Origin of the sequence: Propionibacterium australiense, assembly GCF_003666605.1 — a bacterium.
Taxonomy (GTDB): domain Bacteria; phylum Actinomycetota; class Actinomycetes; order Propionibacteriales; family Propionibacteriaceae; genus Propionibacterium; species Propionibacterium australiense.
This window is the reverse complement of sequence record NZ_RCIV01000001.1, coordinates 397,877-449,914: the sequence shown is the minus strand read 5'-3', so window position 1 is coordinate 449,914 and position 52,038 is coordinate 397,877. Positions and strand designations below refer to the sequence as shown.

Sequence of the window (52,038 nt, the reverse complement as noted above, 5' to 3'; positions counted from 1 at the left end):
TTGCCCACATCGTCCCACACCGTCCGCGCACAGGTGCCCAACGCGTCAACACGCTCAACCCGCTCACCATGAGACCCGTACCCATAACAGGTCCGATACCCATCCGGATCCACCTCAGCGGTCAACCGGCCACCAGCGGTGTGCTCGAACCGCCAGGTCGCCCCGTCCGGATCCCGGCGCGAGACCAGCCGCCCCGCCCCGTCGTAGCGGAACTCAGTCCGATACCCCAACGGCGTCACAGCCGCTGTGACCCGCCCGGCCCCATCACGCACAAGCCGGGCCGTATCCCCTGCCGCGTTCGTCGACGACACCAGATCACCATGCTCGTCATAACCCAACCGCACCCGCACACCCGCAGGATCCGTCACCCCGACCAACAAATTCCTGTCCCACACCAGACGAGACACCCCGCCCCCAGGATCGGTCACCACCGAAGGATTCCGGTCCGAACCGGAGTACTCGTACGTCGTAACCGCAGGCCCCGCCTGGTCGTCGTCGCCGGTGTCGCCGGCCGGCCCGCCTTGGTTGTCGCTGGTGGTGACACTGACCCGCACCACCCGGTCCGCGTCGTCGTACTCGTAGTCCGACCGGGCGCCGGTCTCCTCCACCCGGGTGGCCAGCCGGCCACGCCCGTCATACCGGCAGATCGTGGCCCGCCCATCCCGGCCGGTCACCTGCACCCGGTTGCCCCACCGGTCCCAGCCAATACTCTGCCGGTTCCCGTCCGCATCGATCATCCCGACCAGACGGCCCTTCCGGTCATGAACCCACGTGTTCGCCCTCGACCCGTCCGCGTCAGCGACCTGCGTCACACCACCCGGCAGATAGCTGTAGTGCGAGACCCGTCCGAACGCCGACCGCTGCGACACCACCTGGCCGAGCCGGTTGTACGTGTTCTCGGCCTCCACCACACCATCAGCATCCGTAACCCGACAGATCAGGCCCTGCTCATTCCACGCGTACGAGCGTGTCGCACCACCATCACCGGTAGCGCCGACCAGACGGCCCGACTCGTCGTATGTGTAGTCCACCCGGCGGCCATCACTGGCCACCAAGGCCACCACGCGGCTGCCCTCGGGGTTCCATTCGAGCCGGATGCTGCGGCCCCACTCATGCCACAACCCGACCAGCCGGCCACCAGCCCACTCATACTCCACCCGCGTCCCCGCACCACGAGACACCCAGGCCGGACGGCCCGCAGCATCGAAACACCACCGGCCACCCTGATTGTCCGACACCACAAACCCACCACCACCAACAGCAGTAGTGTCACCGCCAGTAGTGGCGGCCTCAGCGGCGGCGATGCCGGTGTCGGTGACCGCGGTGAGCCAGAAGCTGTCCCCGTCAGCCCGGTCCCAGCCATCGGCAAGCCTCGGGAACACGACGTGCCGGCCAGAGGCCTGCACCCACACCGCGCCCTCACCGTCCACGAGCAGGTGTTCGTCCGCTGTCGACGCCCAGCCCGGACCGAACACCCCCACACTCGCCGACAAGGAGTTGTACATCCGCGAGAACACCAGACTCGCCGCCCCACCACTGAAGGACAGATCGGTCTCCGGCTCCACGAAATTCCCCGTCGTGGTGTTCACCGGATCATCGGCGTACCCCGACGTCTGCGGATCCCCCTGAATCGACGGCGCTTGAACGTCCAACGGCCTACGAGTCTCCGCCACACCAGCAGCAGCAAGGGAAGCGGCCAAGGCGGCGTCGGACACCTCACTGATCTCACCCGAACCGCCGGCCGCTTCGAACGCCGCAGCGACGGTGTTGACCCAGTTGACCTCGTTGGTGTTGTTCGTCTCGAACGAGGCCAGCGCGGTCGTGATCCCAGAGGTGTTGATCTTGCACCAGGAGCACTTGTCGGCGAAATCGGTGATCGCCCCCTCCAGGGTGCCCTTCTGCGTCACCACAGTGTCATTCGCACCCGACACGTTCGACGAATACGCCCGCAGATCATCAGGACACGCCGACGACACCCCACCAGCGGCACCCGGAGCCGGCTCAGACCACGGAGTCGTCACCGGATCATGAGGCTCCGGCATGGGGACATGCTCCGCGCCCACAGGCGGCTTGTCCGTCCCTACCCGATCATCCCACCAGCTCTTGATAGCCCATTCTTTTTCCTGCCGGTCGGCCCACTCCTTCGCCTTCCGGCGACGCTCCCGCTCGGCCGCCGCGGCCTCCTTCAGTGCCTCCACCTCGGCAGCCAGATCATCCAGCGCCGAAGCAATACTCGTGCAGTCCGTCGACGCGGCCTTCGCATTCGACTCGAACACATCCGCGTAATGACCCCGAAACTCCGCCAACGCGGTCGAAGCCCACCCCGACCGCGATGTCGTCTGATCCTTCAGCGTGCCCGACAGAGCCGTCGCAGCAGACTTCAACGTGTCAGCCGCACCATCATCAAACGGCACCGGCTCGTCATACGCACCAAGATCGCCCGAACTCATCAGAACACCTCACAGCAGCCGCATAGGGGATGCACGGCCACCGGACATGAACGCTAGACCCGGCCACCCACACTGTCACCCCCACCACCTGATCCGACCGGCCCAACTCAGTGTGTGATCAGGGACAACCCCCAAGGGTAAAGCGGGATATGGGGATACGACGTCACCCATGGTGCCTGCGCGGTCCCTAGCCGCGTGCCGCTAGATTGGTGCCGTGGTTGACACCGTTGAGAACGCACGCACGACGCCCGACGTGGACCAGCCGTGGGCCGAGCTCGGCCTCAAGGCCGACGAGTACGCCCGCATCAGGGAACTGCTCGGCCGACGCCCCACCGGCGCCGAACTGGCCATGTACTCGGTGATGTGGTCCGAGCACTGCTCCTACAAGTCGAGCAAGCTGCACCTGTCCCGCTTCTCCGCCCTGCCGCAGACCACCCCGCGCGGCCCGCTACTGGCCGGCATCGGCGACAACGCCGGCGCCGTCGACATCGGCCAGGGCTACGCGGTCACCTTCAAGGCCGAGTCCCACAACCACCCGAGCTACGTCGAGCCCTACCAGGGTGCGGCGACCGGCGTCGGCGGCATCGTCCGCGACATCATGGCCATGGGGGCCCGCCCCATCGCCGTCATGGACGCCCTGCGCTTCGGCGCGCTCGACGCCCCCGACACCGCCCGCGTGCTGCCCGGCGTCGTCGCGGGCGTGGGCGGCTACGGCAACTGCCTGGGCCTGCCCAACATCGGCGGGGAACTCGTCTTCGACGCCTCCTACTACGGGAACCCGCTCGTCAACGCCCTGTGCGTGGGCGTCATGCGGCACGAGGACCTGGCCTTCGCGAAGGCCACCGGCGCGGGCAACAAGGTGATCCTCTACGGCGCCTCCACCGGAGCCGACGGCATCGGCGGCGCCTCGGTGCTGGCCTCGGAGACCTTCGAGGCCGACGGCCCGCAGAAGCGGCCCAGCGTCCAGGTGGGCGACCCCTTCATGGAGAAGCTCCTCATCGAGTGCACCCTGGAGCTCTTCCACGCCGGCGTCGTCACGGCCCTGCAGGACTTCGGTGCCGCCGGCATCAGCTGCGCCACCAGCGAGCTGGCCAGCGCCGGCGACGGCGGCATGCACTGCGAGCTCGACCTCGTCCCGCTGCGCGACTCCACGATGACGCCCGAGGAGATCCTCATGAGCGAGTCGCAGGAGCGCATGATGGCCGTCGTCGAGCCCGGCGACGTCGACCGATTCATGCAGATCTGCGCGAAATGGGACGTCCAGGCGACGATCATCGGTGAGGTCACCGACGGCGACCGCCTCACCATCGACTGGCACGGGCAGACCATCGTCGACGTCGACCCGCACACGGTCGCCCACGACAGCCCCACCTACGACCGCCCGCAGGCCCGCCCCGGCTGGATCGACGCCGTCAACGCCGACCACGCCAACGACCTGCCGCGCCCCGGCTCCGGCGAGGAACTCGCCGAGACGCTGCTCGCGGTCGTCTCCAGCCCCAACCTGGCCGACAAGAGCTGGGTCACCGACCAGTACGACCGTTTCGTGCGCGGCAACTCCGTCCTGGCCCAGCCCGAGGACGCCGGCATGATCCGCATCGACGAGGACACCAACCTCGGCATCGCGCTGTCCACCGACGCCAACGGCCGCTACACCTACCTCAACCCCTACCTGGGCGCCCAGCTGGCGCTGAGCGAGAGCTACCGCAACGTGGCCGTCACCGGCGCCGAACCCGTCGCCATCACCGACTGCCTCAACTTCGGCTCGCCGGAGGACCCCGAGGTCATGTGGCAGCTCGTCGAGGCCATCAAGGGCCTCGTCGACGGCTGCGCCGAGCTCGGCACCCCCGTCACCGGCGGCAACGTCAGCCTCTACAACCAGACCGGCGGCCAGAACATCCTGCCGACCCCGCTCGTGGGCATGCTCGGCGTCATCGACGACGTGCGCACCCGCACCCCGATGGGTTTCGCCAACCCGGGCGACGCGATCGTCCTGCTCGGCACGACGAAGCAGGAGCTCGGCGGCTCGGTGTGGGCCGACGTCATGCACGACCACCACCTCGGCGGGCTGCCCCCGTTCCCCGACTTCCCGGCCGAGAAGGCCCTGGCCAGGGTGTGCCGGGCCGCCGCCGGCGCCGGCATCCTCACCAGCGCCCACGACCTGTCCGAGGGCGGCCTGGCCCAGTCCCTCGTCGACAGCTGCCTGCGCAAGGGCCTCGGCGCCGCCGTGACCCTGCCGGGCGAGCTCGACCCCTGCGCCGAGCTGTTCAGCGAGAGCCCGGCCCGGGCCATCGTCTCGGTCGCCCCCGGCCAGTACGACGTCCTGGCCGCCCTGTGCGCCGAGCACGACCTGCCGGCCACCCGCATCGGCGAGGTCACCGGCGGTGCCGAACTGGTCGTCGAGGGCTTGTTCTCGCTGCCGCTGAACCAGATCCGCGACGCCTGGGCCGCGACCATCCCGAACGCGATGCAGGAGGCCTGAACCGCCCATGGCAGCAGCCGATGACGCCCGCGACGCCCGCATCCTCGAGGCGGCCGCCGCCCAGGTGCGCCCAGCCCTCGACGACCTCGCCGCAATGGTCGCGATCCCCTCGATCAGCTCCCAGCCTCAGCACGCCGGCGACGTGACGGCCATGGCCGGCTACCTCGTCGAGGCGATCAGGCGGCTCGGCTGGTCCGACGTGCGCACGGTCGAGGCCGGCGGCAAACCCGCCGTCCTGGCCCACTGGCCGGCTCCCGAGGGCAGACCCACCGTCTGCCTGTACTCGCACTACGACGTCCAGCCCACCGGCGAGCTCGACAAGTGGGGCACCGATCCCTTCGTGGCCACCGAGCGCGACGGCCGCCTGTACGGCCGCGGCACCGCCGACGACAAGGGCGGCCTGGCCATGCACCTGGCCGTGCTGCGCGCCTTCGACGGCCGGCCCCCGGTCGGCGTCACCGTCCTGTTCGAGGGCGAGGAGGAGATCGGCTCGCCGAGCCTCGACGCGCTGCTCGCCGCCCACCGGGACGAGCTGGCCGCCGACGCCTACGTCATCGCCGACTGCGGCAACTGGCAGATCGGCGTGCCGGCCTTCACCACCTCGCTGCGCGGCGTCGCCGACCTCGTCATCGAGGTCAGCTCGCTGGTCCGGCCCATCCACTCCGGCGAGTTCGGCGGTGTCGTCCCCGACGCCCTCACCGCGCTGTGCCGCCTGCTCGCCACCCTGCACGACGAGAACGGCGACGTGGCCGTCGCCGGGCTCGTGAGCGGTGCCGCCGACGAGCGGCTCGACTACCCGCTCGACCGGCTGCGGGCCGAGACCGGCGTCCTCGACGGCGTCGAGTTCATCGGCACCGGCCCGGTCGTCGACCGGCTGTGGGCCAAGCCCGCGGTCAGCGTCATCGGCATGGACACCACCCCGATCGCTGCGAGCTCCAATGTGCTCATCGACACCGCGAGGGCCCGCGTCAGCCTGCGCATCGCCCCCGGCGACACCCGCGAGAACGCGGTCGAGTGCCTGTCCAGGCACGTCCGCGAGCACGCCCCCTGGGGCGTGCGGGTCGCCGTGTCCAACGCCGAGGCCGCCAACCCGTCGACCGTGCCCTTCGAGGGGCCGATCGCCGAGCAGGCCCGCGCCGCCTACGGCGAGGCCTACGGCAGCGAACCCGTCTGCGTCGGCACCGGCGGCACCATCGGCATGATCGCCTCCTTCCAGGAGGCCTTCCCGCAGGCCACGGTGCTGTGCACCGCGGTCGCCGACCCCGACTGCCGCATGCACGGCATCGACGAGTCGCTCGAACTGGGCGACTTCGGGCGCGCCTGCCGGGCAGAGGCCCTCTTCCTCGACCGGTTGGGCCGATGAGCCGCGCGGCGACGAGCCCTTCACCCGGCCCAGGACGGATGCCGTGAGCACGCCCAGGTTCGAGAGCTACCCAGAACGTCTCGTCCGCGAGGCGATCGAGCGCGGCGAGTTCGACAACAACCCCTACACTGGTCGTCCCATCGACCTGGGGCGACCCGGCGCGGAGAAGCCCTGGATCGTGGAACGCCTCGAGCGGGAGGATCTCTCGGGCGTTCTGCCCGCCCATCTGCGCGCGCTCCGGGCGATGCGCGGCGAGCGGGCGGCCGAGCAGCAGGCCGGCCGCTACAAGGAGGACGACGATGGTCGGTGAGGTGCCCGAATGGGCCGCCTGGATGAGCCCGCAGAGCTACCAGCAGTTCATCAGACTGTGCACCGGCAGCATCACGGCCCGCGGCGTACGGGCCGGCTACGACGGTGACGGCACTTTCCGATACGAGGGAGGAGTCACCAGGGTCAACGGCTTGGCGCGCATGCTGCGCGAGGAGCCGACCGAACGCTGGGCGCAGGTCGTCGACGCCTTCTTCGCCGAAATGCTCGTCACTCCAGAACGCCGTGAGGAGCCGATCGACCCGGCCAGTGTCTTCCTGTCCTGTACGCAGCGTGCAGCGGTCCCGGAGCACTGCCTCTCCTCCGTCGACGAGGTGCTGCCCGGCATTGTCCTCATCCCGGCGGTCGACCACCCGAACCGCGTTGAGAAGATCGTCGCGGACAACGAACGCACTCGACCACTGGGCGGTTCTGCCGGCATGCTCGACCTCGGCAGGCGGAACCTCGCGCGCGCCCCGTTCTTCCAGAACCACTCGGTCCTCTCCCAGAACCAGCCCGACTCGATCGTCACGCTCATCACCGCCCCAGACCCCTACGTGGCCGGCCGACTCGGCGTCCTCGACACAGTGATCCCGGACTTCGCCCGCGGCACCATCGGGATCGTCGTCGCGGTACCCGCCCAGGAGGCCATGCTCATACACGTCATTCGCGGTCCCGGCCTGGTCGTCGCGCTCAACGCCATGGTGCCGTTCGCCGTGTCGCACTACGAGTCGGACCCGCACCCCCTCACACCCCAACTGTTCTTCATCGGCCCCGACGGCGACACCCAGCAGATCACCAGGACCGACCCCGACGGGATGCCCGCCGTGCTCGACCAGGGCCCGTTCTCAGCCGCGCTGCGGGCGGCCCTGGGGTAGTGACCGACGTGTCCGGCAGACCATCCGGGTCCGTCATTGACGAGAGGAGACGCAATGAAGACCGACGTCCAGATCGCCCAGGAGACGGCCCTGGAACCCATCGCCGCCATCGCCCAGTCCCTGGGCATCGACGAGACCGAGTACGAGCCATACGGCCACGACAAGGCCAAACTCTCCCTCGGCCTGCTCGACCGGCTCGCCGGGCGCCCCGACGGCAAACTCGTCCTGGTCACCGCCATCAATCCCACACCCGCGGGGGAGGGCAAGACGACCACCAACGTCGGTCTGGCGATGGCGCTCAACCGGACCGGCCGGAAGGCCATCACCACGCTGCGCGAACCCTCGATGGGCCCGTGCTTCGGGGTGAAGGGCGGCGCGGCCGGCGGCGGCTACGCGCAGGTACTGCCGATGGAGGACATCAACCTGCACTTCACCGGCGACATGCACGCCATCGGCGCCGCGCACAATCTGCTCGCCGCCCTCATCGACAACTCGATCCACCAGGGCAACCCGCTGAACATCGACCCACAGCGCGTGGAACTGCGTCGAGTCGTCGACATGAACGACCGCGCCCTGCGGCAGATCGTCGTCGGGCTGGGCCGCCGCGTCGACGGGGTACCCCGCCAGAGCGGCTACGACATCACCGTCGCCAGCGAGATCATGGCCGTCCTCTGCCTGGCCACCGGGTTCGACGACCTCAAGGCGCGCCTGGGCCGCATCATCCCGGCCTACACCTACGACCAGGAGCCGGTCACCGTCGAGCGGCTCGGCGCCACCGGCGCCATGGCCCTGCTCCTCAAGGACGCCATCAAACCGAACCTGGTGCAGACCACCGAGAACACCCCGGCGCTCATCCACGGCGGCCCGTTCGCCAACATCGCCCACGGCTGCAACTCGGTGCTGGCCACCCGCATGGGGCTCAAGCTGGCCGACTACACGATCACCGAGGCCGGCTTCGGGGCGGACCTGGGGGCCGAGAAGTTCCTCGACATCGTCTGCCCGAGCGCCGGGTTCGCGCCCGACGCCGTCGTCCTCGTCGCCACGATCCGCGCCCTGAAGTTCAACGGGGGAGTGGCCAAGCAGGACCTGGACGCCGAGAATCTGACCGCCCTCGAGGAGGGCATGGCGAACCTGGAGCAGCACCTCGACAACATCGCCAAGTACGGTGTCCCCGTCGTCGTGGCGCTCAATGCGTTCCCCGCCGACACGGCCGCCGAGACCGCGCTGGTGCGCGAGCGGTGCGCCGAACTGGGCGTCCGGGCCGTCACCTCCACCGTCTTCGCCGACGGCGGCGCCGGGGGCGTCGAGCTGGCCGAGGCGGTCGCCGAGCTGTGCGAGCAGCCCAGCGAGTTCGCCCCGATCTACGACAGCGAATCGAGCCTGCGCGGCAAGATCGAGATCATCGCCCGCGAGATCTACCGTGCCGACGGCGTCGAGTACGCGCCCGAGGCCAGGCGCCAGCTCGAACGCCTCAGCGCCCAGGGCTTCGACGACCTGCCGGTGTGCATCGCCAAGACGCAGTACTCGTTCAGCGACGACGCAGCACTGCTGGGGGCGCCGCGCGGCTTCACCATCAGCCTGCGCGAACTGAGCGTGCGCGCCGGTGCCGGATTCGTCGTCGGCCTCGCCGGGGACATCATGACGATGCCGGGGCTGCCCAAGCGGCCGGCCGCCCTCGGCATGGACATCGACCCGGACGGCCGGATCACCGGCCTGTCATGACATGAGCCGGGCGGCGCTCCGCGGCTCCGGGGCGGGCACGGCGAACCCGTTCAGCGGCTGCTCGTCGGGTTCCTCGGCCGCGCGCCGGGCCGCCCGGTAACGCGGCGCGGTGCGCACCGGCTCGGCCTCGCCGCCGAAGCAGCGCACCATCGTGACCGTGTGGTCGAAGTCGATCTCGCGGGCCGTGTCGAGCGCCACCCGCGGCTCGGAGCCCCACATCTCGGTGTGGGCATTGCGCTCGGCGACCTCATCCCAGGTGATCCTGGTCGAGGGGGCGCCGTGCTGTCGGGCCCGGACACGTTCCTGGTGCATCGCCGAGTCGGAGCAGACGGTGATGAGGAACAGCAGGTCGGTGCCCGTCTCGCTCGCCAGATCCGTCCACAGCTGCCGACTGGCCTTGGTGTAGTTCGCCGCGTCGATGATGACGTCGTGGCCGGTGACGAGGTTCTCCCGGGCGACCGACTGGGCCGCCAGGTAGGCGGCGAGCCCGGTGGCCTGATTGCGCCACAGGCCGGCCGCGGCCAGGGCCGACTCGATCCCGGGGACGCCGATGCGCACCGCGTTCATCCGGGACGCCAGCTCGGTCGAGACGTACGTCTTCCCGGTGGCCTGAAGGCCCGACATGGCGATGAGCATGGCCCCAGTCTGCCAGGGCTGGCAGGCGGAGCAGAAATGGAACCGGAGAACTCTGCACCCCTACTTGCGAGTCCGCGCGGATCACGGAAGGGCCTGGCCGGCAGGCGCGGCCACGTCCAGGCACCGGGCCCTTGCGCGTCGCGGGAGGCGCGGTGCTGCTTCGTGAGATGAGGCGCTGGGGTAGACCGGGCCCCCGCGCGTCGCGGGAAGCGCATGGGCAGGTTTGCGGACATGGAGGTCCCAGGCACCGGGCCCTCGCGCGTCGCGGGAGGCGCGCCCGAGGCCGGCGTCAGGACGCGGCACCCGCGAGCCCGCGCGCATCACGGGGAACCGCCCGGCGCCGCCCTGCGGTCAGCTGCGGAAGCTGTGCACGGGCGCGGGCAGCCGTCCGCCCCGGCCGATGAGCCCTGCGGCATCACTGCGGTGGACCGCCATGACCGGGGCGTGCCCGAGCAGGCCACCGAAGTCGATGTCGTCGCCGACCGCCGCGCCCGGGACGGGAATGATGCGGACCGCGGTCGTCTTGTTGTTCATCATGCCGATGGCGGCCTCGTCGGCGATCATCGCGGCGATCGTCGTGGCGGGGGTGTCGCCGGGGATCGCGATCATGTCGAGCCCGACCGAGCAGATCGAGGTCATGGCCTCGAGCTTGTCGAGGCCGAGCACGCCGCTGTTGACCGCGTCGATCATGCCGGCGTCCTCGCTGACCGGGATGAAGGAGCCGGACAGGCCGCCGACGTGCGAGCAGGCCATCAGGCCGCCCTTCTTCACGGCATCGTTGAGCAGGGCCAGCGCCACGGTCGTGCCGTGCCCGCCGACGGTGCCGACGCCCATCGTCTCAAGGATCTCTGCCACCGAGTCGCCGATGGCGGCGGTGGGGGCCAGCGAGAGGTCGACGATGCCGAACGGCACGCCCAGCCGCTCGGCCGCCATCGTGCCGACGAGCTGGCCCATCCGGGTGACCTTGAAGGCGGCCTTCTTGATCGTCTCGGCCATGCCGCCGAAACTCGCCTCCGGTACCTTGTCGAGGGCGCGTTTGACGACACCGGGACCGGAGACGCCCACGTTGATGCAGACGTCGCCCTCCTCGACCCCGTGGAAGGCGCCGGCCATGAACGGGTTGTCGCCGACCGCGTTGCAGAAGACGACGAGCTTGGCGCACCCCATGCCGGCGGTGCGGTCGGCGATCTCGCGGATGAGCTCGCCCATGCGGCCCACGGCGCTCATGTTGACGCCGGCCCTGGTCGAGCCGATGTTCACCGAGGAGCAGACCACATCGGTCGTGGCCAGGGCCTGCGGCAGCGAGTCCATGAGGTGACGGTCGGCTGCGCTGCGCGACTTCTGGACCAGCGCGGAGAAGCCGCCGAGGAAGTCGACGCCGACCTCGTGGGCCGCCCTGTCCAGCGCCGTGGCGAAGCAGCTGTAGTCCTCGGTGCGGCTGGCGCCGGCGACCAGCGAGATGGGGGTCACCGAGATGCGCTTGTTGATGATGGGGATGCCGAGTTCGGCCTCGATGCCCTTGGCGACGGGCACCAGCCGGCTGGCGGTCGAGACGATGCGGTCGTAGATCCGCTCACAGGCGACCCGCGGGTCGGGGTCGGCGCAGTCGAGCAGGTTAATGCCCATCGTCACGGTGCGGATGTCGAGGCGGTACTCCTCGATCATCTCGATGGTCTCGAGGATCTCGTGTTCGGTGTCCATGGTTCACAGCTCGTGCATCGCGCGGAAGATGGCCTCGGACTGCAGGCGGATGACCACCTGCTGCTCGTCGCCGACGGCCTTGAGATCACTCTGCAGGGACTCGATCGGGTGAGCCTGCTCGTCGAACTCGCACTGGGCGATCATGGTGAAGTAGTCGCCCATGATCGTCTGCGAGATGTTGCACAGGTTGACGTCGAGCTCGGCCAGCCGCGTGCTGACCGCGGCCACGATGCCCGTGTGGTCGAGGCCCGTCACGGTGAGGATCGCAATCATGCGCCAACCCTACCGGCGCCGCCTCGCGGTCAGGACGGCACGCGGGGGACGACCCCGGCCGGGCGGCGCCCGCCCCGTCCCCGTCGGACCTCACCACGGATTTTGGATTAGGCTAGCCTAAGTTATTGGAAAGGCTCCGCTGAGCGTGAACGGCGGCTGAACGGCCGGTCCTCGTGCCCGGGGGATGGTTTGATTGGGCGCGGGCCGGCAGGGGCCCGCGACGGTCCGACGAGCAGGAGGGTTCAGTCCTGATGAACATCCCGTCCATCTTCCGCACGACGGATGACCCGTTCGAACCTGGCCAGGGGCCCCGGGTCGTCATCGTCGGCGGTGGTTTCGGCGGCACCAACGCCGCCCGAGTCCTCGGCAAGGCCGGGGCCCGCGTCGTCATCGTCGACAAGAACCCCTACACGACCTTCCAGCCCCTGCTCTACCAGGTGGCCACCGGGGGACTGAACCCCGGCGACGTCACCTACCGGCTGCGGTCCTTCGCCGCGCGCACCCCCAACTGCCGGTTCCGGCGCGCCAAGGTCACCGGGGTCGACTTCGAGGGCCGGCGCGTCGAGTGCGACAACGGCGGCCCGATCGACTACGACTACCTGATCTTCGCCCAGGGCGTCGGCGCCAACTACTTCGGCACCCCCGGCGCCGAGGAGCACGCCTACACCATCTACACCCGCACCGACTCGGTGAGGACACGCGACGTCATCCTGTCGAACCTGGAGGCCCTCGACACCAACCCGCAGAAGAACTTCGACGTCATCGTCGTCGGTGGCGGCCCCACCGGCGTCGAGATGGCCGGCACCCTCGCCGAGATGAAGTCCGTGGGCATCCCCGCGATCTTCCCCGACGTGGCGATCGACCGGGTCCACGTCACCCTGGTCGAGATGGCCGAGCACCTGCTCATGCCGTTCGACGCCAGGCTGCGTCACTACACGCGCCGCCAGCTGCATCGTCGCGGCGTCGACGTCCGTACCACGACGGCCATCGCCGAGATCCGCGAGGACTCCGTCCTGCTGAAGGACGGCTCCACCCTGCCCGCCGACCTGGTCATCTGGGCGGCCGGCGTCGGGGCGCACAAGGACGTCGCGCAGTGGGGCATGGAACTCGGTCGGGGCGGTCGCATCCTCGTCGGCCCCGACCTGCGCGTCAAGGGCCAGGACCGCGTCTTCGCCATCGGTGACGGCGCGCTCATCGAGGACAACCCGCTGCCGCAGCTCGCCCAGCCGGCCATGCAGGAGGGCGTGTGGGCTGCCAGGCAGATCATCAACCTGGAGGCCGGGCGCCGGACAGAGAAGTTCTCGTACTTCGACAAGGGCACGATGGCCACCATCGGCCGCAATGCCGCCGTCGTCCAGATGGCCAGGTTCCATGGCCTGAAGATCGACTTCACCGGTTTCGTCGCGTGGATCGCCTGGGTCGCCCTGCACCTGTACTTCCTGCTCGGCGGGCGCAACCGGCTGCAGTCGATGATCAACCTCGCGGCTCGCTATCTGACCTTCAGCAAGCAGGCCTCGGGCATCATCGGGGACATCGTCGACGAGCGTCCCGACGCGGCCGGCGCGGGGGACGCGGCACGAAGCAAATCTGACTAGCTGTTATCCGGCCCCGCCGGGGTAGCATGGGTCTCCCGGGGCCCAGGGGTCCGGGCGCTGCAGGTGGAGGGGGTGCTGCCATGCCGACCGATCCCGATCAGTGGCCGCGCCATCAGCGCCGGCCCGCTGACTACGGCTACGACGAGAGCCGCTTCGGGGCGCCCTACGATCCCTCGGCCGGGCGCAGTTTCTCCCAGCAGTTCTCCGAGGCCCGCTACGGCCCGCAACAGGTGAGCCACGACGACGAGGCGGACTGGCCGACCAGCCCTGGAATCCCGGTCATCCCCGAGGCGACCAGGCCACCGAGCGTGCGGCTGACGGCGATCCTCTCCTTCCTCTTCGGTCCCTTCGGTGCGGCACCGGCATCCGGGGCGGCGCACCGTGCCCGCGAGGTGGGAGCCTCGTCGGGACGCTACTGGGTCGCCTTCCTGCTCGGCTGGCTGGCCCACCTGCTCGTCCTGACCATCGTGCTGGGCCTGCTCCTCGCCGGCGCGGGCAGCCGGCAGGACGCGGCTCCCGAGGCGACGGCGCCGGCGAACGCCCCCGCGGCCTCCTCGGCCGCTCCGAGCCCCACGCCCACGCCCACTCCGACGCCCACCCCGGTCGCCTTCCCCGCCGGCGCCACTCAGTGCAGCGACTCGGTGGCGGTCAACTCGTCGACCTCCTGCCAGTTCGCCCTCAACGTGGAGACCGCCTTCAAGGCGTCCTCCGCCGCCGAAGGCACCGTCCAGGTCACGGCGACCAGCCCGGTGACGAACAAGACCTACTCGATGTCGTGCGTGGTGGCGACCGGTTCGGTCACCACCTGCACCGGAGGCAACAACGCCGTCGTCTACCTGCGGTGAACCCCCTCACCCGGCCCCGTCCCGCTCGTGGCCTCCTGCGCCGGTCCCGGGCCGCCACGATAGGCTGAGCGCGTGGTTCTTCGCCCGGATGACCCAGTGACGACACGACACGACGATGACAGGCCGCAGGAGGAGTGCGGGGTCTTCGGTGTCTTCGCGCCGGGCGAGGACGCCGCCAGGCTCACCTACTACGGCCTGTTCGCGCTGCAGCACCGCGGTCAGGAGTCGGCGGGCATCGCGGTCTCGGACGGCTCCCAGATCATGGTCTTCAAGGACATGGGCCTGGTCAGCAACGTCTTCGACGAGGCCACCCTGAAATCCCTGACCGGGCACATGGCGGTCGGTCACACCCGCTACTCGACCACCGGTTCGAGTGTCTGGGGGAACGCCCAGCCCACCTTCGCCTCGACACCGCGCGGCTCGCTCGCGCTGGCACACAACGGCAATCTCACCAACACCGACGAGCTGGAGGACCTGCTGGCCAAACGTCTCGGGCGGTCCGGCGCGGGCGGGGTCCCGCACAAGTCCGAGATGGACTCCAGCAACGACACACACCTGGTCAGCGCGCTGATGGCCCTGGACGACGAGCCGCTGCAGGACGTCGCCACGAGCCTGCTGCCGCGCCTGGTCGGCGCCTTCAGCCTGGTGTTCATCAACGAGAACACCCTCTTCGCCGCGCGCGACCCGCAGGGCGTCCGCCCGCTGGTGCTCGGCCGTCTGGAGAGCGGCTGGGTCGTCGCCTCCGAGACCGCCGCGATCGACATCGTCGGCGGCACCTTCGTCCGCGAGGTGGAGCCCGGCGAGATGCTCCGCATCGACGAGTCAGGTCTGCACTCGACGCGCTTCGCGCCGGCCCGCCCCAAGGGCTGCCTGTTCGAGTACGTCTACGTGGCCCGGCCCGACACGATCGTCTCGGGCCGGCGCATCCACAACGTGCGGGTCAAGATCGGCAAGATCCTCGCCGAGGAGGAACCGGCCGACGCCGACCTGGTCATTCCCGTCCCCGAGTCGGGCATTCCCGGGGCCATCGGCTTCTCCGCCGCATCGGGCATACCCTTCGGCAACGGCCTGGTGAAGAACTCCTACGTCGGACGCACCTTCATCCAGCCCACCCAGTCCCTGCGCAAGATGGGCATCCGGCTCAAGCTGAACCCCCTGCGCGATGTCATCGAAGGGCGTCGGCTCGTCGTCGTCGACGACTCGATCGTGCGCGGCAACACCCAGCGCCAGCTCGTGCGCATGTTGCGGGAGGCCGGTGCCGCGCAGGTGCACGTGCGGATCGCCTCGCCGCCACTGGAATGGCCCTGCTTCTACGGCCTCGACTTCGCCACGCGCGCCCAGCTCATCGCCCCGGGCCTGTCGGTCGACGAGATCTGCCGGTCCCTCGGGGCCGATTCCCTGGGCTATGTGAGCCTCGCCGGACTGATCCGGGCCACCCACGTGCCCAAGGAGAACCTGTGCCGGGCCTGCTTCGACGGCGAGTACCCGATCCCGGTGCCCCACGGGGCGGCCACCGAGATGGGGCTCGACGCCGAGGAGGCCCCCGCGTCCTGCTCCAGCTACAGCAACGCCGAATTCGACCGTGGAGAAGATGAGTCATGACCCAGTCCGCCTACGCCCGTGCGGGCGTCGACATCCATGCCGGGGACGCCGCAGTCGAGCTCATGAAGGCTCACGTGGCACGCACCAGACGCCCCGAGGTCCTCGGCGGCATCGGTGGTTTCGCGGGCCTGTTCGACGCCTCCGCCCTGGCCTCCTACCGCCGTCCGCTGCTCGCCACGAGCACCGACGGCGTGGGCACCAAGGTCGCGCTCGCCCAGGCCCTCGACATCCACGACACCATCGGCTGGGACCTGGTGGGCATGCTCGTCGACGACCTCGTCGTCTGCGGAGCCGAACCCCTGTTCCTCACCGACTACATCGCCTGCGGCCATGTCGTGCCCGAACGCATCGCCGCCATCGTCGGGGGGATCGCCGACGCCTGTGTCGCGGCCGGCTGCGCGCTGCTCGGCGGCGAGACCGCCGAGCACCCGGGTCTCATGGGCGCCGACGAGTACGACATGGCCGGCGCCACGACCGGTGTCGTCGAGGCCGACGAGCTGCTCGGCCCCGAGCTGGTCCGCGACGGCGACGTCGCCCTGGCCATGGCCAGCTCAGGGCTGCACTCCAACGGCTACTCGCTGGTGCGCCGCGTCCTGCTCGAGGACGCCGCGCTGCCGCTGGACCGGGAGATCCCCGAGTTCGGCCGCAGCCTGGGCCTGGAGCTCCTCGAACCCACGCACGTCTACGCGGGCGAGATCATGGAGCTCCTCAAGGCCGTCACCGTGCACGCGATGAGCCACATCACCGGCGGCGGCCTGGCCAACAACCTCGTCCGCGTCGTGCCGGACGGCGTGCGCGTCACCATCGACCGGGCCACCTGGACCCCGGGGCCCGTCTTCGAACTCGTCCAGTCCACCGGCGGGATCAGCCAGGGCGACATCGAGGAGACCCTCAACATGGGTGTCGGCATGGTGGCCCTGCTGCCCGCCGACCAGGTGGACGAGGCCCAGCGCGTGCTGGACGGGTTCGGCCTGGAGAGCTGGGTCTGCGGCCGGGCCGAGTCCTGCGAGCAGGCGGCGAGCGTCGAGCTGACCGGCGAGCACCCGGGCAGCTGAGCCGATGTCGCCGCCGAGGGTCCGAACTGCTTGTCAGGATCGGGCAGGACCAATTGGTGACGACTCGAACTATTGGGTAGCCTAGGGCCCACGAGAGTTGTTCATCATGCCGCGGCACAGCCGCGAGGGACCAAGCGAGGAGGTCGACCCACATGGGGCGCGGCCGGCAAAAGGCGAAGCAGACCAAGGTGGCCAGGGACCTGAAGTACCGTTCGGTCGAGACAGACTTCGCTTCCTTGGAGCGGGAGCTCCGGAGCAAGCAGCATCACGACGATGAGCCCAGTCACGACAGGATTCCCGACAACTACGCCGATCTCGCGGCGAAGTACGAACAGGACATCGAGTCCGACTAGGGCTGCCTGAGCCCCGATGAGTGGATGGGTCCCCGACCCGCTGCTGGCGGGCTACGAAGCGCGCAGCTGGTCCATTCCCGGCGCACGACGCGCCGAGGGAGAACCCGAGGTGATACTCACGGCCACCCTCGTCCGCAGGAATGAGCCCCGTCATGCTCGGGCGGTCCTGTACCTGCACGGCTGGAACGACTACTTCTTCCAGACGCATCTCGCCGACTGGTTCGACGCGCAGGGTTTCGACTTCTACGCCGTCGAGCTGCGGCGCTACGGGCGGAACCTGGTCCCGGGCCTGTACGCGGGCTACGTCACCGACCTGGCGCACTACGAGTCCGAGCTCGACCGGGCTGTTGCGTTCATCCACGAGGACCATCCCGGTGCGCCCATCACCTTCATGGGCCACTCCACGGGCGGGCTGACCGGGGCCCTGTGGGCGTCCCGTCGCCCCGGCCTGCTCGCGGGACTCGTCCTGAACTCCCCATGGCTCGACATGCAGGGCTCGCCGGCCCTGTGGCGGATGCTCTCGCCGGTCGCTGCCGCCATCTCGGTCGTGAGTCCGCTCGCCGAGCTCGCAACCGGTGTCGACACGGGTTTCTACCGCCGATCCCTGCGCGCCGACGAGGACGGCGAATGGGACTGGGAGCTCGACCTGAAGTCCAATCCGGCCTTCGTCCACCGCTGGGGCTGGGGCAGGGCCGTGCTGGCCGGCCAGGCCCGCGTCGCCGCCGGCCTGCACATCGACACCCCGGTACTCGTCATGACGAGCGCCAGGAGCGACTTCTCGCGCACCTGGAACGAGGGCATGCACGAGGCCGATCTCGTGCTCGACGTCGAACGCATCTGCTCCGCCGCACCGGACCTGGGGCCGCTGGTGACGATTCGCCGTGTCACGGGAGGCGTCCATGACCTCGTCCTCTCGCGTGAACCCGTGCGAAGGCAGATCTTCGAGGAGATGTCCCGCTGGCTCGGTGCCTACGTGCTGCCGGCCGGCCTCATCGGGCAGTACCACGAGACCCTGCGCCACGATGGGGCCGGAACCGTCCAGCAGGACCCCGACGCCGGGGTGTCGGAGAGCAGGGGGGAGCACGGAGGCCAGCGGCCCGGCGGCGAGCGGAAACCGCGCAGTGCCGTGCCCGGGTCGGACGGGGGTGCCCCGGACGAGCCTGACGGCGGGGACGGCACGGCGGCGCAGGACGACCAGAGGGGATGGTGGCCCCAGCGGAAGGGCCGTCATGGCTCGTGGTTCAGGCGGCCCCGGACGAGTCAGGCGGGGGACGAGCCGGCCGAGAACACCGGTTGCACAGAAAACCGCGGCTGATCGGCTGCGGCTCGCCTCGGGGTGGCCAGGGGCGGGGTCGAACCGCCGACCTTACACTTTTCAGGCGTACGCTACTACCAACTGAGCTACCTGGCCTCGATCAGATGAGCGACCCTGATGGGACTTGAACCCACGACCTCCGCCGTGACAGGGCGGCGCGCTAACCAACTGCGCTACAGGGCCTTGATTCACTTGTGCGCCCCGCCTGAGCGGGCTCCACAACAATAGCGTGCCTGCCCGCAAAAGCCAAAACGGCTCGTCTGGGTTGTGGGCTCCTGGGGTCAATGCTAAATATGATTCTTATTCTCAAGAACTCTTCCTGGGGGCCTCGCGGGCGGGGCGGTCCACAGGACATGCTTAAAATAAGGTAAGGCTTACCATATGATGAGGAGGTCGCAGTGAGTGACGACGTCGCCGCTCAGGACACCATTCACCAATCGGCGCGCAAGGGGCTGGCCAACAGCGTCCTGGGTACGCGCAATCTCATGATCACGGCGGCACTGGCCGTGGTGGGTTCGATCATCGTGGTGGCGCTCACCTATGTGAGTGCCACGGTCTTCCTCACGCCCAAGGGGCTGTTCGTCGCCTGCGCGTTCATGGGTGCCTGGCTCATCCCCTATCTGCTGCCGGCCGTCGTCGTCCGCAAGCCGGGAGCCGCCCTCATCGCCGGACTCATCATGGGCATCATCGCGGCCTTCACCACCCCCTCGGGGCCGACGACGATCATCGGTAACGTCCTGGGGGCGCTCTTCGTCGAACTTCCGCTGGCGATCCTGCTCTACCGCGTGTGGAAGTGGTGGTCGTTCGCCATCTCCGGATGCGTCTTCGGCTGCATCAACGGCCTGCTCTACCTGCGCATAGCGCAGTTCGCCGTCGGCGGCGGGCTGTCTGCGGGGATCGTGGCCGTCTCGATCGTCTCGTCCCTGGCCGGTGTGGCGGCCTGCCTGCTCATCGGTTCCCTGCTCGCCAGGGCCGGGGTCGGCGCCACTCGACGCCGATGAGCGCCCTGCTGGCCATTCGGGGGCTCGGCGTCCGCTATCCCGGGACCGAGCGCTGGGTGCTCGACGCAGCCGGCCTCGACCAGTACGCGGGCCGGGTCACCGCCGTCATCGGTCCGTCCGGGTGCGGCAAGAGCTCGCTCGTGCGGACGGCCTGCGGGCTCGTCCCCCACTGCATCCCGGCCGACTACCGGGGCAGTGTCGTCCTCGACGGCACCGAGATGGCCGACGCCGAGGTCGTGCAGATCGCCACTCGTATCGGCTTCGTCGGACAGAACCCCGACGCGGCAGTCGTCGCCCGCAGTCTCCACGACGAGGTCTGCTTTCCCCTGCAGAACCTGTGTCTGCCACCGGATGAGATCGAGGCACGAGCCACGGAGGCGCTGGGCCTGGTCGGCCTGGGCGACCGGCCGTGGGACGACCCCTGGGTGCTCTCGGGCGGGCAGCGCCAGCGGCTCGCCCTGGCGGTGGCGCTGGCCATGAAACCGGACCTGCTCGTACTCGACGAGCCGACCTCGACCATCGACCCCGAGGGACGCGAGGACTTCTACCGGCTGCTGCCGCCGCTCATCGAACAGGGAATGGGCGTCCTGGTCATCGACCACGATCTCGATCTCATTCTGCCGATGGTCGACCAGATCATCGCCCTGGACGGTGCCGGGCGCACGATCGCCGCCGGCAGCCCCGACGAGGTCTACCGCGCCCATCGGGCAGAGCTCGACGCCGCCGGGATCTGGCTGCCCAGGGCACTGCGGCCGGTGCCGGCCGCCGCCCCACCGGGCCTGGGGGAGCTGTGCCGACACGACGTGGTGCGATATCTGGCCAGGGCCGACGGGCGGTGGCAGGAGATCGACCGGCTCGACACCGCCTCGCCGGAACACCCCGCCGGCTGCGAGCTGACCGGTTTCGGTGTTCCCGGACGCTCCCCGGCCGTCTCTGCCCGGCTCGGCGGGGGAGAGCTGGTCGCGTTGATCGGCGAGAACGGGGCGGGCAAGACGTCGTTGCTCGGCGCCCTGGCCGGTGTCGTCAGGGCTTCCGGTGGCACGGCGACGATCGACGGCACCCCGGTGAAGGCCGGGGACCCCCGTGTGGGCTATGTCTTCCAGAACCCGGAGCACCAGTTCGTCACATCGAGTGTCGGGGCCGAACTGGCCTTCGACGGTCTCGGCGCGGCGCAGGTCGACCGGCTGCTGGATCAGTTCCACCTGACCGAGTGCAAGGACCAGCACCCGCTCACCCTCTCCGGCGGGCAGTCGCGTCGCCTCTCGGTGGCGACGATGGTGAGTGCGGGGAAGAGACTGATCGCGCTGGACGAGCCGACCTACGGTCAGGACTGGGCCAACACCTGCGAGCTCATGGACTTCATTCATGCGCTGCGTGCCGACGGGGCGAGCGTGCTCATGGCCACGCACGACCTCGAACTGGCGGTCGAGCACGCCACGCACATCATCGCCCTGCCGCTGGGGGTGGAGCGGGACAGGCCGCCGGCGCCACCGCCGCAACCCAACGCATCGCTGCTCGGCTCGCTCAATCCGTTCGCCATGGTCGCGGCGATCCTGCTGCCGGCGATCTTCGTCGTCGCTCACCGCGATGTGACGGCGAACCTCGTCATCATGATCCTCGCCTCGCTGGTGATGGCCGCCTCACGCACCCGGTGGCGGCGCATCGTGGGCTCCATCGCCGCCGTCTGGCTGGTCGCCGCGGCCATGACCTGGGCGGTGTCCACGGCCATCAACCCCGATCTCTTCACCGGGATACGCAGCATCGGTGGCCCCGGCCAGGCCGGGACGACGATCGGGGCTCTGCTGGCCCTCGTCCTGGTCTCGGGCATCGCCACTGATCCCGAGGCAATCCTGCGGGCGGCGACCACTCGCCTGCACCTTCCGTACCGTCTGGCCTCGGCCGGGACCGCCGCCCTGGCCTTCCTGGCCAGGTTCCGGATCGACTTCCGGCTGCTGCGGACTGCTCGGGCGCTGCGCGGGGTCGGCCGCCGCTGGGGACCGCTCGGGCCGGTCGTCCGGTGGGCGAGTTCGATCGTCCCGCTGCTCATCATCGCCGTGCAACACGGGGAGCGGGTCGCGCTGTCGATGGACTCCCGGGCCTTCGGCGCCTTCGATCACCGCACCGAGCTGATCACCGATCCCTGGCGGGGCCGCGACACCGCGATCATTCTTCTCATCTGGGCGGCGACGATTGCCGTGTGGATACTGCTGTAGCAGGAAGGTTTCCCGCGGACATGACCCCTCGGGCGACGCGTGGCGGGTTCACGACCGCCATGGGAGCACCGCGGGTCCCGGTATCGCCGGCAAGGCGGCCGGGACCCGCGGAGGTGCTCAGGACTGCCCGGGCGGGCTCACAGCAGCGAGCGGTACAACGCCTCGATGTCCTCGCGGGTTGCCGGACGCGGGTTGCCGGGCGTGCACACGTCCGCGAACGCGTCCTCGGTCAGGGCCGCGATGCCTGACTCGTCCACGCCCACCTCGCTGATGCGGGTCGGGTTGCCCAGATCGCGGGTCAGCTGGGCGACGGCCTCGACGGCCGCGGCGCGCGCCTGCTCCAGCGGCATCGTCTGGGCGTCCGCCACGCCGAAGGCCTCGGCGATGTCGCGGTACTTCTCGCCGGTGTACTCGGCGTTGAACGCCATGACGGGGGCGAGCAGGATGCCGTTGGCGACCCCGTGCGGGGCGTTGTAGCGTCCGCCCAGCGGGTGCGCCATGCCGTGCACGAGCCCCAGGCCGACATTGGAGTAGGCCATGCCGTTGATGTAGGCGGCCAGGCCCATCTGCTCCACCGCGTCGGTGTCGCCCTCGGCGGCCTTGCGCAGGTTCTTGGCGATCATCTGGATGGAGCGCAGGCACAGGGCGTCGGACAGTGCCCAGGCGCCCGGGGTGATGTAGCCCTCGATGGCGTGGGTGAGCGCGTCCAGCCCGGTGGCGACCTTCAGGCTCCGCGGCATGCCGTCCATGAGGTCGGGGTCGACGACGGCGATCACCGGGATGTCGTGCGGGTCCACGCACACGAATTTGCGCTGCTTGGCGGTGTCGGTGATGACGTAGTTGATGGTCGTCTCCGAGGCCGTGCCCGCCGTGGTGGGCACCCCGATGATCGGCGTGCCCGGGTTCTTCGTGGGGGAGAGGCCCTCCAGGCTCAGCACGTCGGCGAACTCCGGGTTGGTGGCGATCACCGAGATCGCCTTGCAGGTGTCCTGCGGGCTGCCTCCGCCCAGGCCGATGAGGATGTCGGCGCCCGAGTCGCGGAAGGCCGCCAGGCCGGCCTGGACCTTCTCCACCGGCGGGTTCGGCACGACGTCGGAGAAGACCTCCCAGGCGATGCCGGCGCCGTCGAGCAGGTCGGTGATGCGGGTGGCGGTCCCGTTCTCGGTGAGGACCGGGTCGGTGACGATGAAGGCCTTGCTCAGGCCACGAGCGCTGATCTCGGTGGGGATGTTGGCTATGGCTCCCCGGCCGAAGTGGCCCGTCTGGTTAAAGATCATGCGGTAGGTCATGAGAACGCTCCCCTGGTGTGGCTGCCGGTGTCGTGTGCGCGGGGGCAGGATCCGCCATGGATCTGCGCCGCAGTTGAATCGTGGCACACGGCCTCGTGCGGCGGAAGACCTTCAGTCCCGCGTGCGTGGCCACGTCCCGGCGAACGAATCGGGCGGCACCGTGTGGTGCCGCCCGATGCGGGTATCCCCAACGGAATTCGAATCCGTGTTACCACCTTGAAAGGGTGGGGTCCTAGGCCGCTAGACGATGGGGACTCGCGACGAACATGGTAGCGGCTCGGCCGCCCGGAGAGAAATACCGGGCGGCTCGAGCCGCTCACCGCGTCACTGCCGGCCTCGGCGGCCGAGCCCGCCTCAGCCGACGATGCGCACCATCGCCGAGATCGGGGCCATGTCGTACAGCCCGGAGATGACGATGCCGGTGCTCTCGTTCTGGGCGTTCAGCACCAGGCCGTCACCGATGTACATGCCGACGTGACCGTTGTCGTAGTAGAACACCAGGTCGCCGGGCCGCAGGTCATCGGTCGAGTAGACCGGCGTACCGGCGTTCACCTGATCCCAGGTGACGCGCGGGATCGAGATGCCGGCGGCCGCGTAGGCGGCCTGCATCAGGCCGGAGCAGTCGTAGCCGACCGGGCCGGTGCCGCCCCACACGTAGGGCCCGCCCAGCTTGGAGTAGGCGAAGTCGATCGCGGTCTGGACGGCATCGGCGCTGCTGTGGCTGACCGCCTCGGGCTGGGTGGGCGCCGCGTTCTCGGTCTCGTCGTAGGGCGCCACCTCGGTGTCGGAGACGTAGGCGCTGTTGACCCATCGGGAGACCCCGCCGTAGATGATCTCGGTCCAGTCGCCGTTGGTGACGCCGGTGGCCTCGATGGTGTCGCCCTGGTCGAGGACGTCGACGACCGAGTAGTCGAGGCCGGGTCCGGTGCGGACGTTGACGTCATCGGCGGCCCACTTGGTGGTCGTGGCCGGGGTGCTCTCCTGCGCGGGGGCCTGCTCGACGGGCGGTTCCTCGGCGGGAGCCACCTCCTGGGCGGGAGCGGCCTCCTCCTCAGCCGGTGCCGCCGGCTCCTCGGCGGGTGCCTCCGCGTCCTCGGTCGAGGTGGTGCTCGCGACGAGCGCGATGGTCGTTGGATCGGTGACGTAGCGCGAGTAGTTCGCGGCCACCCAGGCGTCCTGACCGTTGAAGTCCACGGGCACCCAGCCGGCGAACGGAGTGCCGGTGACGGTGACCTCGTCGCCCGGGTAGAGCATGCCGATCGAGGTGAAGGCGGTGCTCGTGCCGGTGCGGACCCACAGGTAGTCCTGCGAGATGGCGCTGGTGATGGTGCCGGCCGAGCCGTCACCGGCATCGGCGAGCAGGCTCGTGGCGATCCAGCCCGCGCGTCCGTAGTAGTTGACGGGCGTCCACTCGCCGACCGGGTCACCGGTGATCGAGACCGTGGTGCCCTCGGACAGGGTGCCCATGATCCAGCTGGTCGGATCCGCGTCGGAACGGACGTAGGCGTCGGCCGTCGTGGTGGCGCTGCCCACCGTGGTGTCCGTCGTGATGACGGTGGTGCTGGACACGTACTGGGCCTGCACCCATGCATTCGTGCCGTTGTAGATGATCGGCAGCCAGCCGTCCTGCTCGACGCCGCGCTGGGTGACGGTGTCGCCGGCCGAGAGCACGGCGACGATCTCGCCGTTCGTGTCGGGCGAGGTGCGCACGTTCACGTCGGTCGTCGCGGACAGATCCGAGTAGTCGGCCTGTGCCAGCGGGCTCAGAACGAGTCCCGCGGTGGCCAGACTGGCAGCCACCAGCGACGATGTGACGGCGACACGAGCCGTTTTCGCGAAGGGGTTGTTCACTGCTGGTCCTTCCCGCGGCCTTGGACGAGCCGCGTGTGTGTGAGGTCGTGTGCCCTGAGGCTGGGCGTCTTCCCCGACGACTCGTGGCCGTCACGCCGGGGCCCCAGGGCTGGAAGGAACTTAGGCAGATGTCCGAATGCCCCACAAGACACCTGAAGGGTCGGTTGAGGGTTCGGACACGTCCTCGCAGGCCGTGGGCCGGCGCCCCGCAGCACGCTGGACCGTTCCTCCTGAATAAGGTTTTGACTAGGTACTTTCTTTCATCTCCGGGGTTATGGCGGCGGGCGTCTGAAAGGATGCTGAAAGCCGGCTGAAGGATGTCGTCCCCCGGTCTCAAGCCGAGGTTGAGGTTGAGTCTTCGCCGTCCCGGGCCGGGCGTGCCGGCGATGGCACCCGACGCCCGCCGTTCGCGGTGCCGCCGGTGGGGCGAGCGGCTAGTATGAGTCCTGCCTCCATAGCTCAGCTGGCAGAGCAAGGGACTTTTAATCCTTGGGTCCGGGGTTCGAGCCCCCGTGGGGGCACTGGTCCCGCGCATCGTTCGTGGTCGGTCGCCCGCCCGTCGACGGCGGCTCCGCCGGAAGGGCTGCGGGTCGGGGCGTCCGGATGCCCTCGGCTCCCCGGGGCGGACCGCGCGATCCGCCACGGGTCAGGGCGATTCTCGACGTGGAACGGGCCGTGCTGGCGCTGGCGAGACGCAGGAAAGTGTCCACATTGCAGAATATGTGCCATGGGCTTGGCCGTGGCGGTGTTCTGCGCGATAGACTGAGGCGACTGCGGTCTGTTCCGGGCGAGTGGCCAGCGGTTTTCTCGTCCTTCGCGACGGCAGTCACTGGGAGGTCTGGGCACGAGATCCCCCATGGGTTCTGGCGTCATCGCCATCACCTGGAACCCTGGGAATTCGTGACTCAGGTTTTCCGTGAGGGCTGTGCGGCTGCTGAGGTTCTCCCCTGAATGAGCTCTGAACCTGGACGCCACACGGTTGATGTACACCCCGGCACATGCTCGGACGAAGTCGGGCGCTGAACGGTGGAACGGTCAATGGCCGTCCGCCGGTTGCCGCTGACTCGTGCGAGCGAACGAAAGAGCCATATGACAGGCAGGGCAGGAAAGGCGAGGCATCCCAGGCGTGCCGTCGTCGGCGCAATCGTCTGCGCACTCCTGCTGGCCGGTTCGGGTACCGCCCTCGGAGTCCACCAGTACAACACCAACCTGACGAACGACTGCGCCGCCGCCATCAGCGCCGCAGACCAGGCCATCGACGACTACGTGGCCACGGTCGCCGCGACCAAGTCGATCCTCGAGAAGGCCGACAACACGCCCGGCTACAAGGACAGCGAGGGCGCCGACGGACTCATCGCCGGGGTCTCCGGTGCGGACCGGCAGGTGCGCATGGACCTGACCTGCACCAGCCGGGACCAGCTGGACGCCCTGCGCGGCGCCACGTCGGATTTCACCGCAAGGAAGGACGCCCTCGCCACGGACAGTCTTCGCCTGTCGGTGTCGATCTCCTCGTACCAGAACGCGAAGGCGGCCGACGAACTGCGATCCGAGATCAAGGCGGCCTGGACCGTGTACGACGACTCGGCCAGCCAGCTGCCCGACGACGGGGTGCGCGAGGACCTCAAGACCAAGATCGAGGAGGCCACCGCGCTGTGCGATGCCGCGCCCGGGATCCGCGACCAGGGCATCACCGACAACGACCCCGATCCGATCGACGAGTCCACGCGGGCGATGGGTGCCGTGAAACTCGAGCTGTCCACCACCAAGAAGGACACGGCCGAGGCGGCCGGCATCGCCGCCGAGAAGGCCGCCGAGCAGGCCGCTGCCGAGCAGAAGGAGGACTCCTCCGCCGAAGAGGATTCCTCCAGCAGGCAGGCCGAGGGCGTCGGGAACAGCGCCGGAACGAATACCGGCCCCAGTCTTCCGGCGCCCCATCACGATGACGATGACGACGACGATGATGATGACGACGACGATGACGACGGCCCGAGTGAGAACAGCCGGAGCAATTCCAATCGCAGTCGGTCGCGCAACGGGGACTACTGCGGTTGGATCTGGGTTCCCTACGATTACTACGACTGGTGGCGAGGCTACTGGGTCCGAGGGGGCTACTGGGATTGGCGTTGCCAGTGATGGTCCGGATCCGTGTCGTGGCATGGTCCCATCGGCACGGTGACCACGGTGGTGGAAAGCCGTCGGCTCTTCTGGCCGGCCGGGCCGCAAGCCTTTCAGCCCGGCCCTTGAGGAACCCGCGTCTCATTCCAGCCAGGGCGTGGGGCTCGTGAGGCCGTAGTGGACGCAGACCGCGGTCTCGTCCTCGTCGAGGATCAGGTGGCCGGCCTCGAAGACCGGTGAGGCCATCACCTGGGTCCGGCGGTAGGGCACGTCGATGCGTTCGTAACCGATCTCGGCGGCCGCCAGCGGGATGAGGTGGCGCCGGCTGCCCAGGGCGCCGTCGCGCACGCTGACGAAGGACAGCGTGCCGGTGCCCTCGTCGCGCACGAAGCCCAGGGCGCGGCCGATGAGGGCACCGGACTCGTCCATCACCCGCGCCCCGATGAGGGCGTTCTCGGGGGCGGTCTCCTCGTCCAGCGGGGCGCGGTCGTCGTACTCAGACATGCGCGGCCCCGGCCCTCGGATGACCCTCGAAACGCGTCCACCAGTGCTCGCCGCCGTCGGGCAGGAAGCTCCGGTCGGTGCGTTCGATCATGGCGCGCAGCTCCTTCTTCGTCTCGGCCAGTTCGCCCGGCAGGGCGAGCACGGAGCCGGGGTCCGTGTCGAGGGCGTGCGGGTCCTGCTCCAGGGCCGCCTTCTCCAGCCGCCACGCCCTCAGCCGGATGCGGATGATCTCGCGGTGGGCGGCCTGCGACTGGCAGGGCGCCTCCCGGACGGCCTCGGCGGCGCGGATCCAGCCGTAGTCGCGGTTGATGGCCAGCAGCCCGGGATCGATCGTCATGGCGTCGTGGACGAGGATCTCGGGTTCGATGACGGTGGCGCCGGCCGCGCGGGCGTAGGCGACCTCGTCGCGCTCGGACTCGTCGGCGCGGATCGACTCGACGCGGAACAGGATCGACAGGATGTCGCCCTCGCCCGCCCGCGGGCTCGGGGCCGCGCCCGCAGGAGCCGAGACGATGACGAACGGCCTGGTGACACCCAGGTTCTTGACCGCGGCCTCCACGGGGACGTTCTCGCGGACGCCGCCGTCGACGTACCACTCCCCATTCATCTCGACCGGCTTGAAGATGCCGGGGATCGAGCAGGAGGCCAGCGTGCCCATCGTCACGTCGAAACCGGGACCGTCCAGGGGCTCGTCGTCGCGGTCGACGATCCGGCCGTCCTCGCGCATGTAGCGCAGCTCGCCGCTGCACAGTCCGACGATGGCGCAGCGGAAGGTGATGCCCGAGGAGGCCACCAGCTCGGAGCGGAAGAAGTCGCGGCTCAGCAGACGCTCCAGCAGCGGGCCCGGCCGGTAGAGCGAGCGGTTGCTCTCCAGCCCCCGGAGAGCCGCCGTCAGGTCGGAGCCGATCCGGCCGATCCGGGGCAGCTCGGACAGGAGCTGGTAGACGAGATTGGCGTTGAACTCCACCGGCTCGCCGGGTTCCTCGGCCATGGCGAGCGCCAGGGTGCGCTCCTGGGGGGCGAGTTCGGCCAGCTGCTCGGCCGCCGCGGCCCGCTCCTCGTCGGCCTGGGGGCCGTCCCCGCCGCCGCGCCATGCCGCCCAGCGCCGGACTCGGGGCCGGTGCCCCCTGCCCGCCCTGTTCGCCTCCAGCTCGCGCAGGCTCGTGAGGAGCTCCTGGTGGGTGAGCAGGCGCGAGAACCAGGCCCGCTCGGTGAACATGTCCGCGTCGGTCTGCATCGACAGCCACAGCTCCTCGATTCGGCGCAGCGCCGCCTCCTGCTCGGCCGGGTCCTCGAACTGGGCCAGTAGGGCGCCCAGGACCGAACCTGCCGAGGTGGCGGTGATCACCGATGGCGCGATGTGCTCGTGCTCGTACAGATAGCGCAGTGCGCCGATCTGGAAACTGGCCCTCGCGCCACCGCCGGCGATGACCAGGCCCTGGACCTCGGGGGGCTCCTCGGCGGCGTACTCGGGGCCGAGGAAGGGCAGCAGGCCGAACCATGGTGGACGTGGCATGGCGACCAGCCTAACCGGCGCGCGGCGGCGCACGGCTCTGCCGCAGCTGCGGGCCCGGGCGCGCACAGCTGCTCACAGACTTCCGCATAACCCCTCGTGACGAAGCAAAATGCCTAGTGAGTAAGGACTCGCTTGGGTGCGGCGGGCAGAATTACCGGTCATACTTGAGCCATGACGAATGCGCCACGCTACAGCCCGCCGGCCGATCTGAGTCGGTATGCGTGGCTCTCCATCGGGGCCGCCCTGGCGACCATCGTCCTCAAGAGCATGGCGGCTGCCATGACCGGCTCGGTCTCCCTGCTGTCCGACGCCCTCGAGTCGTTCGTCAATCTCATTGCCGCCGTCATGGCCCTGGCCATGCTGAAGATCTCCGTCCGCCCGCCGGACGCGAACCATCCCTTCGGTCATTCCAAGGCCGAGTACTTCTCGGCCGCCGTCGAGGGCGTCATGGTGCTCATCGCGGCCATCGCCATCATGTGGAAGGCGATCGAGCGGCTGATCCATCCCCAGATGCCCGAGCAGCTCGGCGCCGGCCTCGCCATCTGTGCTGTCAGCGCGGTGATCAACGGCGCCGTCGGCCTGCTGCTCATCCGACGTGGCGACCGGCTCCGTTCGGCCACCCTCTCCGCCGACGGACGGCACCTCATGACCGATGTCATCACGTCGGTGGCGGTGCTCGTGGGTGTCGGCCTCGTCGCGCTGACCGGCTGGGCGCGCCTCGACCCGATCGTCGCTGTCATCGCCGGCGTGAACATCCTGCGGATCGGCGTCGGACTGGTCAAGAGCTCGGTGGACGGACTCATGGACATCGCCCTGCCACCCGAGCTCGAGGAACGCCTCGAGGCGGTGCTGGAGGCCCGCTGCACCTCGCAGATCAGTTTCCACGCCGTGCGCACCAGGGAGAGCGGGAACCGCCGCTTCATGGAGTTCCACCTGCTCGTGCCCGACGAGTGGAGCGTCAAGACCAGCCATGACCTGGCAGAGGACATCGTCGACGAGCTGCGGGGCGTCGAGCCGGACCTGCGCGTCACCGTGCACGTGGAACCGCTGCACGACGCCAGGTCGTACGAGGACATCGAGATCTGAGGGCGGCCCGATCGGGCGGATCGTGTCCGCAGTCAGGGCCGGGGCCGGCCGCGCTCCGTCGGGGGGCCGTACCCTGGTGGGCATGGCCATCACGCAACCAGGACAGAGCATCTCCGTTCCCGGCTGGGACGAGTACTTCCTGGGCATCGCGCAGGCCGTCTCGGCGCGCGCCAAGTGCACGCGGCGCCGGGTCGGCGCGGTCCTCGTGGGGCCTGACCACAGGATCATCGCCACCGGCTACAACGGCGCGGCCCCTGGCCGCCCGGACTGTCTCGAGGGCGCGTGCCCGCGCGGGCGCCTGGGCTACGGCGAGGTGCCCGGGCTGGGCGACTACGACCGTCCCGGCACGCCCGGATTCTGCATCGCCATCCACGCCGAGGTCAATGCGCTGCTGTTCAGCACGCGCGACACCAAGGGCTCGACGATCTACGTCACCGACGAGCCATGCCCCGGCTGCCGCAAGGCCCTGGCCGCGGCCGGCATCGTCCGGGCCGTGTGGCCCGACGGCAGCATGTCCGGGGACGAGATCGTCGACTTCGGCGCCGAACCCGGGAAGTGAACCGCCTGCCGCACCGGTGGGGCATCGGTGCGGGCCGGGGCGGACCCGCACCGGCGCGCGTTCAGAGGCGGTCGTCGTCTCCGCCGTTCTTGCCCGGGCGATGGGCGGTGATGCCGTAGTACTTGTACAGGTCGGCCTCCTCGTCCGAGTCGAGGTGGCGGTCGGGGTCGACCGTCGGGGCGTCCTTGACGGTGGTCTCCGTGTAGGGCACCTGGATCTGGCCGTCATCGATCTCGGCCCTGAACAGCGGCACGAAGTTCTCCTTGGTGCCGAACAGGCCCGTCTTGACCGTCACCCAGGTGGGGCGCCCGGTTCTGTCGTCCAGGTAGACCTGGCCGACGCCGCCGATCCTCTTCCCATCGCGGTCGACGACGTCCGAGTTGTACAGATCGTCGTAGGTGTCGTCCGTCATGAGTTTCCTTTCCGATGCGGCGGCCTGTGACACTGACCCTGACCACGCTATGCCACATGGGGCTCCCGTGTCATGCCGTCCGCTCCTTGCGCCGGCTGAGCCGGTGATTCCTCCGGTCGTCAGACGGCCGGTCGCCCGTCAGTGGCGGCGCAACCAGTCCTCGTTGTCGTCCGGCGGAATGTCGGACCTGGGCGGTGCGTGGCGTGCGTTGTAGCTGGCGACGATCCACAGCACCGGGCCGACCGCTGGGATGAAGATCACGACGAAGAGCCACAGCCACTTGGGCATGAACGGCACGTTCTCGTCGTGGCTCTGGGCCAGGTCGACGATCGCGTAGATGGTCAGCGCCAGTAGAACCAGCACTGGAAGGAGGCGTGCCATGACACAAGTCTAGGCGGGACGCCGGGAACCGGGCAGAGGCTGATGCCCCGACGAGCGTCCGGGGCCGGCGTGGCAGGATCGGGCAGTGGATGCCGCAGACGATCTGCGGTCACCGAACCAGCACCGACACGAGGGGAGCCATGGCCAGCGCTGCTGAATGGATCGAAGGGGCGCGCATGCGCACCCTGCCCACCGCGGTCTCCCCGGTCCTGGCGGGAACCGCGATCGGCTGGTGGCAGGGCAGCGCGCCCCCCGCCGTCGCCGCCCTGTGCCTGGTCGTCGCGCTCGGCCTGGTCATCGGCGTCAACTTCGCCAACGACTACTCCGACGGCATCCGTGGCACCGACGATCACCGCGTCGGGCCGCAGCGCCTCGTCGGTTCGGGTGCCGCGGAGCCGGTGACGGTGCGCAACGCCGCCTTCGGCTGCTTCGGTGTGGCCGGAGTGGCGGGCCTGGCGGCCGTCGCCCTCACCGGGCACTGGTGGCTGCTGGCGGTCGGGGTCGCCTGCGTGCTGGCCGCCTGGTTCTACACCGGTGGCAGCCATCCCTACGGCTACCTGGGCCTGGGTGAGGTCTTCGTCTTCGTCTTCTTCGGCCTGGTCGCCACGGCGGGCACCGTCTACCTGCTCGACGGGCGGGTCGGCTCAGCCGGCTGGGTCACGGCCGTCGCCATGGGGCTCATCGCCGACGGCGTGCTCGTGACGAACAACCTGCGGGACATCGCCTCGGACACCGCTGCGGGCAAACGCACCCTCGAGACGCGCCTGGGCGAGCGCGCCACCCGGCTGCTCTACGCCGCCCTCGTCGTCGCCGTGACCCTCTGCGGCGTTCTCGTCGCCGCGTTGAGCACGTGGTGGGCGCTGCTGTGCCTGCTCGGCGTCACGCTGCTCGCACCGGCCGCCCACATCATCCTGGGCGGGGCCCGGGGCATGCGCCTGGTCGCCACCCTGCGCCTGACGAGCATGGGTGAACTCGTCTTCGCGGCCGGCCTGCTCGCGGGCGTCGCGGTGGCACTGGCCCTCGGCTGAGCAGCCCTGTCCGGCGTTCGGCTCAGGTGAGGGTGCGCAGCCACGCCCGCAGGGCATGGGTGGCGCGCACGTCGTCCTCGTTGTAGTCCAGCACGCGCTGGGCCTCCTCCCGCCGCTGCTCCGCCCCGGCGGCGTGGACGGCCTCGTCGAACCAGGTCTGCGAGTTGAGTCCGCCCGCCTCCTCGTCCCGCCAGCTGAACCCGGCGCCGTCGTGGGCGATGCGTTTGAGGCCGAGGCCGTGCACGCCGAAGAAATTGGCCCGCACGAGGGCGAAGAGATCGAAGAAACGCGACGCGCAGTCGCCGTGGGCGAACTCGGCGATGACGGGATCGCCGCTCGCCTGGGCGATGCGCCTGATGTGGACGACCTCGTAGTCGGAGTAGTGGTAGACCCTGGCCTCGGGGTGGGCGGTGAGCTGCTCGCCGAGCCAGGTCAGCGCCTCGTGCGCCAGTTCCTGCTCGCCGTCGCGGTCGAGATCGGTGAACCGGGCGAACGGGACGTAGCGGGGCCCGGTCCCCGCCTGCGGGTCGTCGACCAGGAAACCCCACAGGTACACCGTGTCGTTGGCGCTCGTCTCGATGTCGAGGTCGATCGCATAGCCCTCCGGGGGAAGCCGGAGCGGGCCCCGGGTGGTGCGTTCCACCGAACGGCCGGAGCTGAGCATGCGCGCCCGCCGGGCGGCCAGCCGCACGCGTCCGGCCGCCTCGTCGGGACGGCGTAGCCGTGAGCGCAGCGTCTCGATCAGCTCGTCGACGTCACGACCGGCCAGGTCGCGGATCGTCCAGACGCCCATGGAGCGCAGCAGGCTGACCTCCTGGGGGTTCAGGCGGGCCTTGTCGATGCGCAGGCTCAGGTCGTCGTCGTCCAGCTGCCGGCGGCAGTGCAGCCACCAGCAGCAGCTCTCGCACTCCGCGGTGACGACGGGCCACACCCGCGGTGCCCTCGTCGTCGCGGGGGTCCGCCCGGCCGCCTCGGCGGCTATCTTGAGCCGGAACCCGAACTCGTGGTCGTATCGGGCAAGGGCGGAGTGGGTGCGCCAGCCGCGCAGCGCCGTGCGGGACTCGGTGCGCAGTCGTCTCGCCGCGAGGTCGGCCCAGACCAGCACCAGATGGGACGGTGGGGGCATGTGGCGGGGCGAGGCGGGGCGCACCGTGGCGATCCCCTGGTCGTAGCGGACGTGGTCGGTGCCGATGAGGCCCCCGTGCGCGGACTCGCCGCTGGCCCAGCCCGCGGCCTGGAGGATGCGCCGGTAGTGCGCCAGCCGCAGCAGGTCGTGGACGCGCCCCGGGCGCACGACCGAGCCGCGCAGGCGGACCAGACGCAGGTTGTGGGCCAGTGAGCTTGCGCGCTGGCGCCTGACGGGGGAGACCTGCTCGAGCACCCGGTGACGGACGACGAGGACGGGGTCGTATCCGTGGCCGCCGTCCGGGGCCGGTTCGCCGAGGATGATCGCATCGGGCTCGCCGGTTCGTCCGCCGGCCACGTCGTGGGGCAGGGCCGGGCAGATGATGATGCGCCGTCCGGCGGCCACCGCCCTCGCGGTCGCCTCGAGACGACCCGCCCGGTCCGGTCCGAGGCCGCGCAGGTCGACGGCCCGGGGCATGCCGGCCAGCGTGTCGAGGACACGCCTGCGAAATGCCGCGGTGGCCCTGCGGTCCGCCGGCGGTTCGCCGGGGGGCCGTCCGGCCGCCCCGGCCGCGTCCGGGGGCGGGTCGGGGACCGTCGGGTCGAAACGGTTGTGCGTCCTGACCGGGCAGCTGACCGCTGAGTCGGCGTCGAGCAGGACCAGGCCGGTGGGCTCGGGGGTGGCAACGACGGCCCGGGCGCTCCCGGGCCGCCCGGAGGCCTGTGAGCGGCGTGCCCGGGCGCGGCGCCTGGCCGATCTGCCCATCGGTCAGATCGCCTGCCCGCGGTGCAGGGCGACGATGCCGCCGGTCAGATTCCGCCAGGCGATCCGCCCCCAGCCGGCCTTCGCCATGAGTTCGGCCAGGTGAGGCTGGTCGTGCCAGGCGAGGATGGTGTCGGCGAGGTAGTCGTAGGACACCGGGTTGGCGCTCACCCGGCTCATGAGCGGCATGACGCGGGTCAGGTAGATGCTCTGGTAGACCCAGCGGAAGGGGGCCCAGGTGGGCCGGCTGAACTCGCAGATGACGAGGCGTCCGCCGTCGCGGGTGACGCGGCGCAGCTCGCGCAGGGCGCCGAGGGTGTCCTCGACGTTTCGCAGGCCGAAGCTGATCGTCGTGGCGTCGAAGACCCGGTCGCCGTAGGGCAGGTGGGTGGCGTCCCCGCAGACGAACTCGAGATGGGGCTGGCGCTGCTTGCCGGTGCGCAGCATGCCCATCGACAGGTCGGTGGGGTAGACCGCCGCGCCGGCCCGGGCGAACGGCACGGACGAGGTACCGGTGCCGGCGGCCAGATCGAGCACGCGCTCGCCGGGGCTGACCGCCAGGGCCCGGACGACCTCGCGGCGCCAGGCGCGGTCACGTCCCAGGCTCATCACGTCGTTCATGAGGTCGTACCGGGGTGCGGTCTCGTCGAACATGCCGGCGACCTCGTCGCGGTCCCTGTCAAGATTCGCTCTGCTTGCCACGCTCATCATTGTGACAGGCCCCGGTGACGGGGACCGTGTGCGCCCGCCGGCCGCCATCCGCGGGCTGTTCGCGTGGCGCACCGGGGTTTGGGCATGCAGCACAATGGACCCCATGGCACGGCGCTCCACGGTTCTGAGAATCAGCAATCTGGCGAAGAAGTACGGCGACAACACGATCGTCTCCCGCTTCAGCCTCGACGTCCACGAGGGGGAGGCGGTCGCGCTGACCGGCCGCAACGGCTCGGGCAAGTCGACGATCCTGCGATGCATCGTCGGATCCGACAGACCCACCGACGGGACCATCGAGGTGCTCGGTGAGAAGGCCAAGGACACCGATCCGAGGTTCCGGCGCAATGTCGCCACCGTCATCGACGACCTCGACTTCTTCCCCGACCTGTCCGTCGTCGAGCACCTCGACCTGCTCGCCCGCGCCCACGGCCTGGAGGACCCCGACGAGCTCGTCGACGCGATCCTCGAGGAGGTCCAGCTCGTCCCGCAGTCGGGTCAGCTGCCCGGCACCCTGTCCAGCGGTCAGCGCCGCCGGCTCGCCCTGGCCACCGCCTTCGTGCGGCCCAAGAAACTTCTCGTACTCGACGAGCCCGAGCAGCGTCTCGACGTCGAGGGCATCGACTGGCTGGGCAATCGCCTGCGCCACGAGAAGGACCGCAACGGACTGGCCATCATCATGGCCAGTCATGAGCCCTCGCTCGTTGAGGCCGTCGGTGCCCGCGTCGTCCGCGTCGGCGCCACCGAGACCACCAGCCAGTCCCTGGCCGAGCCGGAGCAGCTCGTATGAGCAGGTCGAGGAACAAGCGGCGCAGGACCAAGCAGTCCGCCGCCCAGCAGGTGCAGCAGGCGGCCGTGCCGGCGCCCGAGACGATCGAACCGGTGACCGGGTTCGACCCCGACTACCCGTTCGCCGACGTCGGCGGGTACGAGCAGGGCGAGGTCGTCGAGCGCCAGCTCATGCTGCTGGTCAAGGACTGGCGCAAGGGCAGGGCGACCCGGTCGATCCTGTCCATGCTCACCGACGGTTACGTCGCGGTCTTCAGCATCGTCATCATCGCCGCGATGATCGTCAGCGCCATCCGAAGCGCCCAGAACCAGGCGGCCGGCTGCACCACCGAGGGCTGCAGCACGGCCCGTGAACTCATCGGCTGGCTCGTTCTCGCCGCCTGCTGGGTCGCCGTCCTGGCCGCCAGCCGGGTCTTCGGCCCGGTCATCGCGTCGGCCGCGGAGGGCTTCTGGCTGCTCGACGCGCCGCTGCGGCGCTCGGCGATCCTCGCCCGCCGCATGTGGATGATGGTCCTCGGCGCCGGCCTGGCCGCCGCCGCACTCGGCGCGCTCGTCACCGCTCTCACCGGCCTGGGAGGCGCCTCGGTCGTCGCCTGGACCGCCGCCACCGGGCTGACGACCACCGGCTGGATGGCCTTCGCGGCAGCCCAGCAGGGCGCGGAGAAGGACCGGCTGGTCCGCCTCGCCCAGCTGCTCGTCGGGGCGTTCGCCGTCGCGGTCCTGGTCACCGTGATCGCCACGGCCAGCGGCTGGTTCGCCGTCGGCATCAGCACGCTGCTGTCGACCCGCATCGCCTGGGCCATCGCCGTCGCCGCCCTGGTGCTGGGCGTCCTCGCCGCGGTCGTCGCCAGGCGCCGCCTGAGCAACATCGGGCGTGCCCGCCTGGTCAGCGGCGGTGAACTCGTCTCGGGCATGCAGGGCGCCGCCTTCGCACTCGACTTCGCGCTCATGCGCGACATCCTCATCGAACGCCGCTACCAGCTGAAGGGCCACGTCGCGGTCATCCGCGGACGCGGCAAGGGGACGCGCGCGCTCATCTGGCGTGACGTCCACCGCCTGCGCCGCAACCCGACCCCGCTCGTCGGGCTGGCGATCGCCGTGATCGTGCCCTACGCGCTCAGCTCGCTGGGCGTCGTCACGCTCGCCCCGTTCCTGGCCTCACTGGTCCTGCTCGTCGTCATCGTGCCGTTCTTCGACTCGATGCGCGTCCTCAGCCGCACCAAGGGTCTCGCCCGGCTGTTCCCGATGAGCGACGCGGAGCTGCGGGACGCGGTCCTGGTGGTGCCCGGTGTCCTGGCCCTCCTGTGGACCCTCGCCGTGACACCGGCCTTCATCCTGGGCCTGGGCGGTCCGCAGCCCGATCCGGGCAGGACGATCTGGTACGGCGCCATCGCCGCGGCGGGGGCCGTGCTGGGCGCCATGCGCTGGGTGAGCGCCAAGTCCGCCGACTACAGCGCCCCGATGGTCGCCACCGGCGCCGGCGCCGTACCGCCGAGCCTCATGTTCAACATGGTGCGCGGCATCGACATGGTGGTGCTGGTCAACTTCCCCCTCGTCATGAACTGGTCACCGATCATCTCCGCGGTCATCGCGATCATCGTCTGGGTGCTCCTGCGCTCCGGGGCCACCCTCAACCAGGAGGAACTGCTGGAGGCCCAGGCCGAGTCCCGCCGGGAACTGGAGAGGGCCCGCGCAGACGCCCGCAGCGGCAGGACACCGCGCACCAAGCAGGTCATCTCGCGGTCCACCTCGAACGGGCGCACCCGCCCCCCGCTGGAGAAGTCGGCCGGGCGGTCCCGCCCGCGGCTCAGGGCCTGAGCGCCCGGCCCAGGAAATCCGGTCACGGCGGTGGCCCCGGACAGGTGTCCCGGGGCCACCGCCGTCTCGTCTGCCCGGTCCCGTGAGCTGGTGGCGAAAGGCCGGTGACGCGGTCCTTCGCAGCTTCCTATGGTGGAGGAACCGCAGGAGCCCCACGAACTGCGCGAATCGCGACGGTTCCGCCCCGGTGAGCTCACCACGGGGAGAAGCAGCGCATGGTGAACGCGTTCGGGATCACTGGCCGGCGCGTGCGGCACGGGGCTCTGCGAGGCCGCCGGGCCGGCCGCGATCCCAGAAGGAGAATCCGATGAACGACAGGGCAACCATCCAGGACAGCTACGGCCTGTACATCGACGGCGGCTGGCGTCCGGCCTCCGACGGGGCCGAGCTCGAGTCGCACAACCCCGCCACCGCCGAGCGGCTGGCCACCATCGCCGACGCCACCAGGCAGGACGTCGACGCCGCCGCCGCGGCGGCGCGGAAGGCATTCCCGGGCTGGGCGCGCACCCCGGTCGCCGACCGGGCCAGGGCGCTCCTGGACATCGCCGACCTCATCGAGGCCAACCTGGAGCACCTCGCCGTCGTCGAGTCACTCGACAACGGCAAGCCGATCCGTGAGACCAGGGGCGCCGACCTGCCCCTGGGGATCGACCACTTCCGCTACTTCGCCGGCTGCATGCGGGCCGACGAGGGAGCGGCCACCATGATCGACCCCAGCACGCTCAGCATCATCCTGCGCGAGCCGCTGGGCGTCATCGGCCAGATCGTGCCATGGAACTTCCCCTTCCTCATGGCCGCCTGGAAACTCGCCCCGGCCCTCGTCGCGGGCAACACCGTCGTCTTCAAGCCCTCCAGCGCCACCTCGCTGTCGGTGCTCGATCTGGCGCGTCTCGTCGACGAGGCCGGCATCCTGCCGGCCGGTGTGCTCAACGTCGTCACGGGCTCGGGTGGCCGCTCCGGCGAGTACCTCAAGACCGCCGATGTCGACAAGCTCGCGTTCACCGGATCCACCGAGGTGGGGCGGGGGATCGGCCTGGCCGCCGCGGAGAAGATCATCCCGGCCACCCTCGAGCTGGGCGGCAAGAGCGCCAACATCTTCTTCGACGACGCCGACCTCGAGGTGGCCGTCAACGGTGTCCAGATGGGCATCCTGTTCAACCAGGGACAGGTCTGCTCGGCCGGTTCGCGCATCTTCGTCCAGGACAACTGCCTGGACCGCTTCATGACCGCCGTGACAGCGGCCTTCGCCGAGGTGAGGGTGGGGGACCCGCTCGATCCGCAGACCCAGATGGGCTCGCAGATCAACGAGCGGCAGCTGGCCAAGATCCTCGACTACGTCGAGATCGGCAGGGCCGAGGGCGCCGAGCTCGTCGTCGGCGGGTCGCGCTGCACGCAGGAGCCCCTGGACCGGGGCGCGTTCATGCAGCCCACGCTCCTTCTCGGCAGCAACGACATGCGGGTGGCCCGTGAGGAGATCTTCGGCCCCGTCGGCGTCGTCATCCCCTTCAGGGACGAGGACGAGGTCATCGCCATGGCGAACGACTCCGACTACGGCCTGGGCGGCGGCGTGTTCAGCAACGACCTCGGCCGTGCCCTGCGCGTGGCAACCGGCGTGCGCACCGGGCGCGTCTGGATCAACCAGTACAACGCCTTCCCGGCCGGCGCCCCCTTCGGCGGCTACAAGGAGAGCGGCATCGGGCGCGAGACCCACAAGATGATCCTCGACGCCTACCAGCAGACGAAGAACATCCTCGTCAATCTCGCCCCGGGCGCTGCCGGTCTGCCGTTCGGCGCCTGAGCCCCGCGCGCCGGGCAGCCGGGGCGTCGGCCCCGCTGCCCGGCCGGTGCTCTCAGCGCTCGGTCAGCAGCCGGCGCATCTGGGAGAGCTTGACCTGGGTGGACACGAGCTTGTCGTGGGCGCTCGTACCCGCCGAGACCGTCGCCGAGGCGTACAACCGAGCACCCCCCCGCTGCCCGAGCTGGCAGGCGCGCAGCGCGGCGAACCACTCGCCGTCGCCCTGGGCGTCGATCCAGCCGACCGGGGCGCCGAAGCGGCCGCGGTCGATCGTGCTCGTCTCGTCGATGATCTCCCGGGCCGCCGCGAGGGGCGAGCCGGTGACCGAGGCCAGCGGGTGCAGCGCGGAGGCGAGCGCCAGGCAGGAGTGGCCGGGCGAGGCCACGCCGCAGATGTCGGTGGCCAGGTTGAGACCATCGGGGAGCGAGAGCGCGAAGGGCTGGCGTGGCACGTGCATGCCGGTCATGAAGGGGCTCAGTGATTCCGCTGCCGCCGCGACCGCGTGATGGTGCTGGGACAGCCGCTCGCTGCTGGACAGCAGCTGGGCGGTCCGGGTCGCCTCGTCCATGCCGCCGAGGGCCTGCACGGAACCTGCGAGGATGCGCGAGACGGTCAGGCCGCCGCGCCGACGCACCATGACCTCATGGGTCGCACCGACGAGGCCGCTCACCAGGTAGGCCCACGAGCCCCCGTAGCCCAGCCGCCAGCGGTGCAGCACCCAGCGCGGGTCGAGTTCGCCCTCGGCGAGGGCGTCGAGCTGACGCAGCAGCACGACCCGGTCCGCCCGGCCGGCCGTGATGTACTCCTTGACGCGGTTGAAGTGGTCGAGCCACTCCTGGTTGGCCTCCTCGCTGGTCTCGAAACGGACCCGTCCGGGAGCGGTCGCCGGGCCGTGTCGCTCGGGCAGGACCGGGTCGACGCGGTCGTAACCGAGCCGGGTGACCCAGCAGCGGCCCTCGCGACGCCCGACGATGACCTCGGGGACGACGAAGCAGGAGCGCTGACTGGTACGCGCCGGGTCGTAGGTGAAGGAGCCGTAGGCGATGGGGCCGGTGCCGAAGGCCTCGGGCATCTCGGTCTCGTTCTCGATCTGGGCGGAGAACTCCTCCCACCACCCGTCGGCCTCGTCCATGGAGACGTCATCCAGGCGGGCCATCTGGCCGAGCGCGATGAAACCGTCCTGCCCTCTGAGGAAGGCCGCTCCCGAGCCGTCCAGGAAGTCGGTCAGCGGGCCGGGGTCGGCGATGGCGGCGGTACTCGCCCGCATTCGCGTTGAACCGGGGTTAACGATCACGCCTGAAGAGTAGCCGAAAGAAATTCGAGTCAGCGCCGGTCCGTTTTCTGACCCCGATGTCGACGCGGGCGGCGCGGACGCCTACTCTATGAGAGACAGGGAGTCCCCAACGACAGGCTCAGGGAGCGTCCGGCGTCAGGGATGTCAGAACAATCGGATCCATGGTGGATTGGGTGAGGCGATGACGCACAGTGCGGTGCCGGGCGTGAACAACGTCCTGGCTTCCGAATTGCTTGCGAACTCGGCACCGGTGGACCAGAACGAGGCCGATGTCATCGTCGTCGGCTCCGGCCCCGGCGGCGCCGCCACCGCCTCCTTCTGCGCCCAGCGCGGCCTGGACGTCCTCCTCCTCGAGAAGGCCGCCTTCCCCCGTGACAAGGTCTGCGGCGACGGCTTGACCCCGCGGGCCGTCCGCATGCTCACCCGTCTGGGCATCGACACCAGCGAATCAGCCGGTTTCCTCCACAACAAGGGCCTGCGCGTCTACGGCGGTCGCGTCGAGCCCTTCGAGCTGCCGTGGCCCGAACTCGCGGACTTCCCGGACTACGGCACCACCTGCCCGCGCCTGCGACTCGACGACCTGCTCGCCGGCCGCGCCGTACAGCTCGGCGTGCACCTGGTCACCGGCGCCAATGTCGTCGAACCCCTCCTGGTCGGCGACCGCATCACCGGTGTGCGCACCAGCGACGGGCGCACCTTCCGCGCCCCGGTCGTCGTCGCCGCCGACGGCAACTCCACCCGCCTGGCCGTGGCCATGGGCCGCCAGCGCGACGAGAAGCGCCCGATGGGGGTGGCCGTGCGCGCCTACTTCGAGAGCCCCCGCCACGACGACCCGTGGATGGAGAGCTGGCTCGAGCTGTGGGACGGCGAGCCCGGCAGGTCCACCCAGCTGCCCGGCTACGCCTGGGTCTTCCCGATGGGGGACGGGCGCTGCAACGTCGGCCTGGGCATGCTCAGCTCCTCACCGGCCTTCGGCCGCACCGACTACCGCCAGCTCATGCGCACCTGGCTGGCCACGACCCCGCCGCAGTGGTGCTTCGACGAGGAGCACATGGCCGGCCAGATCCGCGGTGCCGCCCTGCCCATGGCCCTCAACCGCAAGCCCCTCTACGCCAACGGCCTGCTGCTCGTCGGTGACGCCGGCGGCATGGTCAACCCGTTCAACGGCGAGGGCATCGACTACAGCCTCGAGGCCGCCGAGATGGCCGCCAGCGCGATCTGCGAGGCCCACTCCCGCGGCATCGGCGGCGCCGCCGCCGAACGCGCCCTGCTCGGCTACGAGAACCACGTCAAGAAGAGCTTCGGCGGCTACTACCGCCTGGGCATGATCTTCTCGCGGCTCATCGGCAATCCCACGGTCATGCACCTGTGCACCACCTACGGCCTCCCGCGGCCGGCGCTCATGCGCTTCGTCAACAAGCTGCTCGCCAACCTCACCGACGCGAAGGACGGCGACGCATTCGACCACATCATCAACACGCTGACAAGGATCACTCCCTCGGCCTAGACCGGCGGAGCGGATCGAACAGGAACTGAGAAGGCAGGAAGGAACGGACATGAGCGCATACGTCCCGATCCTCGGACTGGTCGCGCTGGCCGCCGTCTTCGTGTGGGTGGCGGCGATCTGGCTGTCCCCGCTCGTCGGCCCTCACCGTTACAACCGCACCAAGTACGACTCCTTCGAGTGCGGCATCCAGCCCACACCGCAGACAGTCACCGGCGGCGGCCGGTTCGCGGTCAAGTACTACGTCACGGCGATGCTCTTCATCGTCTTCGACATCGAGATCGTCTTCCTCTATCCGTGGGCGGTCGCCTTCGACCGCCTCGGCGCGTTCGGTGTCGTCGAGATGCTCCTGTTCATCGTCATCATCTTCGCCGCCTACGCCTACGTGCTGCGCCGTGGCGGGCTCGACTGGGACTGAAAGGTCAGGTGATCACACATGGGTATCGAGGAGAAGATTCCGTCCGGCATCTTCCTGACCACGCTCGAGGCCATCGCCGGATGGACCCGCAAGACCTCGTTCTGGCCACTGACGATGGGCCTGGCCTGCTGCGCGATCGAGATGATCAGCTACGGCGGCCCGCGCGCCGACGCCGGCCGGTGGGGCCAGGAGGTCTTCCGCGCCAGTCCGCGCCAGGCCGATCTGATGATCGTCTCGGGCCGGGTCAGCCAGAAGATGGCCCCGGTCGTGCGTCAGCTGTGGGACCAGATGCCGGGCCCGAAGTGGTGCATCGCCATGGGCGCCTGCGCCTCCAGCGGCGGCATCTTCAACAACTACGCGGTCGTCCAGGGCGTCGACCACATCGTGCCCGTCGACATGTACATCCCCGGCTGTCCGCCCAGACCCGACATGCTCATCGACGCGGTCTTCAAGCTGCGCGCCCGGGAGGTCATGCACGCCCAGATCGGCGCGGACCGGGTCGCGGAGATCGCCGAGAAGGAGAAGGCCGCGCTCGAGGCGCCGGCCACCATCGAGCAGAAGGGGCTCATGCGATGAGCGAGAACGACGCCACCCCGATGCGTCCCGAACGCGGCGAGGAGTCCCTCGAGTTCCCGTACCTGGCACAGCTGTTCGCGCCGGGCTCCGACCCGGCCGTCCACGATCAGATCGTCGCCCGCCGTACCGGCATGTGGGGCTCCGGCACGGGATCCGGTGACACCTCGGGGTTCAACGGCCTGGAGCGCACCACCGCCCTGGCCGGCATCACGACCCCGCCGTTCGGGGGCTGGTTCGACCAGGTCGCCGACCGGATGGCCGAACTCGTCCCCGGGTTCGCCACCCACGTCATGGTGCACCGCGGGGAGATCACCTTCTTCGTGCTGCCGGGCAGGCTCGTCGAGCTCTGCCGGGCGCTGCGCGACGACGAGGACCTGCGCTTCGAGGTGTGCCCGTCGGTCTCGGGCGTGCACTACCCGGAGCAGGCCGGACGCGAGCTGCACGTGGTCTACCACCTGCTGTCGTACACCTACAACCGCCGTATCCGCCTCGAGGTCGAGTTGCCGGACTCCGCCCCGCACGTGCCCTCGGTCGTGCCGGTCTACCCGCACGCCAACTACCACGAACGGGAGACCTGGGACATGTTCGGCGTCGTCTTCGACCAGCACCCGGGCCTGACACGGATCCTCATGCCCGACGACTGGGTGGGCCACCCCCAGCGCAAGGACTATCCGCTGGGAGGCATCCCGGTCGAGTTCAAGGGAGCCGTCGTGGCGCCCCCGAGCGAGCGCAGGAGTTACAACCAATGAGCCAGACCGAGAACCGCAACGGCTCCGGCGATCTCTTCGCCGAACCCGGCGATGAGCGCGTCGACGCCGCCTACCTGTCCAACGGTGCCGACTGGGACCAGATCGTCCAGGCCCAGCGCGAGAGCAATGACGAGACGATCGTCGTCAACGTCGGACCCCAGCACCCCAGTACCCATGGGGTCATGCGACTGGTGATGGAACTGGACGGCGAGACGGTCCTGTCCGTCCGCCCGAGCATCGGCTTCCTGCACACCGGTATCGAGAAGAACATGGAGTACCGCTCCTGGACGCAGGGCTCGGCCTTCGCCACCAGGTGCAACTACGTGGCCGGCATCTTCAACGAGGGCGCCTACTCGCTGGCCGTCGAGAGACTGCTGGGCATCACCGATGACATGCCGCGCCGCGCCAGCCAGCTGCGCGTCCTCATGATGGAGGCCAACCGCATCGCCTCCCACCTGACCGGGGTGGGCGCCGGCGGCCTCGAACTGGGCGCCACCAGCGTGCAGGAGGTTTGCCTGCGAGAACGCGAACGCGTCCTGGACTTCACCGAGGCCGTCACCGGCCTGCGCATGAACAACGCCTACATCCGCCCCGGCGGGGTGCAGAACGACCTGCCCGACGACGGGCTCGACCTGCTCGACGAGCTGCTGCGCCAGCTGAAGAAGAATCTGCCGGAGATCGGCCAGTTCACCCTCCAGAACCCGATCTTCATGAACCGCATGCAGAACGTGGCCCACATGGACCTGAGCCAGTGCATGATGCTCAACGCCTCCGGCCCGGTCCTGCGGGCCACCGGCTACCCCTGGGACCTGCGCAAGACCCAGCCGTACTGCGGCTACGAGAACTACGAGTTCGAGGTGTGCACCGCCACGAGCATGGACGCCTACGGGCGCTGGGTGATCCGCCTGAACGAGATGGACCAGTCGGTCCGCATCCTGGAGCAGGTGCGCGACGAGCTGGCCGCCTCCAAGGGCGAGCCCTACCGCATCGAGGACGCCGAACTGCGCTGGCCGTCCGAGCTGACCGTGGCCTCCGACGGCCAGGGCAACTCCAACGAGCACGTGAAGCACATCATGGGCGAGTCCATGGAGGGCCTCATCCACCACTTCAAGATCGTCTCGCAGGGCTTCCACGTGCCGGCCGGTCAGGCCTATGTGCCGGTCGAGGCGCCGGCCGGCGAGCTGGGCTTCCACCTGGTCTCGGACGGGGGCACCCGGCCCTACCGCGCCCACCTGCGCGACCCCGGCTTCAACCACGTGCAGTCGGTCCCGATCATGTCCGAGGGCGGCATGCTCTCGGACGCGATCATGGGCATCGCCTCACTCGACCCCGTGATGGGCGGTGTCGACCGATGACCAGGCTGCAGACCCACCACAGGACACCCGACGCGATGACGAGAGGCAGTGACGTGGCATGAGTGATCACGAGTTCATGTCCCACTTCGACGATGCCGTGCGCATCGACGCCGACGAGGAGCCCACGAACATCGACGAGACGACTCTCGCCGAGATGCGCGAGCTGGCCGGACGCTACCCCGACTCCCGCTCCGCGCTGCTGCCGATGCTGCACCTGGTGCAGTCGGTCGACGGACGCGTCTCCGACGCCGGGGTGCGCGCCTGCGCCGAGGTCCTGGGCATCAGCACCGCCCAGGTCAACGGGGTGGCCACCTTCTACACCATGTACAAGCGCCGCCCGGCCGGCAAGCAGCACATCGGCGTGTGCACCACAGCCCTGTGCGCGGTGCTCGGCGGTGACATCCTGCTCGACCACGTCGAGAAGAAGCTCGGCATCAGCGACGGGGAGACGACGCCGGACGGCATGTTCAGCCTCGAACGGCTCGAGTGCAATGCCGCCTGCGATTTCGCGCCCGTCATGATGGTCAACTGGGAGTTCATGGACAACATGACCCCCGACAAGGCCGATCGGCTGCTCGATGACCTGGCGGAGGGCAGGCAGGTCCGTTCCACGCGGGGCGCGACGATCACGAGCTGGCGCGAGGCCGAACGCGTCCTCGCCGGCTTCGACGACGGCCGGGCCGATGAGGGGCCGAGCGCGGGCGAGCCCAGCCTGCGTGGTCTGAAGTACGCCCGGGAGCACGGCTGGACGGCGCCGGGCGAACCGGCGCCCGAGGAGCAGGAGGCGTGATGGTCGACAAGCTGACTCCCATCGTCACGGCCCACTGGGGTGAGGAAGGGTCCTGGCGGCTGGAGAACTACGTGAGCCACGGCGGCTACGGGGCCGCCCGCAAGGCGCTCACCACGATGAGCTCGCCCGACGTCATCTCCCTGGTCAAGGACGCGGGCCTGCGCGGCCGCGGCGGCGCGGGCTTCCCGACCGGCATGAAGTGGTCGTTCATCCCGCAGGACAACCCGAACCCGAAGTACCTCGTGGTCAACTGCGACGAGTCCGAGCCCGGCACCTGCAAGGACATGCCGATGCTCATGGCCACCCCGCACACCCTCATCGAGGGCATCATCATCGCCTGCTACGCGGTCAACGCCCACCACGCCTTCGTCTACGTGCGCGGTGAGGTGCTGCACGTCATCCGCCGGCTGCGCAGGGCCGTCGCCGAGGCCTACGAGGCCGGATACCTCGGCGAGGACCTGTTCGGAACCGGCTACGGCCTGGACGTCATCGTCCACGCCGGCGCCGGCGCCTACATCTGCGGCGAGGAGACGGCCCTGCTCGACTCGCTCGAGGGACGCCGCGGCCAGCCCCGGCTGCGTCCGCCGTTCCCCGCCGTCGCGGGCCTGTACGCCTGCCCGACGGTGGTCAACAACGCCGAGTCCATCGCCTCGGTCCCGGCGATCGTCGAGCACGGTGCGGCCTGGTACCAGCAGATGGGTACCGAGCGCTCCAAGGGCGCCATGCTGTACTCGGTCAGCGGGCACGTGCGCCGTCCCGGCCAGTTCGAGGCCCCGCTCGGCATCACGATGCGCGAACTCCTCGAGATGGCCGGCGGCGTCCGCGAGGGCCACGAGCTGAAGTTCTTCACCCCGGGCGGCTCCTCCACCCCGATCTTCACGCCCGAGCACCTCGACGTGCCCCTCGACTACGAGTCGGTCTCCGCGGCCGGCTCGATCCTGGGCACCAAGGCCCTGCAGTGCTTCGACGACACCGTCTCGGTCGTCCGCACGGCGCTGCGCTGGACCGAGTTCTACAAGCACGAGAGCTGCGGCAAGTGCACGCCGTGCCGCGAGGGCAGCTGGTGGCTCGTCCAGACGCTGCGCAACATCGAGGCCGGCAAGGGCTCCCCGGGCGACGTCGACAAGATGCTCGACGTCTGCGACAACGTCACGATGAAGAGCTTCTGCACCCTCGCCGATGGCTTCGTCGCCTGCATCACCAGTGCCGTCAGGCACTTCCGCGACGAGTTCGAGGCCGGCTGCAACGGCACGCCTGCCTGGGAGCTGTTCCCCTACGAGGCCAGCGCACTGTTCGCCGCGCCCCGTGAACTGGCCACCGTCACGTCCACCACCGAAGGGGGTGCGGAATGAGCACCGACGTCTCCGCGAAGCCGGACACGGTCACCTTCACCATCGACGGGACCGAGGTCGAGGTGCCCAAGGGCACGCTCGTCATCAGGGCCGCCGAGAAGATCGGCCTGGAGATCCCGCGGTTCTGCGATCATCCGCTGCTCGACCCCGTCGCGGCCTGCCGGGCCTGCCTCGTCGAGGTTCCCGACGCCGGGAACGGGCGCCCGATGAAACCGCAGCCGGCCTGCGCGCTCACCGCGATGCCCGGCATGAGGATCGAGACCGCCGAGTCCAACGACAAGGTGGCCAAGCACCAGGAGGGCATGCTCGAGTTCCTCCTCATCAACCACCCGCTCGACTGCCCGATCTGCGACAAGGGCGGCGAGTGCCCGCTGCAGAACCAGACGATGAGCCACGGGCCGGGCGAGTCGCGCTACGAGGGCGTCAAGCGCACCTACGCCAAGCCCATCCACATCAGCGCCGAGCTGCTGCTCGACCGGGACCGGTGCGTGCTGTGCCAGCGCTGCACCCGGTTCAGCAACCAGATCAGCGGCGATGACTTCATCAGCCTCGCCGAGCGCGGCGCGTTGAGCCAGATCAGCAGCTACGAGGACCAGCCGTACAACTCGTACTTCGCCGGCAACATCGTCCAGATCTGCCCGGTCGGCGCCCTGACCAGTGCCGACTACCGCTTCCAGGCGCGCCCCTTCGATCTGGTGAGCACGACGACGAGCTGCGAGAACTGCGCCGCCGGCTGCGAGCTGCGGGTCGACCACCGGCACTACGCGGTGCGCCGCCGCCTGGCCGGCGACGACCCGGCGGTGAACGAGGAGTGGAACTGCGACAAGGGCCGCTTCGGCTACCGCTCCGGCCAGGACGGGCGCCGGCTGACGAGCCCGCTCGTGCGCCGGGACGGACGTCTCGTGCCGGCCGGCTGGCACGAGGCCATCGACGCCGCGGTCACCGGGCTGACGGCAGCCGGCCAGGCGGTCGGTGTGCTGCCCGGCGGGCGGCTGACGCTCGAGAACGCCTACGCCTGGTCCCGTTTCGCCCGTGCCGTGCTCGGCACCGACGACATCGACTTCCGCTCGCGCCCCGCCAGCGACGAGGAGGCCTGCTTCCTGGCCGCCCACGTCGCCGGCCGCCGGCTCGCCGAGTCGGTCACCTACGCCGACCTGGAGAACGCCCGGCGCGTCGTCCTGGTGGCCTTCGAGCCCGAGGACGAGTCCCCGATCGTCTTCCTGCGCCTGCGCAAGGCGTGGCGCAAGCGGGGACTCGAGGTCGTCGCGCTGGCCCCGTTCAGCACCCGCGGCTCGCGCAAGATGGGCGCCCGCCTGCTGCCCACCGCCCCCGGCCAGGAGGCGGCCCGGCTCGCCCGGCTGGCCGCCGACGGCGGCCTCGACGAGAACACGATCATCCTCGTCGGCGAGCGTGCGGCGGCCAGCCCCGGTGCGCTGAGCGCTGTCGTCGCCCAGGCCACCGCTCACGGCGCCCGCTTCGCCTGGATCCCGCGCCGCGCCGGTGAGCTCGCCGCCCTCGAGGCGGGCGCCCTGCCGGGGCTGCTGCCGGGCGGGCGCACGAGCGCCGACCCGGCCGCCCGGGCCGAGCTGGCCGCTGCCTGGGGCGTCGAGTCCCTGCCCGCCGGGCCGGGCCGGGACGTCCGGCGCATCATCGAGGCGGTGGCCTCCGGCGAGCTGAAGGCCCTCGTCACCGGCGGTCTCCAGGCAGAGGACCTCGCCGACCCGAAGGCCTTCGAGGACGCCCTGGGATCGGCTGGTTTCGTCCTGAGCCTGGAGCAGCGTCCCAGCGACGTCACCGAGCACGCGGACGTCGTCCTGCCCGTGGCCCTCCTGGAGGAGCAGGCCGGCACGTTCGTCAACTGGGAGCACCGGACCCGCCCGGTCGCGCTCATCAACGCCGCGCATCAGGCGCCGATGACCGACGTGCGGGTCCTCGCCGCCCTGGCCGATGCCCTCGGCGCCGATCTGGGGGTGCGCAGCCCCGCCCAGGCCGGTGCCGAGCTCGCCGGGCTGGGCGACTGGACGGGCACGCGAGCCGGCTTCGAGCCCCGTCCGGCCCCGGCCGGGCCGGACGACGACGGCCAGGGCATGGTCCTGGCGAGCTGGCGGCTGCTCATGGACAACTCGGCTGCCCTCGACGGCGCCGACTTCGCCCGCGCCGCCACCGAACCGCTGTCCATCGCCCTGTCCCCGGCCGACGCCGAGGCCCTGGGCGTCGACGCCGGCACCCCGGTGCGCATCAGCGGGCCGGCCGGTTCGCTGCAGCTACCGGTCCGCATCGAATCCGACATGATGCCCGGCGTCGTCTGGGCACCGTTCAACTCCGTGGAACCGCTGAGTGCCCTGCTCGGCGCCCGGCCCGCAGACCGAGTCCGGGTCGAGGCGGCGCGCAGCACCCAGCCCTCGCAGACCGCCGATCAGGGAGGTGCGGCGTGAACCCGCTCGAGAGCGCCATCTTCGGCCCCGACCCTTGGTGGTTGGTCCTCATCAAGGTCGTCGGCGTCTTCGTCATCCTGCTGCTGTGGACCATCTTCAACGTGTGGTTCGAACGACGTGTCCTCGGTCGCATGCAGAATCGCAAGGGCCCGATCATGAACGGTCCCCTCGGCCTGCCGCAGGCCATGGGCGATGGCGTGAAACTCCTCCTCAAGGAGGACTTCCGCCCGGCGCGCACCGACCGGATCGTCTTCGCGCTGGCCCCGATGCTCATCGCGATCGCGGCCTTCAGCTCGTGGGCCGTCATCCCGCTCGGCGGCGAGGTGCGCATGTTCGGCCACACGACCCGCCTGCAGGTCTCCGACCTGCCGGTCTCGGTCCTGCTCGTGCTGGCCATCGCCTCGGTCGGCATCTACGGTGTCGTCCTGGCCGGCTGGGCCTCCAACGGCACGTACTCGTTCCTCGGCTCGATGCGCGCCACGGCCCAGCTCATCAGCTACGAGGTGTGCATGGGCCTGTCGCTCGTGACGGTCTTCATGTTCGCCGGCTCGATGAGCACCAGCCAGATCGTCGAGGCCCAGATGCAGAACATGAACCTCTTCGGGCTGCAGACCTTCTTCCCGACGCACTACTGGCTGCCCCTGCTGCCGAGCTTCTGCATCTACATCGTGTCGATCTTCGGTGAGACGAACCGCCTGCCCTTCGACCTGTCGGAGTGCGAGTCGGAGATCGTCTCCGGGCACATCACCGACTACTCGGGTTTCCGCTACGCCATGTTCTTCCTGGCCGAGTACATCAACGTCGCCACCGTCTCCGGGGTGTGCACCACGCTCTTCCTCGGCGGCTACGGGGCCCCATGGCCGTTCTCGATGATCGACGCCGTCAACCACGGCTGGTGGGGCCTGCTGTGGTTCTTCCTCAAGGCCCAGCTCGTCATCTTCTTCTTCGTCTGGGCCAGGGCGGCGCTGCCGCGGTTCCGCTACGACCAGTTCATGAACCTCGGCTGGAAGTGGCTCATCCCGATCTCGCTGGTGTGGATCCTGGTCTTCTCCGTCCTGCGCGGTGGCGTGGTCAACGGCTGGTTCGGCTCACCGCTCATCGCGATCGTCATCGGGGTGGCCATCGTCATCCTGCTCGTCTGGACCCTGTGGCCCGCCAGGGCCGAGGCCGAACCGGACGAGGACGCCGAGACGCACTTCGACGCCTTCGCCGGCGGCTACCCGGTGCCACCGATGCCGGGCCGCCAGGCCAGGCAGTTCGCCGGCATCGTCGCCGAGTCGGATCCGCCCGGGACCCCGGCCGGATCGGACGACGACGGCTCGCGGCCTGCGGCGGGGGAGGAGAACTGACATGGGAGCCTGGTCCGGTTTCGGAATCACCTTCCGAACGATGTTCCGCAAGTCCTTCACGCAGAAGTACCCGCAGAAGGGCGCCGAGCGTGTCGTCGCCCCGCGCTTCCACGGGCGTCACCAGCTGAACCGCTGGCCCGACGGGCTCGAGAAGTGCGTCGGCTGCGAGCTGTGCGCCTGGGCCTGCCCGGCCGACGCCATCTACGTCGAGGCGGGGGAGAACACCGACGAGCAGCGCTTCAGCCCGGGTGAGCGCTACGGCAAGGTGTACCAGATCAACTATCTGCGCTGCATCCTGTGCGGCATGTGCATCGAGGCCTGCCCGACGCGCGCGCTGACGATGACCAATGAGTTCAAGCTGGCCGATCGCACCCGCGAGAGCCTCATCTACGACAAGCAGCGCCTGCTGGCGCCGCTGCTGCCCGGCATGGAGGCCCCGCCGCACGATCGCCGGCTCGGCGAGGACGAGAAGGACTACTTCCGTGGGCTGCCGCCCACCGGTCAGCTCGACGAACGCGGCGCGGCCGACGCCGTCGGCGTACGCGCCTCCAGCCGCCCCGTCGAGCAGACCACCGTTCAGCACGAGACGGGAGCCGCATGATGATCCCACTGCTCACGGCCCAGGCCGTCGTCTTCTGGGTGTTCGCCGTCCTGGCCGTGGCGGCGGCGCTGGGGCTCGTCCTCAGCCGC

44 protein-coding genes and 4 tRNA genes (1 of these 48 running past the window's edge) are annotated in these 52,038 nt (G+C 69.9%); 32 read left to right on the top strand and 16 right to left on the bottom strand.

Annotated elements, in window-relative coordinates; all coding sequences use genetic code 11:
- The coding region (locus D9T14_RS02090; protein WP_147434112.1) for a DUF6531 domain-containing protein at nt 1-2,450 on the bottom strand (2,450 nt) is incomplete at its 3' end.
- A gap of 214 nt (nt 2,451-2,664) precedes the next feature.
- On the opposite strand from D9T14_RS02090, the gene purL reads away from it, so the two are divergent.
- From purL to D9T14_RS02065, 5 genes are read left to right on the top strand one after another with little or no spacing between them, the layout of a single operon-like run.
- A complete protein-coding gene (gene purL, locus D9T14_RS02085; protein WP_119160904.1) occupies nt 2,665-4,929 on the top strand; it encodes a phosphoribosylformylglycinamidine synthase subunit PurL in 2,265 nt (754 codons plus the stop codon).
- Between the two features lie 7 nt (nt 4,930-4,936).
- Nucleotides 4,937-6,292 (top strand): dipeptidase, encoded by a 1,356-nt coding sequence (locus D9T14_RS02080; protein ID WP_119160905.1) that lies wholly within the window; start codon nt 4,937-4,939, stop codon nt 6,290-6,292.
- 43 nt (nt 6,293-6,335) lie between these two features.
- The gene (locus D9T14_RS02075; protein ID WP_119160906.1) at nt 6,336-6,602 is read left to right on the top strand and encodes a DnaJ family domain-containing protein; all 267 of its coding nucleotides are present in this window, start codon (nt 6,336-6,338) and stop codon (nt 6,600-6,602) included.
- Complete coding sequence (locus D9T14_RS02070) at nt 6,592-7,476, top strand: DUF1444 domain-containing protein (RefSeq protein WP_119160907.1); 885 nt, start codon at nt 6,592-6,594, stop codon at nt 7,474-7,476. The genes D9T14_RS02075 and D9T14_RS02070 overlap by 11 nt, the downstream gene beginning before the upstream one ends.
- A gap of 54 nt (nt 7,477-7,530) precedes the next feature.
- Nucleotides 7,531-9,198, top strand: a complete 1,668-nt coding sequence (locus D9T14_RS02065) for a formate--tetrahydrofolate ligase (RefSeq protein WP_119160908.1) — start codon at nt 7,531-7,533, stop codon at nt 9,196-9,198.
- On the opposite strand, the gene D9T14_RS02060 is transcribed toward D9T14_RS02065, so the two are convergent.
- The 3 genes from D9T14_RS02060 to D9T14_RS02050 form a co-directional block, all read right to left on the bottom strand.
- Nucleotides 9,193-9,834, bottom strand: a complete 642-nt coding sequence (locus tag D9T14_RS02060; protein ID WP_119160909.1) for a P-loop nucleotide/nucleoside kinase family protein — start codon at nt 9,832-9,834, stop codon at nt 9,193-9,195. The genes D9T14_RS02065 and D9T14_RS02060 overlap by 6 nt on opposite strands.
- Nucleotides 9,835-10,185: 351 nt before the next feature.
- The gene (locus D9T14_RS02055) at nt 10,186-11,535 is read right to left on the bottom strand and encodes a PFL family protein (protein ID WP_119160910.1); all 1,350 of its coding nucleotides are present in this window, start codon (nt 11,533-11,535) and stop codon (nt 10,186-10,188) included.
- Between the two features lie 3 nt (nt 11,536-11,538).
- On the bottom strand, nt 11,539-11,808 hold the full coding sequence (locus D9T14_RS02050) for an ACT domain-containing protein (protein ID WP_119160911.1): 270 nt from the start codon (nt 11,806-11,808) through the stop codon (nt 11,539-11,541).
- Between the two features lie 251 nt (nt 11,809-12,059).
- Between D9T14_RS02050 and D9T14_RS02045 the strand changes: the two genes are divergently transcribed.
- The 6 genes from D9T14_RS02045 (at nt 12,060) to D9T14_RS02020 (ending at nt 18,573) form a co-directional block, all read left to right on the top strand.
- Complete coding sequence (locus D9T14_RS02045; RefSeq protein WP_119160912.1) at nt 12,060-13,403, top strand: NAD(P)/FAD-dependent oxidoreductase; 1,344 nt, start codon at nt 12,060-12,062, stop codon at nt 13,401-13,403.
- A gap of 80 nt (nt 13,404-13,483) precedes the next feature.
- Nucleotides 13,484-14,248, top strand: coding sequence for a hypothetical protein (locus D9T14_RS02040; RefSeq protein WP_119160913.1), 765 nt, complete (start codon nt 13,484-13,486; stop codon nt 14,246-14,248).
- 72 nt (nt 14,249-14,320) lie between these two features.
- The gene (gene purF, locus D9T14_RS02035) at nt 14,321-15,850 is read left to right on the top strand and encodes an amidophosphoribosyltransferase (RefSeq protein WP_119160914.1); all 1,530 of its coding nucleotides are present in this window, start codon (nt 14,321-14,323) and stop codon (nt 15,848-15,850) included.
- Complete coding sequence (purM, locus tag D9T14_RS02030; RefSeq protein ID WP_119160915.1) at nt 15,847-16,905, top strand: phosphoribosylformylglycinamidine cyclo-ligase; 1,059 nt, start codon at nt 15,847-15,849, stop codon at nt 16,903-16,905. Before purF ends, purM begins: the two co-directional genes overlap by 4 nt.
- A gap of 152 nt (nt 16,906-17,057) precedes the next feature.
- A complete protein-coding gene (locus D9T14_RS02025; RefSeq protein WP_119160916.1) occupies nt 17,058-17,258 on the top strand; it encodes a DUF3073 domain-containing protein in 201 nt (66 codons plus the stop codon).
- Between the two features lie 16 nt (nt 17,259-17,274).
- A complete protein-coding gene (locus D9T14_RS02020) occupies nt 17,275-18,573 on the top strand; it encodes an alpha/beta hydrolase (RefSeq protein WP_119160917.1) in 1,299 nt (432 codons plus the stop codon).
- Between the two features lie 22 nt (nt 18,574-18,595).
- Here the strand turns inward: D9T14_RS02020 and D9T14_RS02015 are convergent.
- Together D9T14_RS02015 and D9T14_RS02010 are read right to left on the bottom strand one after the other, a co-directional pair.
- A tRNA-Phe gene (locus tag D9T14_RS02015) sits at nt 18,596-18,669 on the bottom strand.
- 13 nt (nt 18,670-18,682) lie between these two features.
- Nucleotides 18,683-18,756 (bottom strand) — tRNA-Asp (locus tag D9T14_RS02010).
- Between the two features lie 215 nt (nt 18,757-18,971).
- On the opposite strand from D9T14_RS02010, the gene D9T14_RS02005 reads away from it, so the two are divergent.
- Together D9T14_RS02005 and D9T14_RS02000 are read left to right on the top strand one after the other, a co-directional pair.
- Complete coding sequence (locus D9T14_RS02005) at nt 18,972-19,574, top strand: ECF transporter S component (protein WP_119160918.1); 603 nt, start codon at nt 18,972-18,974, stop codon at nt 19,572-19,574.
- Nucleotides 19,571-21,787, top strand: a complete 2,217-nt coding sequence (locus tag D9T14_RS02000) for an ATP-binding cassette domain-containing protein (protein ID WP_119160919.1) — start codon at nt 19,571-19,573, stop codon at nt 21,785-21,787. Before D9T14_RS02005 ends, D9T14_RS02000 begins: the two co-directional genes overlap by 4 nt.
- 137 nt (nt 21,788-21,924) lie before the next feature.
- Here D9T14_RS02000 and fucO read toward each other — a convergent pair whose 3' ends face one another.
- The 3 genes from fucO to D9T14_RS01985 form a co-directional block, all read right to left on the bottom strand.
- Nucleotides 21,925-23,064 carry a lactaldehyde reductase gene (fucO, locus tag D9T14_RS01995; protein WP_259340963.1) on the bottom strand — a complete coding sequence of 380 codons (1,140 nt, stop codon included), beginning with the start codon at nt 23,062-23,064 and terminating at the stop codon, nt 21,925-21,927.
- 194 nt (nt 23,065-23,258) lie between these two features.
- Nucleotides 23,259-23,331 (bottom strand) — tRNA-Glu (locus D9T14_RS01990).
- A gap of 99 nt (nt 23,332-23,430) precedes the next feature.
- Entirely contained in the window at nt 23,431-24,927 is a 1,497-nt protein-coding gene (locus tag D9T14_RS01985; RefSeq protein WP_119160921.1) for a C40 family peptidase, read from the bottom strand.
- Nucleotides 24,928-25,375: 448 nt separating this feature from the next.
- Here D9T14_RS01985 and D9T14_RS01980 point away from each other — a divergent pair.
- Both D9T14_RS01980 and D9T14_RS01975 read left to right on the top strand, forming a co-directional pair.
- Nucleotides 25,376-25,448 (top strand) — tRNA-Lys (locus D9T14_RS01980).
- Nucleotides 25,449-26,016: 568 nt separating this feature from the next.
- A complete protein-coding gene (locus tag D9T14_RS01975; RefSeq protein WP_119160922.1) occupies nt 26,017-27,060 on the top strand; it encodes a hypothetical protein in 1,044 nt (347 codons plus the stop codon).
- Nucleotides 27,061-27,183: 123 nt separating this feature from the next.
- On the opposite strand, the gene D9T14_RS01970 is transcribed toward D9T14_RS01975, so the two are convergent.
- Together D9T14_RS01970 and D9T14_RS01965 are read right to left on the bottom strand one after the other, a co-directional pair.
- Complete coding sequence (locus D9T14_RS01970) at nt 27,184-27,546, bottom strand: PRC-barrel domain-containing protein (protein ID WP_119160923.1); 363 nt, start codon at nt 27,544-27,546, stop codon at nt 27,184-27,186.
- Complete coding sequence (locus D9T14_RS01965) at nt 27,539-29,062, bottom strand: patatin-like phospholipase family protein (RefSeq protein ID WP_119160924.1); 1,524 nt, start codon at nt 29,060-29,062, stop codon at nt 27,539-27,541. Before D9T14_RS01965 ends, D9T14_RS01970 begins: the two co-directional genes overlap by 8 nt.
- 171 nt (nt 29,063-29,233) lie before the next feature.
- On the opposite strand from D9T14_RS01965, the gene D9T14_RS01960 reads away from it, so the two are divergent.
- Both D9T14_RS01960 and D9T14_RS01955 read left to right on the top strand, forming a co-directional pair.
- The gene (locus D9T14_RS01960) at nt 29,234-30,148 is read left to right on the top strand and encodes a cation diffusion facilitator family transporter (protein ID WP_119160925.1); all 915 of its coding nucleotides are present in this window, start codon (nt 29,234-29,236) and stop codon (nt 30,146-30,148) included.
- Between the two features lie 82 nt (nt 30,149-30,230).
- Nucleotides 30,231-30,707 (top strand): deoxycytidylate deaminase, encoded by a 477-nt coding sequence (locus tag D9T14_RS01955; RefSeq protein WP_119160926.1) that lies wholly within the window; start codon nt 30,231-30,233, stop codon nt 30,705-30,707.
- A gap of 61 nt (nt 30,708-30,768) precedes the next feature.
- Here the strand turns inward: D9T14_RS01955 and D9T14_RS01950 are convergent, their stop codons facing one another.
- Together D9T14_RS01950 and D9T14_RS01945 are read right to left on the bottom strand one after the other, a co-directional pair.
- The gene (locus D9T14_RS01950) at nt 30,769-31,119 is read right to left on the bottom strand and encodes a PRC-barrel domain-containing protein (RefSeq protein WP_119160927.1); all 351 of its coding nucleotides are present in this window, start codon (nt 31,117-31,119) and stop codon (nt 30,769-30,771) included.
- A 138-nt stretch (nt 31,120-31,257) separates the two neighbouring features.
- Nucleotides 31,258-31,500 (bottom strand): PLD nuclease N-terminal domain-containing protein, encoded by a 243-nt coding sequence (locus tag D9T14_RS01945; protein ID WP_119160928.1) that lies wholly within the window; start codon nt 31,498-31,500, stop codon nt 31,258-31,260.
- A gap of 140 nt (nt 31,501-31,640) precedes the next feature.
- Here D9T14_RS01945 and D9T14_RS01940 point away from each other — a divergent pair, with 140 nt between their 5' ends.
- Complete coding sequence (locus tag D9T14_RS01940; protein ID WP_119161127.1) at nt 31,641-32,528, top strand: 1,4-dihydroxy-2-naphthoate polyprenyltransferase; 888 nt, start codon at nt 31,641-31,643, stop codon at nt 32,526-32,528.
- 22 nt (nt 32,529-32,550) lie between these two features.
- On the opposite strand, the gene D9T14_RS01935 is transcribed toward D9T14_RS01940, so the two are convergent.
- Together D9T14_RS01935 and D9T14_RS01930 are read right to left on the bottom strand one after the other, a co-directional pair.
- A complete protein-coding gene (locus D9T14_RS01935; protein WP_119160929.1) occupies nt 32,551-34,419 on the bottom strand; it encodes a TM0106 family RecB-like putative nuclease in 1,869 nt (622 codons plus the stop codon).
- Nucleotides 34,420-34,422: 3 nt separating this feature from the next.
- Nucleotides 34,423-35,124: a demethylmenaquinone methyltransferase gene (locus D9T14_RS01930; protein WP_197720704.1), complete on the bottom strand. Its 702-nt coding sequence runs from the start codon at nt 35,122-35,124 to the stop codon at nt 34,423-34,425.
- 97 nt (nt 35,125-35,221) lie between these two features.
- On the opposite strand from D9T14_RS01930, the gene D9T14_RS01925 reads away from it, so the two are divergent.
- The 3 genes from D9T14_RS01925 (at nt 35,222) to D9T14_RS01915 (ending at nt 39,529) form a co-directional block, all read left to right on the top strand.
- A complete protein-coding gene (locus D9T14_RS01925) occupies nt 35,222-35,914 on the top strand; it encodes an ABC transporter ATP-binding protein (RefSeq protein ID WP_182482045.1) in 693 nt (230 codons plus the stop codon).
- Nucleotides 35,911-37,731 (top strand): DUF6297 family protein, encoded by a 1,821-nt coding sequence (locus D9T14_RS01920; RefSeq protein WP_119160932.1) that lies wholly within the window; start codon nt 35,911-35,913, stop codon nt 37,729-37,731. The genes D9T14_RS01925 and D9T14_RS01920 overlap by 4 nt, the downstream gene beginning before the upstream one ends.
- Before the next feature lie 307 nt (nt 37,732-38,038).
- Nucleotides 38,039-39,529, top strand: coding sequence for an aldehyde dehydrogenase family protein (locus tag D9T14_RS01915; RefSeq protein ID WP_119160933.1), 1,491 nt, complete (start codon nt 38,039-38,041; stop codon nt 39,527-39,529).
- Nucleotides 39,530-39,581: 52 nt separating this feature from the next.
- Here the strand turns inward: D9T14_RS01915 and D9T14_RS01910 are convergent, their stop codons facing one another.
- Nucleotides 39,582-40,820, bottom strand: a complete 1,239-nt coding sequence (locus tag D9T14_RS01910) for a chorismate-binding protein (protein WP_126464252.1) — start codon at nt 40,818-40,820, stop codon at nt 39,582-39,584.
- Between the two features lie 181 nt (nt 40,821-41,001).
- On the opposite strand from D9T14_RS01910, the gene D9T14_RS01905 reads away from it, so the two are divergent.
- The 11 genes in view from D9T14_RS01905 to D9T14_RS01855 are tightly spaced (at most 58 nt apart) and all read left to right on the top strand, a layout consistent with a single transcriptional unit that may run on beyond the window.
- A complete protein-coding gene (locus tag D9T14_RS01905) occupies nt 41,002-42,327 on the top strand; it encodes a geranylgeranyl reductase family protein (RefSeq protein ID WP_119160935.1) in 1,326 nt (441 codons plus the stop codon).
- 49 nt (nt 42,328-42,376) lie between these two features.
- The gene (locus D9T14_RS01900) at nt 42,377-42,742 is read left to right on the top strand and encodes an NADH-quinone oxidoreductase subunit A (RefSeq protein ID WP_119160936.1); all 366 of its coding nucleotides are present in this window, start codon (nt 42,377-42,379) and stop codon (nt 42,740-42,742) included.
- A gap of 18 nt (nt 42,743-42,760) precedes the next feature.
- Nucleotides 42,761-43,318 carry a NuoB/complex I 20 kDa subunit family protein gene (locus tag D9T14_RS01895; RefSeq protein WP_119160937.1) on the top strand — a complete coding sequence of 186 codons (558 nt, stop codon included), beginning with the start codon at nt 42,761-42,763 and terminating at the stop codon, nt 43,316-43,318.
- A 20-nt stretch (nt 43,319-43,338) separates the two neighbouring features.
- Complete coding sequence (locus tag D9T14_RS01890; RefSeq protein WP_232012556.1) at nt 43,339-44,067, top strand: NADH-quinone oxidoreductase subunit C; 729 nt, start codon at nt 43,339-43,341, stop codon at nt 44,065-44,067.
- On the top strand, nt 44,064-45,422 hold the full coding sequence (locus D9T14_RS01885) for an NADH-quinone oxidoreductase subunit D (RefSeq protein WP_119160939.1): 1,359 nt from the start codon (nt 44,064-44,066) through the stop codon (nt 45,420-45,422). The genes D9T14_RS01890 and D9T14_RS01885 overlap by 4 nt, the downstream gene beginning before the upstream one ends.
- 58 nt (nt 45,423-45,480) lie before the next feature.
- Entirely contained in the window at nt 45,481-46,212 is a 732-nt protein-coding gene (nuoE, locus tag D9T14_RS01880; protein ID WP_119160940.1) for an NADH-quinone oxidoreductase subunit NuoE, read from the top strand.
- Entirely contained in the window at nt 46,212-47,564 is a 1,353-nt protein-coding gene (gene nuoF, locus D9T14_RS01875) for an NADH-quinone oxidoreductase subunit NuoF (protein WP_119160941.1), read from the top strand. Before nuoE ends, nuoF begins: the two co-directional genes overlap by 1 nt.
- The gene (locus tag D9T14_RS01870; protein ID WP_119160942.1) at nt 47,561-49,999 is read left to right on the top strand and encodes an NADH-quinone oxidoreductase subunit G; all 2,439 of its coding nucleotides are present in this window, start codon (nt 47,561-47,563) and stop codon (nt 49,997-49,999) included. Before nuoF ends, D9T14_RS01870 begins: the two co-directional genes overlap by 4 nt.
- The gene (nuoH, locus tag D9T14_RS01865) at nt 49,996-51,348 is read left to right on the top strand and encodes an NADH-quinone oxidoreductase subunit NuoH (RefSeq protein ID WP_119160943.1); all 1,353 of its coding nucleotides are present in this window, start codon (nt 49,996-49,998) and stop codon (nt 51,346-51,348) included. The genes D9T14_RS01870 and nuoH overlap by 4 nt, the downstream gene beginning before the upstream one ends.
- Before the next feature lies 1 nt (nt 51,349).
- Nucleotides 51,350-51,949, top strand: coding sequence for an NADH-quinone oxidoreductase subunit NuoI (gene nuoI, locus D9T14_RS01860; protein WP_119160944.1), 600 nt, complete (start codon nt 51,350-51,352; stop codon nt 51,947-51,949).
- A protein-coding gene (locus D9T14_RS01855) for an NADH-quinone oxidoreductase subunit J (RefSeq protein ID WP_119161128.1) crosses the window boundary here: on the top strand, nt 51,949-52,038 show its start. It continues 825 nt past the right edge of the window; the window shows 90 of its 915 coding nt (coding positions 1-90); its start codon is at nt 51,949-51,951; the stop codon falls past the right edge of the window. Before nuoI ends, D9T14_RS01855 begins: the two co-directional genes overlap by 1 nt.

Bases quoted from the DNA above. Each gene is read 5' to 3' on its own strand.
- D9T14_RS02080 (WP_119160905.1), top strand. From the start codon at position 4,937: ATGGCAGCAGCCGATGACGCCCGCGACGCCCGCATCCTCGAGGCGGCC.
- D9T14_RS02070 (WP_119160907.1), top strand. From the start codon at position 6,592: ATGGTCGGTGAGGTGCCCGAATGGGCCGCCTGGATGAGCCCGCAGAGC.
- D9T14_RS02065 (WP_119160908.1), top strand. From the start codon at position 7,531: ATGAAGACCGACGTCCAGATCGCCCAGGAGACGGCCCTGGAACCCATC.
- D9T14_RS02060 (WP_119160909.1), bottom strand. From the start codon at position 9,834: ATGCTCATCGCCATGTCGGGCCTTCAGGCCACCGGGAAGACGTACGTC.
- D9T14_RS02055 (WP_119160910.1), bottom strand. From the start codon at position 11,535: ATGGACACCGAACACGAGATCCTCGAGACCATCGAGATGATCGAGGAG.
- D9T14_RS02050 (WP_119160911.1), bottom strand. From the start codon at position 11,808: ATGATTGCGATCCTCACCGTGACGGGCCTCGACCACACGGGCATCGTG.
- D9T14_RS02045 (WP_119160912.1), top strand. From the start codon at position 12,060: ATGAACATCCCGTCCATCTTCCGCACGACGGATGACCCGTTCGAACCT.
- D9T14_RS02040 (WP_119160913.1), top strand. From the start codon at position 13,484: ATGCCGACCGATCCCGATCAGTGGCCGCGCCATCAGCGCCGGCCCGCT.
- purM (WP_119160915.1), top strand. From the start codon at position 15,847: ATGACCCAGTCCGCCTACGCCCGTGCGGGCGTCGACATCCATGCCGGG.
- D9T14_RS02025 (WP_119160916.1), top strand. From the start codon at position 17,058: ATGGGGCGCGGCCGGCAAAAGGCGAAGCAGACCAAGGTGGCCAGGGAC.
- D9T14_RS02020 (WP_119160917.1), top strand. From the start codon at position 17,275: ATGAGTGGATGGGTCCCCGACCCGCTGCTGGCGGGCTACGAAGCGCGC.
- D9T14_RS02000 (WP_119160919.1), top strand. From the start codon at position 19,571: ATGAGCGCCCTGCTGGCCATTCGGGGGCTCGGCGTCCGCTATCCCGGG.
- fucO (WP_259340963.1), bottom strand. From the start codon at position 23,064: ATGATCTTTAACCAGACGGGCCACTTCGGCCGGGGAGCCATAGCCAAC.
- D9T14_RS01975 (WP_119160922.1), top strand. From the start codon at position 26,017: ATGACAGGCAGGGCAGGAAAGGCGAGGCATCCCAGGCGTGCCGTCGTC.
- D9T14_RS01970 (WP_119160923.1), bottom strand. From the start codon at position 27,546: ATGTCTGAGTACGACGACCGCGCCCCGCTGGACGAGGAGACCGCCCCC.
- D9T14_RS01965 (WP_119160924.1), bottom strand. From the start codon at position 29,062: ATGCCACGTCCACCATGGTTCGGCCTGCTGCCCTTCCTCGGCCCCGAG.
- D9T14_RS01960 (WP_119160925.1), top strand. From the start codon at position 29,234: ATGACGAATGCGCCACGCTACAGCCCGCCGGCCGATCTGAGTCGGTAT.
- D9T14_RS01955 (WP_119160926.1), top strand. From the start codon at position 30,231: ATGGCCATCACGCAACCAGGACAGAGCATCTCCGTTCCCGGCTGGGAC.
- D9T14_RS01950 (WP_119160927.1), bottom strand. From the start codon at position 31,119: ATGACGGACGACACCTACGACGATCTGTACAACTCGGACGTCGTCGAC.
- D9T14_RS01945 (WP_119160928.1), bottom strand. From the start codon at position 31,500: ATGGCACGCCTCCTTCCAGTGCTGGTTCTACTGGCGCTGACCATCTAC.
- D9T14_RS01940 (WP_119161127.1), top strand. From the start codon at position 31,641: ATGGCCAGCGCTGCTGAATGGATCGAAGGGGCGCGCATGCGCACCCTG.
- D9T14_RS01935 (WP_119160929.1), bottom strand. From the start codon at position 34,419: ATGGGCAGATCGGCCAGGCGCCGCGCCCGGGCACGCCGCTCACAGGCC.
- D9T14_RS01930 (WP_197720704.1), bottom strand. From the start codon at position 35,124: ATGAGCGTGGCAAGCAGAGCGAATCTTGACAGGGACCGCGACGAGGTC.
- D9T14_RS01925 (WP_182482045.1), top strand. From the start codon at position 35,222: ATGGACCCCATGGCACGGCGCTCCACGGTTCTGAGAATCAGCAATCTG.
- D9T14_RS01920 (WP_119160932.1), top strand. From the start codon at position 35,911: ATGAGCAGGTCGAGGAACAAGCGGCGCAGGACCAAGCAGTCCGCCGCC.
- D9T14_RS01915 (WP_119160933.1), top strand. From the start codon at position 38,039: ATGAACGACAGGGCAACCATCCAGGACAGCTACGGCCTGTACATCGAC.
- D9T14_RS01905 (WP_119160935.1), top strand. From the start codon at position 41,002: ATGACGCACAGTGCGGTGCCGGGCGTGAACAACGTCCTGGCTTCCGAA.
- D9T14_RS01900 (WP_119160936.1), top strand. From the start codon at position 42,377: ATGAGCGCATACGTCCCGATCCTCGGACTGGTCGCGCTGGCCGCCGTC.
- D9T14_RS01895 (WP_119160937.1), top strand. From the start codon at position 42,761: ATGGGTATCGAGGAGAAGATTCCGTCCGGCATCTTCCTGACCACGCTC.
- D9T14_RS01890 (WP_232012556.1), top strand. From the start codon at position 43,339: ATGCGTCCCGAACGCGGCGAGGAGTCCCTCGAGTTCCCGTACCTGGCA.
- D9T14_RS01885 (WP_119160939.1), top strand. From the start codon at position 44,064: ATGAGCCAGACCGAGAACCGCAACGGCTCCGGCGATCTCTTCGCCGAA.
- nuoE (WP_119160940.1), top strand. From the start codon at position 45,481: ATGAGTGATCACGAGTTCATGTCCCACTTCGACGATGCCGTGCGCATC.
- nuoF (WP_119160941.1), top strand. From the start codon at position 46,212: ATGGTCGACAAGCTGACTCCCATCGTCACGGCCCACTGGGGTGAGGAA.
- D9T14_RS01870 (WP_119160942.1), top strand. From the start codon at position 47,561: ATGAGCACCGACGTCTCCGCGAAGCCGGACACGGTCACCTTCACCATC.
- nuoI (WP_119160944.1), top strand. From the start codon at position 51,350: ATGGGAGCCTGGTCCGGTTTCGGAATCACCTTCCGAACGATGTTCCGC.